The following is a 55,453-nucleotide window of genomic DNA, read 5'->3' on the forward strand; positions in this document are numbered from 1 at the left end:
TGGCCGCGCCTCGTCACGCCCCCACGCCGCACATCACGAACTCCGGCTGTAGTACTAGGCGACGGCGGAGCGGCTGCGCACGGCCGCTCCGACCTCGCGCCGGGAGGAGACGCCCAGCCGGGTGAGAATCGCCGAGACGTGGTGGTCGCCACCGGCGATGCCGACCTGACCGAGCACCTCGAGACCACGGAGGCCCAACTCGAGATCGGCAGCCGGATGATGGCTGAGCACGTCGCGACCAGGTTCGGCCTGAAGCCCGGCCTCGACGTCCAGACCGCGACGGAGATCCTTTGGTCACTGAACTCCTCCGACCTGGCCTACCGCCTGGTGTACACCCGCGCCTGGGGCTGGGACCGGTACGAGCAGTGGCACGGCCAGACCATGGCCGACCTCCTCCTCGGGGGAGACTGAGCTGCGCTTGGATGAGCGGATGAGGAGGTGCGGCTCGTGACGATTGCTGTTTATGGCGCGGGTGGGATCGGGTGCTATATCGGTGGCCGGCTGGTCGCCGCTGGGGCTGAGGTGGTCTTCGTCGGGCGGCAGCCGCTGGCCGGTGAACTGGCCGAGCATGGCCTGCACCTGACCGACTATCTCGGCGCGGATCTCCGGGTGCCAGCGGAGCGGATTCGCTACGAGACCACTCCGGCGGCTGCCGCCGAGGCAGACCTCGTGCTCGTCACGGTCAAGTCCGCCGGCACCGAAGCAGCCGCGGACGAGCTCGCGCAGGTCCTCAAACCCGGCGCGACCGTCGTCAGCTTCCAGAACGGCATCCGCAACGGCGAGATGCTCCTGAATCGCCTGCCCGACCAGACCGTCATCACCGGGATGGTCCCGTTCAGCGTGCTGAACCGTGGCAGCGGGGCCTTCCACCAGGGCACCGAAGGTGCTCTCGACGTCCAGACGAACCCCGCCGTCCAGCCGTACTTGGAGGACTTCGCCCGCGCCGGTCTGCCGCTGAAGCAGCACGACGAGATCCTCCCGGTCCAGTGGGCGAAGCTGCTGCTCAACCTGAACAACCCGATCAACGCCCTCTCGAACCTGCCGCTGCGCGACGAACTCGCCCAACGCGCCTACCGGCAGTGCCTGGCCGCGGCTCAGTCCGAGACGCTCGATCTACTGAAGGCAGCCGGCATCACCCCGGCCCAGGTGACCGCGCTCCCGGCCCATCGACTGCCGATGCTGCTGCGGCTACCGGATTTTCTGTTCAAGCGACTCGCGAGCAAGATGCTGGCGATCGACCCGCACGCCCGCACGTCGATGTGGGAGGACCTGCAGGCGGGCCGGCGTACGGAGATCGACTATCTGAACGGCGAGGTCGTCCGGCTGGCCGATTCCCTCGGCCGGCAGGCGCCGGTGAACGCCAAACTGGGTGGAGTTGATCCGTGCGGTCGAGTCCGGCCGCTCGAGGGAAATGACCGGACCCGACCTGCTCAGAGAACTCAGCTGACGAACGGCTCCGTCTTCAGCTCGCGACCGCGTGGGCGGCCTCGCGGAGGTGGGGTAGGAGGTCGGCCAGGCGGCGCTGCGCTCGCGACGTACGGCTCTTGACCGTGCCCAGTGGCAGGTCGAGCTCGGTGGCGATCTCGCTCTGGGAGTAGCCGCGGTAGTAGGCGAGCTCCAGCACCTTGCGCTCGCCGGGCGGCAACTGGTCGAGAGCTTCGCGGACCTGCCAGGAACGCCAGATGCGATCCATCGACGGGCCGTCGTCGGCCACCTCCCGGACGACCTGCAGCGATACGTTGCCGGCGTTGCGGCGTTCCCGGCGGTAGACGTCCACGGCGGCCCTGCGAGTGATGGCGTACAGCCACGGCTTCAGCTCACGCCGTGGATCGAAGCCGTCCGCCGCCCGCCAGGCCTGGACGAACGCGCGCTGGACCGCGTCGGCCGCCTGCTCCCGGTCCCCCAGCAGGCTGACCGCTGTCACGAACATCGGCCCCGCGTACCGCTGGTACATCTCCCCCAGCGCGGAATCATCGCCGCGCTGGAACCGTGCCCCCAAAGACTGTGCGTCCCCCGGTGTCATTTCTCACCCTTCCTCTGGTCTCCTCTCCAGAGTTCGGGTGAACGGGGGCGCCGGGCATCGGTAAGCCCTACCTATCAACCTGCCCAGCGCTGCCCAATTGGGCAGCGGGTGGCAACAAGCCAGGATCCGCGACCGGCCAGTCCGCGGGCGCTGGGCCGAGATCCTTCAGCTCCGCCAACTGCAGCAGACACCAAGGCGAAAGCTCACCCCGTACTGCGACGTCCTGCCACGCCACCCATTCGTACGCCGCCACCTCGGCCGGGTCCGGCACCGGATCACCCGCGCAGGTGACCCGGAACACCGGGCACAGCTCGTTCTCGATCACACCGTCGGGCATCTCCGCGCGGTACCGGAAGGCCGGGAGTACGAGCTCGACGGTGGTCGCGGTGAGACCGAGCTCGTCGGACAGGCGGCGCCGGACCGCGTCGTCGAGCCGTTCGCCGGGCAGCGGGTGGCCGCAGCAACTGTTCGTCCAGACGCCTGGCCAAGTGCGTTTGCCGAAAGCGCGCTGAGTCAGCAGCAGCCGGCCCTGCTCGTCGAAGACGTAGCTGGAGAACGCGAGGTGCAACGGCGTCGCGGCGTGATGTACCGACGCCTTGTCCTCAGTACCGACCGCCCGGCCGGCCTCGTCGACCAGGATCACCTTCTCCGTCTCCACCCGCCGAGCCTAGCCGCTGGCAGAGATAGGCAACGGCTACCGATGCCGCCCACCCACGCGGCCACCTAGAAAGGTGCCATGACGAAGGAGGCGCGATGGATCCAGCAGTGAAGGACCACCTGATCGACCGGTTGACCGACCTGTTCGGCCCGGGCTGGGGATGGAACCTGGAGGAGGTTCACTATGACGTGAGCTCGCCCACCACAGCCGGGCTGTTCCGGGTCCGATTCGATGGCCAGCGGGATCCGGTGTTCGTGAAGGTGCTCAGCTCCTACCATCAGTGGCCGATGCTAGACCTGCTCACGGATGAGTTCCGCGAACTGGCGACCAGTACGGACCTGTGGCGCTACGAGGCGGACGTGTATCTCGACGGACTCGCCTACTCGCTGCCTTCGGGCCTGCGTCTGCCGAAACTCCACAGCGTCGAAATGCTCGACGACGACCACCTGGTGATGTTCCTGGAGGACGTCCAGCCGGCCGCGGACGACTGGGACCACGAGCGGTACGGCCGCGCCGCGGAACTCCTCGGCAAGCTGAGCGCCCGGCTCACCCGGAACGACGCGCTCCTGGCTGCGGCGATCCGCACGCCTGGCAAGCTCACCCGGCTGATGCATGCCGGTTTCGTCGAACGCTTCGCGATCCGGCCGTTGCTGGACGAGTCGGTCTGGGACCATCCGCTGCTGGCTGGTTCGGGGCTTCGCCAGGAGCTGGCCGGCCTGGTCTCGGGGCTGCCGGCCCTGCTGGACGACCTCGCGCAGCGACCTCAGCTGATGAGCCACGGCGACGCCTGTCCGCAGAACCTGCTGATCCCGGCCGACGACCCCGACGGCTTCGTCGCGATCGACTGGACACTGAGCGGCCTGGTCGCCGCCGGCGACGATCTCGGCCAACTGCTGATCGGCCGCGCGCACTCCGGTCAGCTCGGTGTCGAGGAACTGGCCGAGCTGCGCGAACTGGTGGTCGAGCGGTACCACGCCGGCCTGGTCTCCGAGGGACGCGCGAACGTCGGCGTGGACGACGTACGGGCGGGCTTGGACGGTTCGCTGGTGCTGCGCAACGCGTTTCTGTCCGTCCCGCTGGGGATTCTGGCCGAGCCCGTCACCGACGAGTCGGCCGCGTTCATGTCTCAGCGGCTGGAACTAACCCGGTACTTGGTCGAGCTCGGAGCTGTTAGCCTGAGTGGGTGATGAAGCGCAGCACGCAGTATCCACCGGCTCTGGGACGAGCCGGCCTGCTGTAGTTCTCCGCTCCACCCCAGAGCCTCCGAGGCAGGAACCCGTCGTGGTTCCTGCCTCTTTCCGTTGCCGGAGGCGCTGACCTGGTGCCTCTCGCCTGTCAACTCCCGAGGGGTACCCGATGACCGACGCGACAATCGAGCGATTACGACGAACCACCGACACCATCATCGGCGAGGCCGACCTGGCCGAACGGCTGGCGTCCGGCCGGCCGCTGCGGATCAAGTACGGCGTCGACTGCACCGCGCCCGACCTTCACCTCGGGCACGCCGTCAATCTGTGGATGATGCGCCAGTTGCAGGATCTCGGCCACAAGGTCGTCTTCCTGCTCGGCGACCTGACCACCCGGATCGGTGACCCGACCGGCCGGTCCGAGACCCGCCCGGTGCTCACCCCGGCCGAGATCGACGCCAACGCGGCGTCCTTCCTGACCCAGGTCTCGCTCGTACTGCGAACCGACCCCGCCGTGTTCGAGGTCCGCCGCAACTCCGAGTGGTACGACCGGATGGACGTGGCCACGCTGCTCGGGTTGTTCAGCCGGGTCACCCAGGCCCAGTTGACGGCGCGGGACCTGTTCCGCGAGCGCATCGCCGCGGGCCGGGAGATCGCCCTGCACGAGCTGGTCTACCCGGTCCTGCAGGGCTACGACAGCTTCGCGCTGGACAGCGATCTCACCATCGTCGGCTCGGACCAGTTGTTCAACGAGCAACTCGGCCGGCACTTCCAGCAACGCCTCGGAGGTGTTCCGCAGGTCGTGATCACCACCACGATCACGCCCGGCATCGACGGCGGCGCCAAGCAGTCCAAGTCGCTGAAGAACTACATCGCGCTGACCGACACCCCACGGGACAAGTTCGGCAAGCTGATGAGCCTGCCCGACTCCCTCGTCGAGCAGTACGCCCGCGTCTACACCGAACTTCCGCTGGACGCGGTCGCCGCCCTGGGCGACGCAGCAGCGCAAGGGGGTCCACCCGCTCGCGACGCCAAACTCCGGCTCGCCTCGGCGGTGGTGACGCGGTACCACGGCGCCAACTCGGCCAAGATCGAACGAGCCGCGTTCATCGACCAGTTCACCCATCGGGCGGAGCCGGCAGACCTCCCCGAAGTACAGATCCGCGCCGGCACGTCAACGGTGTTGCAACTGTTACGGGCTGCCCGCCCGCAGAGCAGCAACTCCGAACTCCGTCGACTGATCCAGCAAGGAGCGGTCTCCATCGACAGCCGGAGGGCCCTGGCCGCCGACGAGTCGGTTCCGTTGACCAAGCCGATCACTCTTCGATCGGGGCCGCGTACCTTCCACCAGATCGTCCCCACTCGGTCCTGACCTACCTTTCTTTGGCCCGCGACTACCCAACAGCTCGAAACCCGGTTGGCCGCGGTCGGGCCGGACCTCAGACTGGCTGGGTGGAGACGAAAAGCGTGGAAGCGTTGGTCAGTGTCGGTGATCGGTATGTCGGGAAGTTGCCGCCGTTCGAGGCTGATCGGCCTTGGTGGTCAGAGATCGAGGCGGTGACCCGGCACCTGGACGAGGTGCTCGGGGTGCCGACGTTCGTACTGCGGCTGGTCCGGACCGACAGCACGGAGACGATGAGAGGCGGCCGGGTCGTGTATCACGTCCAGGCCGCCGCCGAGCCGCGGGCAGGCGTGCTCGACCCGACGCCGGATGCGCGCTGGGCCGAGGTCATCAAGCCTCACCCGCTGCGCTCGTCCTGGGCCGAGGTCGATGGCCCGCAACGCTTGGTCGACTGGTCCTCCGGCATCGTCGGCCATGGGACCCCGACCCAGGTGAAGACGTGGAACCTCTCGTGCCTGATCCGCTTCCCCACTGACGAAGGAGGCGCCTGGGCCAAGGCGACCAGCCGCTTCTGCAGTGTGGACGCGGACATCATCGAGCACGTCCGCTCGTACGACGCCGCCCTCGCGCCGGCCGTACTCGGTGTCGACCTGGAGAACCGGTGGTCCCTGCTCGCACACGCGCCCGGCATCGACTGCTGGGAACCGGATCTGCCGACCGTGCAGGACGTGGTCAGCCGGTGGGTCGCAGTACAGGCTGGCATTGCCGGGGAAGAACTGCGAACGCCGAAGATGCTGCCGCGGGATCTGCCGGCGGAGCTGGACGCGTTACTGGCTGGAGAAGCCGGCGAGCAACTGTCTGCCGAAGAACTCACCAAGGCCCACGTACTGCGGGACGCGCTGCCCGGCATCATCGAGGAGTTGGAGTCAGCGGGGCTGCCGAACACCTTGGTGCATGGGGATTTCCATCCCGGCAACTGGCGCTCCGACGGCACGAACCGGCTGATCGTGGACTGGGCCGACAGCTATCTCGGCCACCCGGCGACCGACATCCAGCGACTGCGCAACTGGTTGCCGGCGGAGAAGAAGGACGTCGCGGTCGAGGCCTGGTCCACCGCCTGGCAGAAGCATCTACCAGGCAGCCGGCCACTTCGTGCTCTCGAACCGATGACCGTGATCGCCAGGCTGCTGGGCGCCATCACCTACCAGCGCTTCCTGGACAACATCGAGCCCAGCGAGCGCATCTACCACGAGGGCGACCCGGCCAACGAACTCCGCGCAGCAATCGCCGAATAGACAGCTACCTCAAGGGACACCGCCCCTTGAGGTTGCTGTCGTGCTCTCTTACCGCATCCGCTCCGCCGCCCAGGCGAGGATGTCGGCCTTCGCAGCGCCCATCAGCGCGTTGTGATCGGCCCCCGGATAGATGGCCAGTCGAAGATCGTTGCCCACAGCACGGAGTTGCTCGGCGGTCACCGTCGTCGCCGGGGCGAAGACCACGGTGTCGGCAGTGCCCTGAGCCAGGAAGATCGGCTGCTCGTGCTCCCGCACCGGGATCTCCGCGTCCTTCTCCAGCAACCGAAGCATCTCCTCAGCTTCGGCGTCGTCGACGGAGTACAGGTCCTGGCTCTTCTTCCCTGCTGCCAAGGTGGCGATTGAGGTGTAGCAGTCGGTGCTCAGGGCCTTCTGGTAGAGCTCTTTGCCGAAGGCCGTCAGGTAGCGTCCCGGGTCGAAGCTCTTCGGGTGGGACGCCTTCAACCCACCCAGGATCAGGACGATGAACGGATTCGCCGCAGTGTCCGGAGTGAACGGCCGTACCGCGTTGAACGTCATCCGCCACTGGGAGATCGGCGCAGTCGAGATTGTGCCGCGGTAGTCCAGCTCAGGCGCGTACTTGCGCTGCAGGTCGCCTGCGAACAGCACGGCCTGCGCACCCTGGGACTGGCCGGACGCGATCCACTTGCGGCCGAGCGACCTGTCGACCTGCCGGGCCGCCCGGACCACATCGATCAGGCCGTACGCCTCGGACCTGCCGTTCAGGTACGGGTGGATGCCCGGCGTACCGAAGCCTTCGTAGTCGGAGGCAACGATCGCGTAGCCGGCCGCGAGCCAGCTGGTCAGGTAGTCGATATCACGCTGCGAGCGGCCGGCGAACGAGTTGGCGCATCCGTCCGCGATGCCGACCGTGCCGTGCGCCCAGCTGAGTACTGGCCAGCCGCCGTGCGGGGCCATGCCCGGCGGAACGAAGACGGTGCCCGACACGATCGTCGGGCGGCCGTCGTAACCGGTCGAGGTGTAGTGCAGCCGGTGCGCCCGGGCCGAGCCCGGCAACGTCAGGCTGTCGGGCAACTGCTCAATCTTCACGACCTTGCCGGGCTTCAGGTGCGCGTCGGCGGTCGAGGCCGAGCCGAGCAGCAGCCCGGCGGACACCAGGACGGCTCCGGCGATCGTCGCCAGCCGTCGGAATTTGTTCTGTGGATTATACCTCTGTTGTAGAGATCCGGACACCTGCACCGAATCGGTAAAACCCACCTATATCGGCTCAGGAACACCTAGAGGTGATCAGCCAGGCTGACGATGAATAGGCGACGCCGTCGGGTGTCAAATGAGCTTGCAGATCCGCCCGCAGTGCTTCGAGAGCGAGCGCTTTGGTTGCTTTGTCCAACGGTGTGAGGAGCCAGCCGAGCACGCCGAGTACGAACCGTTGCGCGGTGGGGACGTCGGGACCGAAGTACATGGGCTCGGTGAGCGGTTCGAACTCCGGTATGGCGAAACCCGCTTCGACGAGCACGCGGGTCACGCGTTCCGGATCGGCCTGGGCGAAGGGACTGGGTGCGCCCGGTGGCGGTGTGGGCAGTTCGCGACCGGCGGCCAGGGCGGTGGTCAGCGCCGTGAACCATTCGTTGTGCTGTGGTGCCCGCCAACTGAGCAAGGCCAGTCGGCCGCCCGGCTTGGTCGCTCGGCCGATGTTCTGGAAGGAGCCACAGCCCAGGTCGAGCACCTGGTCTCCATCCTGGATCCCGGCTGCCCGGAGCAGCCAGTCGTCGTACCGGTGCAGTGCGTGCTCGAACAGCTCTGCCTCTTCGGCCCAGAACACGCCCTCGGCGGTGTCCCACGCCCGCAGTTGCTCTGCGTTGCCCGGATCGACCCGGGCCAAGTCCGTTTCCCTCATGGCTGGTTCCCTTCGCGCTAGACCAGCTATACGCCTGAAACCAGGACTTCGGTTCACCCCCTGGTCTGGCAGGCTGGCGGCTGATGGAACCGATACTCAAGGCCTGCTTGAACGGCGACCGCTCGCGCGCCGACCACCCCGCGGTACCGGTGACGCCGGAGGAGCTCGCCATCGCCGCGTACGACGCCGCTGCGGCAGGCGCGGTCGCGGTGCATTTCCACCCGCGGGGTCCGGACGGACGGGAGAGCCTGGCCTGGTCCGACGTGGAGCCGGCGGTCGCCGCCGTACGGGAGCGCTGCCCGGATCTCGCGCTCGGGGTCGCGACGCGGCAGGAGATCGTTCCGGACCTGTCCGAGCGGTTGTCGCTTCTCGCTGAGTGGCAGGCCGGGCCCGACTTCGCCAGCTTGAACTGGCACGAGGAAGGCGCCGAGCGGGTCGCCGATCTGCTGGTCGAGCGAGGCATCGGGGTCGAGGCCGGGCTGTTCACTCCAGCGGCGGCGCGGAAGTTCCTCACCTGGCGCGGCCCGGTGGTGCGGGTGCTGGTCGAGGCGTTGCCGGGAATATCGCCCGGGGCTGATGGGGTTGCAGCAGCCCAAGCGACGCTCGCCGAGCTCCCGGACGACTTCGAACTGGTGGTGCACGGCGAGAACGAGTGGGCCTGGCCGGTGCTCGAGTGGGCGCGCACCAACGGGTACGGGCTTCGCGCGGGACTGGAAGACATGCTCGCCGGACCGCACGGAGAACCCGTCGCGGGGAACGCGGAACTGGTCGACTACATGAGGGGGCGGCGATGACGATTCTGGTCACCGGTACGACGGGGAACGCGGGCGGTGCGGTGGTTCGTGCGCTCGCGGCCAAGGGTGTTCCGACAAAGGCGCTCGTACGCCGTCAGGTGGAGCTGCCGGCGGGGGTGGAACAGGTTGTCGGTGATCTGAACCAGCCGGACACCTTCGTGGACTCGCTCGACGGGGTCACCGGGATCTTCCTGCTGAGCGGATACGACCGGACGGAGGAGCTGCTCGCGAACGCCGTCCGGGCCGGGGTCGAGCGGATCACCCTGCTGTCGAGCAGCTCGGTGGACAGCGCGGACACGGAGAACGCGATCGCGCGGTACCACCTGGCCGCGGAGAGCGCAGTACGGGATTCCGGGTTGGCGTGGACCTTCCTGCGGCCGAACACGTTCATGTCGAACACGCTCCGCTGGCTCGACCAGCTTCGCGCCGGCGGCGTCGTCCGGCTGCAGTTCCCGGAGGTGCCGATCTCGACGATCCACCCGGCGGACATCGCGGACGTGGCGGTGGCCGCGCTGACGGAGGAAGGGCACGCGGGGTCGGCGTACCGGCTGAGCGGGCCCGTCGCGTTGAAGCCGGCGGAACAACTGGCGATCCTCGGCGAGGCGATCGGCCGCTCGCCGCAGCCTTACGAGATGAGCCGGACCGAATCCCACGACGACCTGCTCGCCGCGATGCCCCCGCAGTACGCGGCGGCGATCGAGAGCTTCTTCGGCGACGGCATCGTCGACGAAACCACCGTCACCCCGACCGTCGCCGAGGTCACCGGGCACCCGCCGCGCACGCTCCAGGAGTGGGCCCGGGAGAACGCCGCGTTGTTCCGCTGATCAGTTCGCCAGGCTGCGGAGGTGGCTCGACGGTGGCCGGTTGGCCGTCTGACTAAGGGTCGACTTGCTATCGAGGCGTGCGGGTGACCAGGTAGCGTCCTAGAGGTTGCTGAGGAGGTCGCACGTGAACCAGATATTGGATCGGGTCCGGCTGTTCTGGCTGTCCCGCAGCCCTCGGACGCGCGCGCTGGCCGTGCTGGCGCCGTTCATCGCGGAGTACCAGGCGATGACCGGTATGGACCTGTCGGACCGAGTGCTCGGCGACAGCGTGCTGCTCAGCCTGGCCGCGATGTACGCCTCCCTGCCGCGCGCCGCCGAGCAGAGCGCCGAGACCTGGATGCGTGACTGCCGGGCCGCTGTCGACCGGGCGTCGGACCAGAACTGGCAGCTCAACCAGCACGCCAACGATCTGCTCCCCGAGGTCTCGGAAGCGATTCGCCGGCGGCTCAGATATCTGGATACCCACACTCCCTAGCAATCGTGCGGGCTGGGGTTCGGGCGGGCTAGCGTTCGTGCGGGCCGAGCGCGGCGACGTACTCGGTGCCGGTGCAGACGGTGCCGAAGCGCGGAAAGATGTAGCTGACCGCGAACTCGTGCGCGGGGCCGTCCAGACCGGTCATCGCGTCGGTGACGAAGACGGTGTTGTAGCCGTGCTCGTCCGCGGCCCGGCCGGTCGACTCGACGCCGAAGTTGGTGGCGATCCCACCCAGGACGACGGTCTCGATGCCCCGCGAGCGCAGTACGTCGTCGAGGCCGGTCTGATGGAAAGCGCCCACGGTGCGCTTGACGATCTCGATGTCACCTGGCTCCGGATCGAGTTCCGGAGCCAGGCCGCTCCCCTCGGGCTGGACGTCGACGCCCGGGCGCTCGACCCGGACGTTGACGACCAGTCCTCCGACCGACCGGGTGGCCTTGGCGAGGGCGGCGCAGCGCTCCACCACCACCCGCCCGGACAGCGGCGCCGTCTCCAGCGCGATGATCCGTGGCATCAGGTCGATCAGAACCAGCGCGGTCTTGCGGGGCTCGAGGGCAAGTGTCGTCACCTCTCCGAGGTTAGTTGAGTTCTGAGGCCAACTGGTCGGCGAAGGTGGTGTCCCGTTCGGTGCCGGAGAACCCGAACCGCCAGGTTCCCCCGTCGTACGAGCCGGCCGGCCAGGCCCGTCCACCGGGCTGCCACAGCGGCTGCCAGGCGACGGCTCCGTTCGGCGCGTCGTACCAGTGGTTGTCGGTCGCCCAGGCGGATCCGCTCCGGTAGGCGGTCACCATGCTCAGCCCGGAGCCGGTCGCCATCGACCAGTCGGGCAGCCCGGCGACGTCCCCGTTGCGCCCGAACCCACCGGGATCGCCCTGGTCCGCCAGCGCCGAGTCGACGTTCAGCGCGACCTCCCACACCGGCGCCGTGGTGTTTTCCACCGTCCAGCGCAGGGTGGTGTCGAACATCCGCGGACCGAAGCTGAATGACCAGTCCGCGGTGACGCCCTCGTCGCCGAACGGGATGCGGTTCAGCTGGAGACTCGCACCCCGCGCTCGCACCTGCCCGGCGGCTCCGGCTGTGTCCGTCACCCCGAAGGTGCCGACCGCCAGATAGGGCGCCGTCGATCTCGACGACGAGTCAAGCGCCGGCCGGTACTGCGCGTTCCCGGACGGGTCGACCTCGAGCGAGGTCAGCGCCGACCTGGGCGCGGTCTGCACGGTCGCCTTGTAGTACTTCGTGCTGATCACCCGCCCCTTCGTGATCTGAAGCTTGGCGAAGTCCAGCGGCGCGATGAACAGGCCACCCTTACCCCAGCCCGCGCCGGTCACGTACCAGTTGCTGCCGTCCTGCACGACCTCGGCCGCGTGCGCCGAGATCGTGCCGACCAGTTGGTCGACGGTGAAGTTCAGCGGGTCGCTGCTCTTGTAGACCTTGGTGCTCTCGTAGCCGCCGTCGCAGCAGACGAACAGATACCAGTCCGAGCCGCGCTGGACGACGAACGGCGACTCGGTCGGCCCGCCGAAGGTCCCCGCCTGCGGGTGCTGGAACGCAATCCGGCGCTCACTCCAGTTCCGCAGATCCGGACTGGTGCGATAGGCAACGATGTGGTTGCCGCCGCCCGGCGTCGAGTTGGCGGTGTAGTACATCACCCACTGGTCGCCCACCTTGTGGACCATCGGATCCCGCCCGTCGAACCCGTCGGTGAACAACGGGTTGGCCGCGTCCCTGGTCCAGTGCACCAGGTCGGTCGAGGTGGCGAGCTGCATCTTGTACGCCGTGTGGTCGGCGGTCCCGCCGGCATAGAACATGTAGTAGGTGCCCGCGTCGTACATCACGTACGGCGCCCAGATGTGGCTCTCGCCGGCGGCGGAATCCGCGAACAGGGCGGGCGCCTGCTTCGTCCATGGCCCGTTCGGGGTGGGCGCGGTGGCGTGGCCGAAGCTCTTCTCGTCGAGCGGGTTCGCCGGCTCGGCGTGCGTGATCGCGAAGACGTGCCAGGTGCCGGTCTGGCGATCCTGGATCAGTGTGTGGTCGTTGTAGTACCACGGGCTGGTCTCGCCGACGCTCGGGTCGTACACCTTGGCAAAGGTGCCGGCGGCCACGACTTTGTCGACCTTGACGAAGGGCACGCTCTTCACGTGTCCGGCAGCAGCGGCCTGCAGCGGCACAGCAGCCAGTATCAGACCTGCCAGTGCTGCGATGAGCTTCTTCATCAGTTGAGCTCCAGATCAAGCAGGTCGAGGCCGACCAGGTAGCCGGTCGCGGCGGCGTTCTTACCGGTCAGGTCGACCGCGAGCTGATGCTTGCCGGCCGCGAGAGTGACGTTGCCGAGGTCAACCTCCTGCGTGGTCACCCCGGCCGCCACGTACCCGTCGAACGAAGCCAGCTTGGTGCCGTCGACACTGAGGTCGGCGATCCCGTAGTCGGCTGCCTTGGTCAGCACGGTCGACAGGCGATAGGTCCCCGCGGTCGGAACGGTGAACTCCAGCACCACCTTGTCGCCGGCCTTCGAGCCGTGGATCCACAACTGGGCACCACCCGACCAGCTCACTCCACAGCAGTTGCCCTGCGGGTCCACCGGCACGGTCGACGACACGACCGGGAGCAGCGACTCACCCTCGACCCGGAACGTGTTGCCCGAGGTCGCCTCAGCGGCGGCGGACTTGGCGCCCTCGTGCCCGGCGAGATCCACCGCGGCGACCCGGTACGTCCAGGTCTCGTGCAGCCCGATCCCCTTGTGCACGAAGCCCGGGGTGAAGCTGCTGCCGACCAGCTTCTCGGCCGTACCCGCCTTGGCCGCGTAGACGTTGTACTTCTCGATGCCGCTGTCGTCGGGCGTGTCGGACCAGCTGAGCGCGATCGCGTTGTCGGTTCGGCCCGTCGCCGTGAGGTTCTGGACCTGCCCGGGAGCCTGCCGGTCGGAGTACGGGATGACCGAGGACTGGATCACGTAGCTCGCCGCGGTCCAGCTCGCGGTGCCGGTCGGCTGCAACTCGATGGTCAGGTCGGTCTTGCCGAAAGTGAGAGCCGGTGGCAACTGGTAGTTGTCGTCGAGCCAGCGCTGCCGATCGTTGCCGAGCGGCTGCAACCAGAGGCCCGCGTCCTTGCCGTTGACAATCACCTTCGCGGACTGCCCCGCGACGTTCTGGTCGCTCGTCCGGCGCAGCGTCACGCCGCGGTTGACCGGGTCCACCTGCACGGTGAACTTGATCGGCTGCGTTCCCGCCCGGACCTGGTCGGTGAGCACGGTGTCGTCATGGTCGCCCTCGTACACGCTGGTCAGGTCGGTCTGGGTCGCCGAGCCGTCGGAGTACGCGTGCTGCTGCCTGCTCTGGGCGGAGCCGGTGTCGATCCGGTCGGTCTCCCGGGCGCCGAACTTGCCGGCGGAGTACAGGTAGGCGGTCGAGCCGTAGACGGCCGGGTGGTCGTTCTGCTGGCCGTGCTCGATGCCGAAGGTGAGCTGGTTCTGGAAGTCGATCGCGTCGGTGACGTGCAAGCGGAACGCGCTGTCGCACTCGTACCTGCACTCGCCGGCCTGGACCTCGTGGCCGGAGTTGCCGTGGAACGGCGTGGAGTAGGTGCCCTGGTTGAAGTACCAGCCGGACTCGTAGTAGTCCTCCGTGCCGGTGCCATGGATCGCCGGGGTGCGCTCGCCGTCGACGTACACGCGCTCGTCGCCTTCGAGGTAGCCGCGGGTGTTGCCGTCGGGCTGCAGACCCTCCATCGTCTGCGAGACGCCGACGAACTTGCCGCGCCCGGTGGCCTCGGCGATCATCCAGTCCTTGCCCATGACCGGCTCACCGCGGTGGGAGATGGCGGTGAAGTAGCCGCTCTTGCCGGTGACCAACTCGGCCGCCACCTTGGCGTCCTGCGCCGAGGTGACCTCCGCCTGACCACCCGACAGCTTGTACTGCGAGGTGTTCACCAGGGTGACGGTGGCTCGGGCGAGGTACGGCATCGGCCACCAGGCGGAGTACCAGCCGTTCGGCTCCATCGCGAAGAAGAGCGAGCGGACGTCGTTCTCGCCCAGGCCGGAGCCGAAGTATTCGCCGATCGGGGCGTCTACGCGCTTCTTGCCGTCCACCGTGACCTGGACGCGAACCCCTGCGAGCAGGGCGTCCGACGGCTTCACCCTGGCCGCGTCCTCGGCCGTCGCGGCGTACGGCATCGAGTGGGCGCCCTGCCAGGCCTGCTTGGTGATCGAGTAGGTGTGGGCCTGCTCGTCGGCGACGTGGTCGGGTCCGACGTCAAGGGTGTCGGTCCGCTGGGCGGTGCCGCCGACCATCGAGTCCACCCAGTAGGTGAACTCGTTGAAGTCGAGGTCGGAGGAGACGAACTCGTTGCGGATCTCGAGCTGCGACTTGCCCGCGGTCACGCTCGCCGGAAGCTCCACGACCTGGTCGACCCACTGCGCGCCCTGGGCCGGCAGCGGTGCCCACTCGCCGGCCTGGACGCCGTCGACGAAGACCTTCGCCCGCTGGTTGCCGATCCGCAGGTCCATCCGGCGGATCAGCTTGACGCCGGTGTTGGCCGGGTCGACCTCCACGGTGAACCGGCTGCCGCCGGTGAAGGCCCGGCCGTCGTCGGTGAAGGACTTCAGGTCGAGTCCGACGATCTGCGGCAGCTTCAGCCGCAGCGCGCTGATCTCACCGGGGCCGTAGGTGTCGGCCAGCGTCAGTTGTTTGCCAGGGGCAAGGTCCACCACCTTGGCCGTCGTCTTGGCGTTGGGCGCGACGGGTTTCGGGTCCTTCGTGCCGGACGACTTCAGCAGGGCGACGACGTCCTCGGCCCGGTCCGACGGGTCGAAGGTCTTGATGCCGCTCGCGTCGGGGAACTCGCGGTAGTTGACGTGGTAGAAGTACGGGTTGTTCTGGACGGTCACCCGCATGGACTTCTGGTACGGCATCGGCACGCGGATGTAGACGCCGCCACTGGTCTCGAGCGCGTTGGCGACCAGCGGATAGACGAAGGGCGAGCCGAGCTTGCCGTCGACGACGTCCTGCAGGCTCGTGTCGACGACCTTCTTGCCGTCGACCTCGACGGTGATGGTGCCGGTCTTGGTCACGTCCCCGTTGTCGCGGGTGAACCAGATCGACGCGATCTCGCCCGGGCCCGCGTCTTCGGCGATGACGCAGCCGGCGGGCGAGATGCGCAAGCAGGAGTACTTGCCGTCGAAGCCGTCGTTGTTGGTGCCGTCGCGGCCGAAACTGGAGAACTGCTTGCTCCGGACGCCGGTCGGGAGTTCGGGCAGCCGGTCGAGGTGCCGGTAGACGTCCCACCCCACCACCGGGCCGTTGCCACCCGTCGCGGCAGGCGCAGTACGGGCTGCCGAGGCGGGCTGCAAGGCCAGCGGAAGAACGAGGACTGCGCCGAGGAGAACCCCGGCGGCGCGACGCAGTGATCTGGTCATGGGCGGACCTCACGATCTGGGAAATCGATTTCTCAGGTTTCTACCATCCGATCCCTGCGCTTGAGAAGAGCTCGAAACCTTTTGGTTGGTGCGCAGGATCTGCTATTACGCGCGGCGGCGAGCAAAAGTGGTCGGACCGGAATCGAACCGCCCGTCCACGGGTTGGCACCCGATAGACCGCCGGGTTGCCACGGGCGACAGACTGGTCTCGCACTCAGACTTCCAGCACCTCACCAGCAGGAGACTTCATGAGTTCTGCACCAGCCCAGATCGCCGTCACCGGACTCGCGGTGATGGGCCGCAACCTGGCCCGGAACCTGGCGCGGAACGGGTTCCGCGTCGCCGTCCACAACCGGTCGCAGGCCCGTACGGACGCGCTGATCAAGGAGTTCGGCGACGAGGGCGAGTTCACCCCCGCCGCCGACCTGCCCGCCCTGGTCGCCGCCCTGGAGCAGCCGCGCAGGATCATCGTCATGGTCAAGGCCGGCGAGCCGACCGACGCGGTGATCGACGAACTGGTGCCACTGCTGGACGAGGGCGACATCGTCGTCGACGCCGGCAACGCGCACTTCGCCGACACCCGCCGGCGCGAGGACGCCCTGAAGGCCAAGGGCCTGCACTTCGTCGGCGCCGGCGTCTCCGGTGGCGAGGAGGGCGCCCTCAACGGCCCGAGCATCATGCCGGGCGGTTCGCCGGAGTCGTACGCGGCGCTCGAGCCGATGCTGACCAAGATCGCAGCGCACGTGAACGGCGAGTCGTGCTGCGTGCACGTCGGCCCCGACGGCGCCGGCCACTTCGTGAAGATGCTGCACAACGGCATCGAGTACGCCGACATGCAACTGATCGCCGAGGCCTACGACCTGCTCCGGCACGTGCTCGGCCTCAGCGCGCCCGAGATCGCCGACGTGTTCCGCGAGTGGAACACCGGCGACCTGGAGTCGTTCCTGATCGAGATCACCGCGGAGGTGCTCAGCCAGGTCGACGAGTCCACCCAGGGACCGTTCGTGGACGTGGTGCTCGACCAGGCCGAGCAGAAGGGCACCGGGCGCTGGACCGTGCAGGTCGCGCTCGACCTGGGCATCCCGGTCAGCGGGATGGCCGAGGCCGTGTTCGCCCGCTCGCTGTCCGGCGACGTCGTGAGGCGCGAGGCGGCGGCCGGCGTACTGCCCGGGCCGTCGGAGGCGAAGGTCGACGTCGACCGGGACGCCTTCATCGAGGACGTCCGGCACGCGCTCTACTCGTCGAAACTGGTCGCCTACGCGCAAGGCTTCGACGCGATCCGCGCGGCCAGCGAGCAGTACGACTGGAACATCGACCTCGGCGCGATGGCGACGATCTGGCGCGGTGGCTGCATCATCCGGGCCCGCTTCCTGGACCGGATCAAGGAGGCCTACGACCGCAACGCCGACCTGCCGTCGCTGCTGGTGGACGACTACTTCAAGGACGCCGTCGGCAACGGCCAGGACGCGTGGCGTCGGGTGGTCGCGACGGCTGCCACGGCCGGCGTACCGGCGCCGGGCTTCTCCGCGGCGCTCTCGTACTACGACGGACTGCGGGCGGAGCGGTTGCCCGCGGCACTCATCCAGGGACTGCGCGACCTGTTCGGGGCGCACACCTATCACCGGGTCGACCGCGAGGGTTCGTTCCACCTCGACTGGTCGGGCGATCGCAAGGAGCACACCGCCTGATCCTTCGGCGGTAGCGGCGTGGCGATTGGCGCTGGGGGTCGAACATGTGTTCTAATACACTCTCAGCGCCAGCCCGCTTCGGCGGGGACGAATGTCACTCAGGGAGATCGCCGCAACGATGACTGTAGACACTTTTGCAGTAGAAGCTCAGACCGACGTCGACGACACTCCCGGCGAGGCGGTCGACAGTTCTGCTGCCGGCATCACTTCGCCTGCCGCGTCAGGCACTGACGCCTCGGTGAGTGACTCGGACGCCTCCGCGGGCTCCGACACCTCGGCCGCCGCCAACGCTCCGGCCGAGCCGGCGCCCGTGGTCGCCGAGGAGAAGCCGAAGCGCGCACCGGCCAAGAAGGCCGCACCGAAGAAGACCAAGACCCTCGAGCTCACCCTGACCGTCACCGGCACCGCCGACGGCGAGTGGAAGGCCGAGCTGAAGCAGGGCAACAGCTACATCGCGAAGAACCTGCTGGTCGCCGCCGCGGCCGTCTCCCGCGCGGCCAAAGAACTGCACGAGGACCTCTCCGGCCCGATCGACGAGGTCATCGACGCCGCCCGCGAGCAGCAGGCCGCCAAGGTCGCCGCCCTCGAGGCCGAACTGGAAGCCGCCCGCAAGGCCCTGGCCGAGCTGGACGACTGACACTCGCTCTGGAACGACAGTCCTAGAACCCGGTAGACGTCTTCTGGCTTATCCACCGTCTTCACCTGAGCACGCGAGCAAGCTCGCAGATCCGTGGTTAAAGCGGCCCACCACCTGACGTCCTGGCCGGAAGCTCCGTTCCTGTCTAGCAATACCTGTGTTGCCTCAGCCGGAGGGCTGAGGTTGTTCTCGCCGGCCGCTTCAGGGAGTGGCTGGTGGGCTTCTGCTGGGGTACGCCTGGGGGCGTCCGGTGTGCGGCCGGCGGGAGTTGGTGTTGAGGAGGTGCCGGATCGGTGACCTGCGGTCGAACGCAGTGTGACCGATCCGGCACGCCGCATTGCTGGGCGAGGCAGTACCGCGCGTCGTACCGTGTTCCCCTGGGCCGGTCCTGCTGGGCCCTGACCGCTCCTCACAGAAGAGGTCAGATGAGCACATTCGAAGACCTGGGATCGCTGCTGCTGGTGCGCGGTGCGGACGAACTGGACCACGCGGGCGGCACGTTGTACGTGCACCTGCACCGAGTCGCCAAGCGGCTCCGGGCTCTCGGCGCGTCGGAAACGCTGGTGCTCGCCGGGCTCGCGCACGCGGCGTACGGGACCGATGGTTTTCCGACCCACCTGTTCGACTGGCAGCAGGAACGCCCCGTCCTGGAGGCCGTGATCGGCCCGGAGGCGGAACTGCTCGTCTACCGCTACGGCTCCTGCGACCGCGAGACCACCTGGCGCGACCTCGCCGAGCACAACACGGTGACCGATCGCTTCACCGGCACCTCGGAGGAACTGAACGCCGAGGAACTCCGCGACTTCGTCGACCTCACCATCGTCAACGAACTCGACGTCCTCGACCACGCCCCGAAGCTCGAGCCGAAACTCCGCCCTTTCCTCCAGGAACAAGTCCCCCCGCTGGCAGTCCCTGGCTTCCCCCGCAGTCCTGGCCGACGCCAACCAAACCCTCGGCCTGGTCAGCTAACCCCGCACCTCGCGGCCTTAACCCGGCACCCGGCGTCTCCCCCAGGCACGGCACCCCCCGGCCAGACCCGCGAGCTTGCTCGCATGCCGGGCCCCGAAACTTCAGCAAGACAACCTCGAGGGGCACCTGCCACTTGAGGTTGCCTTTTGGCGTCGAACGATCCTGCCTGGAAAAGCTTGGTGGGGCAGAGCATGATCGGGGTATGGCTCGCTACGAAGTGATTGCTCGGGCGTCTGTTGACCGACGTCTCTCCGACTCCGCCTACCTCGACCTCGCTCTCGGCTGCGGCAAACTCGACAAGGGCATGCGGCTGCAGCGGATCGAGGATCTGCCCGACGGCAAGGTCGCGATCGTCCTGCAGAGCAGCCTCAGGCCTCGCAAGCACGACGAAGCCGCCTTGATGGCCAACCGCAGTCTCGCTCAGCTAGGCATACCCGCCGCCAGCGTTCACCAGATCGATCTGCTGCGCCTCTCGCGCAACGGACCCACCCTGGTCCGCTCCTGGGTGGGCCCCAACAACCCACCCGGGCCCGACCTCGGCGGCGACCGCGAACCCCGTAACCCGCTGCCCACACCACCCCACCTGAACGCCGCGCTCGACATCCCGCGCGACTGAGAAGTCAGGGGGTGAAGACCTCGAACGGTGCCGCGAAGGTGGTGCCGAGCCGGCTGCCGGTGCTGCGGGAGAGGCCTTCGAGGAATTCGGCGGGGTCGAAGTGGGGCCAGTTCAGTCCGTCGATGTAGGCCTTGTGCGCCTTGAGTGAGTCGACGCCCAACTGGAACGTGTCGGTGATGTCGACGGCGTGCTTGCCGTTCGGGGAGCCGCCCGCCCAGACCTGGCGGACGCCGTTCCAGCGTTCGCCGACGTCGGGGAAGATCCACCGGTTGGCGGCGTCGCGGACCGCGTCCAGGGTGGCCCGGCCGGTGTTCATGTGGTCGGCCTGGTTGAGCATGACGTCGCCGTCCCAGGTGTCGCGGAAGTTGTTCGTGATGACGATCTCGGGCTGGTGCCGCCGGACCACCTCGGCGATCAGCCGGCGCAGCGGTACGCCGTACTCGATGGTGCCGTCCGGCTGGCCGAGGAACTCGACCACGGAGACGCCGACGATCCGGGCCGACTCGATCTGCTCCGCCTCCCGCAGCGGGCCGGACTCGGCCGGTGGGATGCCGTCGATGCCCGCCTCGCCGGAGGTGAGCAGGCAGTAGATGATCTCCTTGCCCTGCGCGGTCCAGCGCGCGACGGCGGCGGCTGCGCCGAACTCGAGATCGTCGGGGTGGGCCACCAGCGCGAGAGCCTTGGACCAGTCCTCGGGCAGCGCTTCGAACGGCTCAGGTGCAGTCATGCAGGCAGGCTACGACGCCGGATGGTCCAGCCCGAACACATTTCCTGCTCAGTGAAGGAAGGCGGAAGCGCTCGAGTGTGGGGCGAGGGAAGGTGAGCGCGGCGGGGCGGGTGGCGATGTGAGCGGGGGTGGGAGCAGGCGCCGGGTTCAGGTGCCGAAGACCTGGCGGGTGTAGAGATTGGTGAGCGGGGTGGGAGCAGGCGCCGGGTTCAGGTGCCGAAGACCTGGCGGGTGTAGGGGTTGGTGAACGTGCGCTGGGGATCGAGGCGGTCGCGGACGGCGAGGAAGTCGTCGAAGCGCGGATACCGCTCGCGGAACTGCTCGGCGCCCAGCGTGTGCAACTTGCCCCAGTGCGGGCGGCCGCCGAAGGCGCCGACGATCTGCTCGAACGCGTCGAAGTACCGGCCGTGGTCGAGCCGGTGGTACTGGTGGATCGCGATGTAGCCGGTGTCGCGGCCGTGCGCGGTGGACAGCCAGATGTCGTCGGCGGCCGCCACCCGGACCTCGATCGGGAACGGGAACCGCTCACCCGACCGGTCGATCCAGGCCCGCAACTGCTGGACCACCTCGACCACGTGCTCCCGCGGTACGGCGTACTCCGACTCGCGGAAGACCACGTTGCGCTCCGAGCAGAACACCTTGTACGACGAATCGACGTACTCGCGGGCCGACAACGCCTTGGAAGCGAGCCGGTTGATCCGCGGCACCAACCCCGGCCTGCGGGCAGCCAACCGGTTGGTTACCTCGAAGACCCGGTTGGACAGCAGTTCGTCGTCGACCCAGCCACGAACACGCCCGACCGGGGACGCGCCGACCCCGGCCGCGACCCGGTTGTTCCGCTTGGTCAGCGCGACCTCGGTATGCGGGAACCAGTAGAACTCGAAGTGATCGTTGCCATCGGCAAGTTCATCGAACCCGCCGAGCACCTCGGCCAGCGGCAGCGGCATCTCCTGCGCCCGGAGCAGGAAGGCCGGCACGGTCTGCAGCGTCAGCGAAGTGATCACGCCGAGCGCGCCGACCGACACCCGGGCCGCGTGGAACACGTCCGGGTTCTCCTCGGCCGAGCACTGCAACACCGAGCCGTCGGCGGTGACGAGTTCGAGCCCGACGACCTGGGTGGCGAGGCCGCCGAGCTTGGCGCCGGTTCCGTGGGTGCCGGTGGAGATCGCACCGGAGATCGTCTGCTTGTCGATGTCGCCGAGGTTCGCCATCGCCAGGTCGAACGAGGCCAGCCCTGCGTTCAGCTTGGCTAGTCCGGTGCCCGCGCCCAGCGTGACGCGGCCCGACGCCTGGTCCGCAGCGGTGATCGAGGCGAGCCCGTCGAGCCGGACCATCACCTGCTCGGGCACCGAGCACCCGGTGAACGAGTGGCCCGAGCCGACCGCCTTGAGCTTCTTGCCCTGTTCGGCGGCCGTCTTCACCGCCGCCACGACCTCGTCGACCGACCGCGGCCGCAGGACCTCCACACCGGTCGCCGACTCGGTGCCGGCCCAGTTGCGCCAGGTGCTCATCCGAAGTTCTTCCCCTCACCCCGGTAGCTGACGAGCTCGGTCAACTCGTCGCCGTCGATCGCGTGCAGCACGTCGAAGCGTTCCAGCATCTCGCCCGCCTTGGCGTAGCGCATCCAGACCCGGTCGCCGATCCGCAGCCCGCGCGCCGCTTCTCCTCGCACCGGGGTCTGCACCTCGCCCGCGCCCTCGGTGCCGAGCAACTGCAGACCGGCGGGCCAGGCCGGCGCGGGCAGCCGGGACTTCTTGGCCGGACCGGAGGCGACGTACCCGCCGCCGAAGAGGGTCGCGATCCGCGGCATCGGGCGGCGGACGACCCCGAGCGCGTAGGCGACGGCGTGCTCGGGCTGGAAGACGTCGTACTTGTCGAACAGCGTCGGGCCGTAGAGGCCGGAGCCCGCGGTCACCTCGGTGACGGCCGGGTCGGCGCTGCTGAACTCGATGCTGCCGGTGCCCCCGGAGTTCACCAGCCGCAGCGGGGCGACCTGCTTGACCGCGTCGACGACCAGGCCGCGGCGGTCGGAAAGCTCGTTGGCCGACAGCCGCTTCACCAGCCGGACCGCCGGTGAGGTGTCCGGCAGGCCGGCGATCTGAGCCTCGTAGAACATCACGCCGACGAGCTCGAACGAGTCGTCGGCGACCACCTGGCGAGCCAGCGTGAGCGCCTGCTCGGGCGTTCGCAGCGGGGAGCGGCGGACGCCGAGGTGCTGCCCGAAGAGGCGAAGCGAGGCGTCCACGTCGAGGCAGACCCGGATCCGCTCACCATCGCCGGCCGCTGCCTTGATCAGCGCGAGGTGCTCGAAGTCGTCGACCATCAGGGTGATCCGGGACGCGGCTTCGGCATCTGCGGCCAACTCGCGCAGAGCCCCACGGTGAATGGTCGGATAACCCATCAGGATGTCGTCAACGCCGTTGCGGGCCAGCCACAACGCCTCGGGCAACGAGTAGCTCATCACGCCGTGGAATCCGGGCCGCTCCAGCGCGGCGGCAATCAACGCCCGGCAGCGCACCGACTTCGACGCCACCCGGATCGGCGTCCCCTGTGCCCGCCGGACCAGATCGTCGGCGTTGCGGCGGAACGCGGCCAGGTCGACCACCGCGTACGGCGGCTCGAGCCCGGCCGTGAGTCGCCCATACCTGTCGAAGTCGCCCATGCCTGGAGTTTAAGGGCTGCAAATACTGAAAGGTAGTACATCTTTACGGCGAATCGATCACAGCCTGAAGCGCCGGTACGACGCTCCGCGTCCAGCTGGTCTCCCGGTCAGGCGCGGCCGAGACCTGGGCCAACAAGGCCACGGTAGAGCCCCGAGCCACCGAGACCTCCACATACGACTCGGCATCCTCGTAAGACCGGACGGAGGCGGCCGCCTGCTTTTCGGACCAGAGCTCCTCCACCTTAAGGCTGCCCTTGACTCCACAGCCCTTCATCCGCGACTGGTAGCCGCCGTAGTACCCCGAGGCCTTCGCGGCGTCGGCGAAGCGCAGTACGAGGACAGTGGCGGGTTGGCCGGAGCCTGTGCGGTAGGTGCCCTGCAGGGCGTGCTCGGGTACGGGCAGCGAGCCGGTGGGCAGTGGGTTCGAGCAACCGATGGGCAGGGCCTCGAAGGCAGCCTGGTGCGCGTCCCGCCGGCGGATCCAGGTCTCGTTGCCGAGGAAGCCCTCCTCAGCTCCCCCTGGATCCGTGAAGGTCTTCCAGCCGGCGCCGAGCTTGGCAGGCGCCGGGAGGTTCTTGGCCGACACCGGACCAGCAGCCGCCGGTGGAGGTGCGGTTGCCTGCTCCGGCAGCTCCGGAGGTTGCGCGGCGTCCGTGGGCGACGCAGTGCTGGTGGTTGGTGTTGGTGTCGGAGTAGCGGCAGGTGCGGCACTCGGACTCGAGTCGCAGCCAACCAGCAGTACTAGCGCCGCAGCGACCGCCAGTGCGGTTCTCACTTCGGCTGGAAGTGCTGGTAGTCGGGCTTGCGCCAGCCGGCACCCCAGAAGTACCCCTGGTTCCGCAGTGCGCGGGTGGGCACGCTCGTGGTGAACAGCATGCCGGGGCGGACGATGCTGCGGTTGCGGTAGGCCAGGCCGTTCGACGGATACCACACGTTGTTCGCCGCGAGATACGGGTTCTCGACGGTGTTGATGTCGATCGCATAGCCGTACGAGTGCGGCGACAGGGCGTACGGGTTGCCCGTCACCTGGCGGCAGTTGAAGACCGAGGTGTTGTCGGCAGCCATCGCCCTGATGTCGCTGCCACCGAACATGTCGACCCGCTGCATCCGCCGGATCGGGAACTTCGCGTTGAAGGTGGCGGTCCAGACGGTGAGCATCTTCGACACGGCCGCGTCGCGGACCACCAGTTCGCCGCGGTGCACGAGACCGTCGAAACCCCAATAATTCAAGGTGATGTAGCGCAGCTGGGCCGGCTTGACCGGGCAGCCCGGCCGGTAGGTCTTGTTGATGGACGCGGGCGAGATCCCGGACACCTTCGCGTTCAGCAGCGCCTTGATCGTGATCACCGCGTACCCCGACGCCTCGACCGCGGTGGACGCGCCGCCGAGCGTCACCACCCGGACGGTCTTGGTGGCGGGCAGGTTGTCCGGCACCGGTACTGCGAACGTCCCGTTCGCCGCGATCCACGCGCTCGTCAGCGTGCGCCACTTGCCGCCGTACCGGTCCTGCAGGCCGACGAGTTTGGCGCCGGGCTCCGGTGGGGTCAGGCGACCCGTCATCTTCACACCGGTCAGCACGATGTAGGAGGCGGCGGGCTTGTTCATCACCAGCGTGCGGTCGAGTACCGTGACCGTGCGGTCAACCGTGTTGCCGACCGCGCTGGGGAAGATGTTGCCGATGATCACCCGGAAGGTGGCCTGTCCCGGACTGGGCAGGACGTAGTTGAACTTGTAGACACCGCCGGTGACCGTGCGGGTCGCTGCTCTCATCACCCAGCCGGTGGACAGGTTCTGCCACAGCGTCACGTACGAGTTGACCAGGCCGGTGCCGATCCTGCCGGTGAAGGTGATCGGGCGGTCCTCCCACGTCGCGGCCGGCTGATCCAGTGAGATCGGCAGCATTGCCGCGGTGACCCTCGGCGTGGGTGTCGGGGTTGGCGTCGGAGTCGCTGGCGGAGTCGGTGGCGGCGTCACCGACGGTGTCTCGGCCGGTGTCTCGGCCGGCGTCGGTGTGGTGCTGGGCTCGTCCGCCGAGGCGACGGACGGGACCAGCCCGATGAACAACATGGTCGCCAGCGTGGCCGACCCCCAGGCACGAAGGTTCATGGACCAGTCCTCTCCTCCCAGGTGTCACCCCGACACCCCATTACCTCTATAGAGGCAGTTACTAGAGAAGACGTCACACATGACCTGAAAGGTTCGGCTATTCGTGAAGTCTTTTCACCGCGGCGTCGACCCGCTCGTCGGTCCCGGTCAGCGCGACCCGGACGTGCCGCTCGCCCGCGGTGCCGTAGAAGGCGCCCGGCGCGACCAGGATGCCCCGATCGGCCAACGCGGCCACGGAACCGTAGGCGTCGTACGACGGGTGCTCGGCCCACAGGTAGAGCCCGCCCTGCGAGAGCGTGATGGTCCAGCCGGCGGCGGTCAGCGCGTCACGAAGTACGGTGCGGCGGCGGATGTACCGCTCGCGCTGCTCGTCGACGTGGAGGTCGTCCGCGAACGCGGCGGCCATCGCGGCCTGGATCGGCGACGGCACCATCAGCCCGGCGTGCTTGCGAACAGCCAGCAGTTCGGCGACCACGGCCTCGTCACCCGCGACGAACCCGGCCCGGTAACCCGCGAGGTTCGACCGCTTCGACAGTGAGTGCACCGCGAGCAGATTGTCGAAGCTCCCGCCACACACGTCAGGGTGCAGCACCGACACCGGCGTGGCGTCCCAGCCGAACTCCGCATAGCACTCGTCGCTCACCAGCAGTACGTCGTTGGCCCGCGCCCACTCGACCGCCGCCCGCAGGTCCTCGGCCGAGGTGATCTCGCCGGACGGGTTCCGCGGCGAGTTGAGGTAGGCCACCCGCACCGGACCGTCGTACTGCGTGGGGTCGGCGACCGGGATGCTCGTCGCCCGGGCGAGGGCCGCGCCCGCCTCGTACGTCGGGTAGGCCAGGTCCGGGATGAGCACGGTGTCGCCGGCGCCGATGCCGAGCAGGGTCGGCAGCAGCATGATCAGCTCCTTCGTGCCGATCACCGGGAGAATGCCGGTCTGCGGGTCGACACCGGGCACGTCCAGCCGCCGGGCCAGCCAGTCGACGGCGGCCTGGCGCGCGGTCGACGTACCGATCGTGGTCGGGTACGCCGGCGCGTCGGCCGCCTCGGCCAGCGCCTTCTTCACCAGGTCCGGCACCGAATCGACCGGGCTGCCGATCGACAGGTCGACGATGCCGTCGGGATGAGCGGCCGCCTTCTGCTTGAACGGGGCGAGCTTGTCCCAGGGGAAGTCGGGCAGACGGCTGGAGGTGGGTGCGAAGGTCACCCCCGCATTGTCCCCTGTACTTCGCGCGCCCCGTCGGCGGGCGCTCGCTCCCCGGACAGGAAGGCACGCGCCGACTCGACGACCGCCTTGTCCCACAGCACCCGGTGATGACCGAGTCCGTCGGTGAGCTCCAACTCCGCCCCCGGCCAGACCTGCGCGATCCTGACGCTGCCGTCGGCCGCGGTCTCGCGGTCGGAGCGGTCGTGGATGGCCAGCAGGGCGGGCAGTTCGCGCTCCTCGACCAGTTGGTCGATCACCGACACCACCTCGAAGTTCTCCATCGGCCCGAACTTGCGGGTGAACCGGCGCAGGAACTGCTCCCGGGTCCGCGGCCCGAACCCGAGAAACCCCTGATAGAGGTCAAGCGTGTGCCGGAAGTCGGTCGCCGCGGCGAGGAAGACCACCCGGCGCGCGGCGAACCCGTTCTTCAGCGCCTGCGAGAACGCCGCCGTCCCCAGCGAGTGCGCGACCACCCCGTACGCCGGTCCGTGCGCGGCCACCACCGCTTGGAACGCATCGGCGAGTTCGGGCATCGTGCCGCTGTGCGGGCCCTCGCGGCCCGGATCGGAATCGCCGTGGCTCGGAGCGTCGAACGTGATCACGCTGAAACCATCGGCGAGCAGCGGCGGGATGAACGCCGCGAGCTGGAGCCCCCAGCCACCCCAACCGTGCAGCAGGCAGACCGCCGGACCCTCACCCCAGATCCTGCCGCGGACCGTGCCGTTCTCGAAGGGCAGTTCGAACGAGACCGACTCGGGCAGTTCGACCCGCAGTCGCTTGGCCTTCTCCGACACCGGCGGGACGCGGAACCAGATCCGGTGAACCAGCCTGGCGCCGCCCGCCGGCCAGGCTCTCTCCAATACCTGGAAGATCAGTCGCTGATTGATAGTCCGACCGTTCGTGCTTTTCTTTGCCGACATCGCTGCTCCTCGCAGGGGAAGGTCAGATCCGGGCTGCTCGGAGCAGCGCCTCGAAGGCGGCGCGGGCCCGATCCTCGGCCTTGGGGTCGGCCAGCAACCGGCTGGCCAGGTGGTAGGACATCAGCACACCGCGGATGTCGAAGGCGTACTGCTCCGGGTCGGCGTCGGCCCGGAACTGGCCCTCGCTGATCCCGGTGCGGAAGACGGTGGCGAGCGTGTCGGCGTAGTCCAACTCGATCTCTACCAGCCGGTCGCGGACCGGGCCGGGCGGCGCGTCATCGAGCTCGGCCGAGATGCTGGCGAAGAAACATCCACCCGGCAAGGCGAGATCGCCGTCGTCCCAGCGGATCTTGCGGTCGAACAACTCCAGCAGCCGGGGCTCGCCGCGCGGCGACTTCAGGGCCGGCCGGATCACCCGCTCGGCGAACAACTCGCCGGCCCACTCGATCACCGCGAGCTGCAACTGCTCCTTGGACCGGAAGTGGCCGAACAGCCCGCTCTTGGACAGGTTGGTCTTCTCCGCGAGCAGCCCGATGGTGAGCCCGCCCAGCCCGACCAGGCTGACCTGACGCGCGGCCTCGTCGAGCACCGCCGCCCTGGTCTCCTCACCTTTGCTCACATCGACAATAAAAGCACGATCGTTCTGCCGAAGACAAGGCAGTTTCAGCACGGCCTGCCGGGATCGACCTTGTCGTGGATCTGGTCGCCGATAATCTTGAGTTGCCGCAACTGCTCCGGGGTGAGGGCATCGATGACGTACTCGCGGACTGTCGCCACGTGGCCGGGCGCCGCGGCGACCACCTGTTCGTAGCCGGCCGGGGTGAGCTCGGCGACGGTGATCCGGCCGTCCTCATGGTCCGGACGACGCTCGACGAAGCCTCGCCCCTCCAGCCGCCTTCTTCCTCGTCGCGGGCGGTACGAAGCTGAGTCAGTCCAAGGCGAAGCTCGGCGAGAACCCGAACATGAAGTGGACCGAGGACTTCTCCGCCGGGATGCTCAAGGTCATCGGCGCCGCCGAGGTGCTGGGCGCGCTGGGACTGATCCTGCCGGGCGCGTTCGACGTCGCGCCGGTGCTGGTGCCGGTGGCCGCGACCGGCCTGGCCGTCCTGATGCTCGGGGCGATCGTCACGCACGCCCGGCGCAAGGAACCGCAGCCGATCGTCATCAACGTCGTGCTGCTGATCCTCGCCCTGGTGGTGGCGATCTTCCGGTTCGGCCCGAACAGCTTCTGAGCGGTTACAGGTAGAGGCCGGTCTGGCCGTCCTCGAGACGGCCGGCCGCGACCGCGTGCAGGTCGCGTTCGCGCAGCAGCACGTAGTCGTCGCCGCGGACCTCGACCTCGGCCCGGTCCTCGGGGTCGAACAGCACCCGGTCGCCGATCTCGACGGTGCGCACGTTGGCTCCGATCGCGACCACCTTCGCCCAGGCCAGCCGGCGGCCCATCTGGGCGGTCGCGGGGATCAGGATGCCGGCCGAGGACTTGCGCTCCCCCTCGGTCTCGAGCGAGACGAGCACCCGATCGTGCAACATCCGGATCGGCAGCTTGTCGTCGTTCACGCGCTTGCGAGCAGTCACCGGCGGCCCACCAGCCGACGGATCATCAGCAACATGCCCAGCACGCCCACGACGGCACCGCCGACCGCGACCAGCTTCTGGGTGCGCACCTGCCCGCGCTCGTCGAACACCTGGGCCTTGGCCTGTTCGACCTGCCGCCTGGCGACGTTCTTCGGGTGCGCCCGGTCGACCAGTTCGTCAACGGTCGAGGCCAGTCGCGCACGGGTGGCGGTGATGTCCGCCTCGATCTGCTCGGCGGTCCGAGCCTGCGTGTCCGACACCAGGGCTCCCTTCACAGTGTTTGCTCCCATACTTACAGGTACGGCTCGCAGGTCAGGCGCGCAGGTCCACGACCACCTTGATGTCGGACGACTCGCGCTCCAGCGCCTGGGTCCAGTCGGACAGCGGCACGGTCCGGGTGATCAGCCGCTCCAGCCAGGCCCGGTCGGCCGCCATCAGCACGTCAACGGCGTCCGCGTAGTGCCGCTTCGCCGCGTTCACCGTCCCGACCAGGGCCGCATTGCGTACGACGAGCTGCCGCGTCAGCGCGTCCATCTGTACGTCGATCGACGCCGGGCCGGGCGAGATCCCCGCCAGGCACATCACGCCCGCGAACGGCAACAGCTTCGCGCAGTCCACCACGACCTGTCCGGCGCCGGTGGCCTCGATGATCACGTCCGGCGCGACTCGCAGATCCGCGAGGCTGGTCAGGTACTCACCGCCGAGATCCCGGACCAACTGCGGTTTCGGGCCGTCCTTGGCGCGATCGAGCACGTGGATCGAGTAGCCACGCTGCTTGGCGGTCAACGCAGCCAGCAGACCGATCGGGCCGGCGCCGGTGATCAGTACGTGCTCAGGTGAGTACCAGGACCTGGCTCCCACCTGGTCGATCTGATCCCACGCCTTGGTGAGGATACTCGCCGGCTCCACGAGTACGCCGAGCCGCCCGAGCTCGGCCGGCACCGGTACGGCGAAGTACGGGTCGACTCTCCAGCGCTCGGAGCCGTAGCCGTCCATCTCCTTGATGCCGCGCTCGGTGTAGCGGCCGTTGCGGCAGAAGTCCCACTCCCCCCGCGCGCACGCCGGGCAGGGCTCGGGGTCGGGTCTGCGCACGATGCCGACGACCAGGTCACCGGTGGCGAACCCGGAACCCTGCGGAGCATCCAGAACGCGGCCGAGTGACTCGTGGCCGATCACCAGCCGCTCCGCTCCCGCGCGACCACTGCCGAAGAGGCCGGTGGTGAGCTCGATGTCGGTGCCGCAGATCCCGGCGAGCAGTCCTTCCACCAGCACCGACCCATCAGTCTGGGGCGGCTCCGCGACCTCGCCGATCGAGGCGGAGTCAGCTTTGCCCGGCACCACCGTCATCGCCCGCATGGGGTCCACTCTGCCGTACTCCGCGCGCCGGCGCCGCTGACAACACCAGCCCCAGGAGCCACTTCCGCTTCCGAGCCCGTCGTACGGCAGAATGTCTGACAATCACCCGATCCGTCCGTGGAGGGCACCTGATGTCCGATCGTCTGTCCGTCGGCGACGCAGCACCCGACTTCACCCTTCCCGACGCCGATGGCAACGACGTCGCGCTCGCGGACCTGCGCGGGGAGAACGTGATCGTGTACTTCTACCCGGCCGCGATGACGCCGGGGTGCACCAAGCAGGCCTGCGACTTCCGCGACTCGCTGGACTCGCTCGCCGCCCACGGATACAAGGTGCTGGGCGTCTCGCCCGACAAGCCGGCCAAGCTGGCGAAGTTCCGCGAGCGCGACGGGGTCACCTTCCCGTTGCTGTCGGACCCGGACAAGCAGGTACTGACGGCGTACGGGGCGTTCGGCGAGAAGACGATGTACGGCAAGAAGGTGACCGGGGTGATCCGGTCCACCTTCGTGATCGACCCGGACGGCAAGGTCGCCGTCGCGCAGTACAACGTGAAGGCCACCGGGCACGTGGCCAAGCTCCGCCGCGACCTCGGCCTCGACTAGCCGACGACTTGGTCAGGACAAGATTCGAAGGGAAACCCGCAACCGTTTCATGACTCCTGGTCCATGCAACGGTCGTTTGAGCAAAGTAGCAGTGTGATTTGGATCACACCCCGATCTCACCTGATCGCAGCGAATTCGCTACCCTGAGTCACCTTTTCCGACCCCGTAGGGACGAGCAGTACCGGATCACCAGTCCCCGTTCGTTGGCAACCCCCGGTCCACGGGCTGATCGGCCGAACCTCTCTTGGCCCTGACCAGTGCAAACCGGGTAATCTGCGCGCGCAGTCTGCCTCTGGGAGGGAGGGACCTGCCGCGATGGGAAAACACTCCTCTGCGGTGACGAAAAGTAACAACCGTCGTCCGGTGTACCTGACGGCCGTCGGCCTACTGGTGCTGTCTTTGGGCGCCGTTTTTGTGGTCCGCTCCTTCGGCTCGGAATCGAGTGCCGACGGGTTCCTGGGCGGGTCGTCCTGTGACGAGCCCACTCAGATCCAGCTGACCACGACACCCGAGATCCAGCCGCTGCTGGAATCGGCCGCCAAGTCGCTGGCCGGCAAGAAGAACGGTCCGTGCCTGCAGTTCACCATCAGCGCGGCTCCCTCGGCGAAGGTCGCCAAGGACGTCTCCGAGGGCAGCGACAACCGGCCCGACCTGTGGGTCCCGGACTCGACGCTGTGGGTCGCGCAGGCCGATGACGGGGACACCATTCCGACCGTCGCCGTCCCGTCGCTCGCGAGCTCGCCCCTGGTGCTCGTCGGTCGCTCGGAGAACTTCGCCGACGTGTCGTCCTGGCTGGGCGCCTTCTCGAAGACCCAGCCGGCCCTGCTCGATCCGTTGAGCCAGTCCCCCGGCGCGCTCGCGCTGCTGGCGGTGCAGTCGGAACGGGCCAAGACCTCGACGACGACCAACCAGGTCGCCAAGGTCGTCGTGCCGCTGGCGCAGCGGCTCGGATCGATGCCCAAGCCCTTCACGGACGTGAACGGCCTGTTCGGCCGGGCCGCCCAGGCAGGCAGCCCGGTCATCGTCCCGGCGTCGGAGCAGAGCTTCGTCAAGTACCAGGAAGAGCACCCGGACGCGGAGCTGAAGGCTTCCGTGCCGAAGACCGGAACCCTGGTGCTGGACTACCCGGTCGTCGTCACGGCGACGTCGAACAACGACGCCATCTCCGAGGCCGGCAAGGCGCTGGCAGCCGAGCTGAGCGAAGCCGGGCCCAGCCAGGCCCGCGACGAGGCCGGCTTCCGCGACTACCTGGTCGGTCCGCTCGGCGAGGGCCGCGGCGCCGGTGACATCGAGCAGTTGGCCAAGCCGAACGCGGCGGCGGTGGGCAAGGTGCTGGGCGACTGGAGCCGACTGTCGCTGTCGACGCACTCGCTCGCGGTGATCGACGTGTCCGGTTCGATGGCCGAGAAGGTCGGCAGCAAGACCCGGATGCAGCTGACCATCGAGGCCGCCTCCAGCGGTCTGGGCCTGTTCCCACCCGACGCCGAGCTGGGCCTGTGGACGTTCTCGACGAAGATCGGTGACCTCGGTGCCGACTTCAGGCAGCTCGTCCCGATCGGCAAGCTCGACGCGGCCCAGCGCAAGCGGATGACCGACGCCCTGCGGGTGCAGAAGGCGATCCCCAACGGTGGCACCGGTCTCTACGACACCGCCATCGCGGCCGTCAAGGCAGTCCGGCAGAACTACGACTCGAGCGCGGTCAACACGGTGCTGCTGTTCACCGACGGCAAGAACGACGACCCGGGCAGCCTGAGCCTGCCCGAGGCCGTGCGGACCCTGAAGGGCCTGCGCGACCCGGCCCAGCCGGTGCGGATCATCGCACTCGGCATGGGCCCCGACGCCGACGCCAACGAGCTCCGTCAGCTCGCCGCGGCGACCGGCGGCCAGAGCTACCTGGCGAAGAACCCGTCGGACCTGCAGCAGGTCTTCATCGACGCCCTGCAGAACCGCTGAGCGATCGGCGTCCCTAAGATACGTTCTTGGGGACGCCGATCCTCGTTCGCCAGAGTGGTGGAATGGCAGACACGCCGGCTTTAGGTGCCGGTGCCTTCGGGTGTGCGGGTTCGAATCCCGCCTCTGGCACCTTGATCAGAAGCTCACCGTCGGATAGCGACGATCAGCCCGAAGCTCATTCGTCCGCGAGGGACGCGAGGTAGGTCGTGCCGCGGGGGCTGAGTTCGTAGCCGATCTCGAGGCTGTAGGTGAGGCCCAGGTTCTTGAGTTTGCGGACGTCCAGCTTGAAGCCGGCTGTGTCGCGGCCGAAGTCGGCGGCGAGGTCGCCGGCTCGGGTGTGGGGCTTGGCCTGGATCGCTCGCAGGGTGTCGGTGGTCCAGGCGCCGTGGCGGCTCAGTTCGTCCAGCTTGGCCAGACGGGTGCGCAGGTCCTCCAGGTCCTCGGCCGACAGGTCTGCGGACGCGGCGAGTTCGTCGCGCGGGTCCGGGCCCTCGACCAGGTGGAACTTGATCAGGAACGTCGGCCAGTCCTCGTTGCCCCGCAGCCGGCGCCGGACGTCCTTCGCGTTCTGCCGGTCCGCCGCGAGCACGTCGGCGTCGTTGTCCGCGATCAGGTCCGGGTTGACCTGGCTGACGCTGTCGATCTCGATCCGGCCCGCGTTGGTCCGGTAGACCCGCCCCTCCACCACCCGTGCCTCGGCCCAGCGCCGGTACGCAGTGGTGATCCGCCCTTCGGCGACTCCGTCTCGATCGGGTCCGGCGAACAGCATTTCAGGCTCCCAGGGCTTTGGCGATGATGGGGGCGATCTCGCGAAGGGCCTTGCCGCGGTGGCTGATCGCGTCCTTCTCCTCGATCGACAGTTCGGCGGTGGTCCGGTCGTAGCCTTCGGCCTGGAAGAGCACGTCGTAGCCGAATCCACCGGTACCGCGCAGTTCGCGGATCACCGAGCCGCGCATCTCGCCCAGGACGATCTCGTCCTCCGCGTCCGGCCGGCAGAACGCGACGGCCGCCACGAAGGTCGCGCCCCGGCGCTCGTCCGGTACGTCCTCCAACTGACCGAGCAGCAGCAGGTTGTTCGCGTGGTTGTCCTTGGCCGGGCCGGACCAGCGCGCCGACAGTACGCCGGGCATCCCGTTCAGCGCGTCCACGCAGATCCCGCTGTCGTCCGCGACCGACGGAAGCCCGGTGGCGGCCACGGCCGCGCGCGCCTTCAGCAGCGCGTTGCCCTCGAAGGTCGGCTCGGTCTCGGCCGGCTCCTCGTACGGCGCGACGTCGGCCAGCCCGAGCACCTCGATCCCCGGCACGATCGGGGCGAGGATCCGCCGCAGCTCCTCGAGCTTCTTCGGGTTATTGGAGGCGAGCAGGATCTTGGTCATCCCAGCGCCTCCATCTGCAGCTTCGTCAGGTCGGAGCAACCCGCAGTACCGAGCTCCAGCAGGCTGTCCAGCTCGGCGCGGTCGAACGGCGCGCCCTCGGCCGTGCCCTGCACCTCGATGAACTTGCCGTCGCCGGTGAGCACCAGGTTCATGTCGGTCTCGGCCCGGACGTCCTCCTCGTAGCAGAGGTCGAGCATCGGGGTGCCGTCGACGATGCCGACGGAGACGGCGGACACCGAGCCGGTCAGGGGTTCACCCTTGAGCGCCTTGCGGTCGCGCAGGAACGACACCGCGTCGGCCAGCGCGACGTACGCGCCGGTGATCGCGGCCGTCCGGGTGCCACCGTCGGCCTGCAGCACGTCGCAGTCCAGCAGGATGGTGTTCTCGCCGAGCGCCTTGTAGTCGATCACCGCGCGCAGCGAGCGGCCGATCAGCCGGGAGATCTCGTGCGTCCGGCCGCCGATCCGGCCCTTCACCGACTCCCGGTCCGAGCGCGTGTTCGTGGACCGCGGCAGCATCGCGTACTCCGCGCTGACCCAGCCCAGGCCGGATCCCTTGCGCCAGCGCGGTACACCCTCGGTGACGCTGGCCGCGCACAGCACCCTGGTCTTGCCGAACTCGACCAGGACCGATCCCTCGGCATGGTCCAGCCACTTCCGGGTCAGGGTCACCGGCCGGAGCTGATCAGGGGTACGTCCATCGATACGAGCCATGCCCGAAACCCTATGCCTGAATGCTCCTCACCTCCGCATCGGCGTTCGAAGCGACCGCCGAGGCAGCGACGCCCAGCCGGCCGACAGATGAGACCGTTGAGTGAGAGCGGTGTTGAAGGTCGGAAGTGTTCGGACATAGGGTCTAACAATCATCTATGTGCAGGAGTTGCGGGCATGAGTACAGAAGACCTTCGGTTCGGTGTGGTGGGGCTCGGGATGCGGAGTTCGCTCGCGCGGCACGCGCACCGGCCCGGCGAGGGGTCCCGGATCGTCGCGGTCTGTGATCCCGTCGCCGCCCAGCAGCAGGCGGCGCTGGCCGACTACCCGGACGCGCAGGCGTACGGCGACCACCGCGACCTGCTCGACCTGAAGCTGGACGGGGTCTTCCTGACCACCCCCGACGACCTGCACGAGGACCCCGCGATCGACTTCCTCCGGGCCGGGGTCGCCGTCTTCGTCGAGAAGCCGCTGGCGATCACGACCTCGGGGTGCGACCGCGTCCTGCAGGCGGCGTACGAGTCCGGCACCCGGCTGTACGTCGGCCACAACATGCGGCACATGCCGGTGGTGCTGGCGATGCGCGAACTGATCCAGGCCGGCGCCATCGGCGAGGTGAAGGCGATCTGGTGCCGGCACTTCGTCGGCCACGGCGGCGACTTCTACTTCAAGGACTGGCACGCCGACCGCCGCCGGACCACCAGCCTGCTGCTGCAGAAGGGTGCCCACGACATCGACGTGATGCACTGGCTGGCCGACGGCTACACCACCCGCGCCAACGCCCTCGGCGGCCTGACCGTGTACGGCGGGATCGAGGACCGGCAGGACCGGTCCGGGCAACGGTTCGCCGACTTCGTCTCCGACGACAACTGGCCGCCGCTGACGCAGACCGGGATGGCGCCGGTGATGGACGTCGAGGACCTCTCGATGGCGAATCTCCAACTGGACAACGGGGTTTTCCTCACCTACCAGCAGTGCCACTACACGCCGGACTACTGGCGCAACTACACCGTGATCGGCACGGCCGGCCGGCTGGAGAACTTCGGCGACGGTCCGGGTGACGTCGTCAAGGTGTGGAACAGCCGCCGCTCCGGCTACCGCGAGGACGCCGACCAGATCGTCGAGATCCCGGCCGCCGAGGGCGGGCACGCGGGCGCGGATCCCCGGCTGGTGGCCGAGTTCGTCCGCTTCGTCCGCGACGGCGGAGCCACTCTCACCTCCCCGATCGCCGCCCGAGCCGCGGTCGCCGCCGGCTACGCGGCCACCACCTCCCTCCGCGCCAACGGCACCCCCATCGACGTCCCGCCGCTGGACCCGGCCCTGATCGAGTACTTCGACCGCGGCCAGATCCGCTAGCCCAGAAACTCCTTCAATACTTGACGAAACGCCCCCGGTCGCTCGCGCCAGCTTCGCGCCGAAGGAGTGGCCGAGGACAACGATCTGCTCGCGACCTTCGTCAGATGTCGAAGGTCATGTCCGGGGCGGCGACCTGGACGTCGCCGGAATAGGTGCGGCGGGCACCTTGTCCTTGGGTGTCGCGGTTGAACCACGGGGGGACGTGGGTGATGACGAGGCGTTTCACGCCGGCGCGTTTGGCGTGTTCGCCCGCGTCGGCCGGGGTCATGTGCAGGTCGGGCGGGTTGTTCGGGTCGTCGTCGCGCAGGGCCGCCTCGCACAGAAGCAGGTCAGCGCCGCGGGCCAGTTCGATCAGGCCGTCGTTCGGGCCGGTGTCGCCGGAGTAGGCCAGGGACTTGTTGCCGTACTCAACCCGGATCGCGTACGCCGGGACGGGGTGCACCATCGGCGTCGTGCGCACCGTGAACGGGCCGATCTGCTGGATCTCCTGCCAGGTATGGAACTCCAACTCCTCCTCCATCCCCGGGTCCTCGGGCAGGTCGTAGGCAAGCGCCATCCGGCCGGCCGTTCCGGGCGGGCCGAACACCGGGATCCGCGGGAACGGCGAGGACGGCGAGTACTTCGCCGCGACGTACAGGCCGCACAGGTCCATGCAGTGGTCGGGGTGCAGGTGGGACAGGCCGATCGCGCCGATCTCCGGCACGGACAGATAACGCTGCAGCGCACCGAGCGCGCCGCTGCCGAGGTCGAGAACGAGGTTGAATCCGGCCGCGGAGACCAGATAGCTCGAGGCGGGCGAGTCCGGCCCGGGGACGGACCCGGAGCAGCCGAGCACGGTGAGCTTCATACCTTGAACATTACCGGCGGGTTGCCGCCGGTGCAGGAATCGTTGGGGCGTCGGCGGAGGCCCGATCGAGTTGCCTGGCTATGATTTCGAGCACATCACCGCCGGAACCGGTGCCGTGGACAACGTTCGCTCAGCGGACCCAGGCGAACTGGTCGACGCCGGCGATGACCGGGCCGAGGAAGCGCGAACCGATCGCGGCGAACTCGGCCGGGCTGCCGGTGGTGACGAACCGGTGCTGCGGCGCGGGCAGATCGTCGGCCCGGAGCAGCCCGCTCTTGGTGAGCACGCCGTAGACGTCCTTCGCGCACTCCTCCGCACTGCTGACGAGCGTGACGTTGTCACCCATCACGTAGGAGATCACGCCGGTCAGCAACGGGTAGTGGGTGCAGCCGAGGATGAGCGTGTCGACGCCCGCCTCGACCAGCGGATCGAGGTACTCGTGGGCCGCGGCGAGCAACTCCGGCCCGGACGTCACCCCGGCCTCGACGAAGTCCACGAACCGCGGGCACGGCTGGGTCAGCAGTTGCACCTGCGGGGCGGCGGCAAAAGCATCCTCGTAGGCCTGCGAGGTCGCCGTGGCCTTGGTGCAGATGACGCCGACGTGCTGGCTGCGGGTCGCCGCCACGGCGCGCCGCGCGGCCGGCAGGATCACCTCGACCACCGGTACGTCGTACCTCTCGCGGGCGTCTCTGAGCATCGCGGCGCTGGCCGAGTTGCAGGCGATCACCAGGGCTTTGACGCCCGCCTCGACGAGGTGGTCGAGGCACTCCAGCGCATACTCACGGACCTCGGCGATCGGCTTCGGGCCGTACGGCTGGCGGGCCGTGTCGCCCAGATACAGGATCGGCTCGTGCGGCAACTGGTCGAGGACCGCGCGGGTGACGGTGAGCCCGCCGAAGCCGGAGTCGAAGATGCCGATCGGTGCGTCTGCCACGAGATGAACCTTAGTCGCCGCGGCCGACAAGTCCGGTGCCGGGCAGTTCTGAAGTAACCCTTGCCTAACCGGGCCGGACGACACGCCGGAGTTATCCACATCTTTACTCTCAGGAATTGCAAACTGACGTGACGCGGGCCACTCTTGACGGATGTGTTTCCAACCGCCCCCAGCGATCCCATGAACCTGGCGGTCCAGCTTGCGGTGGCTCTGAACGCCACCGGCGCACCGAATCCAGCACCGACCAACGCCGCGGTGGCAGGCTCTGCCGCCGGTCCGGCCACCGAGACGAGCACGTCCAGCACCAGCGCCGACATCGCGTCGACGCTGGGCCCGACCGGGATGCTGCTGCTGCTCGCGCTCGCCGCCTTCGCCGTCTACGTCGTCTCGCTGTCCCTGCACCCGAATGCCAAGTGCAATCGCTGCAAGGGCGCCGGCCGGCACCGAGGCGCGATCTTCAGCTACGCCCAGCGCCCCTGCAGCAGTTGCAAGGGCCGCGGCGTACATCCCCGACTAGGACGCAAAGTGCTCTTCAAGACATAGCCCCTGCCGATCAGGCCCAGAGTTGGCCTTCGAGGCGGTCTTCGGCCTCGTCGATGGTGCCTTCGTACGCGCCGGTGGACAGGTATTTCCAGCCGCCGTCGGCGACCACGAAGGCGATGTCGGCGGACTGGCCCTCACGCACGCACTTGGCCGCCTGGCCGAGGGCGGCGTGCAGGATCGCGCCGGAGGAGATCCCGGCGAAGATGCCCTCGTTGTCCAGCAGTTCACGAACCCGCCGTACCGCGTCCCGCGGGCCGACCGAGAACCGCGCGTCGATCAGGGTGGCGTCGTACAACTCCGGCACGAACCCCTCGTCCAGGTTGCGCAGGCCGTACACGAGTTCGCCGTAGCGGGGCTCGGCGGCGACGATCCGCACCTCCGGCTTGTGCTCACGGAAGAAGCGGCCGGCGCCCATCAGCGTGCCGGTGGTGCCCAGGCCCGCGACGAAGTGCGTCACCGACGGCAGGTCGGCGAGGATCTCCCGCGCCGTGCCGTCGTAGTGCGCGGCCGCGTTCGACGGGTTGCCGTACTGGTAGAGCATCACCCAGTCCGGGTGCTCCTCGGCCACCTGCTTGGCCACCCGGACCGCCTCGTTGGAACCGCCCGCGGCCGGGGAGGAAATGATCTCGACACCCCACATCCGCAGGATCTGCCGGCGCTCCTCCGAGGTGTTCTCCGGCATCACGCAGACCATCCGGTAGCCGCGCAGCTTGGCCGCCATCGCCAGCGAGATGCCGGTGTTGCCCGACGTCGGCTCGAGGATGGTGTTGCCCGGCCGCAGCCGGCCGTCCTTCTCCGCGTCGAGCAGCATCCGCAGCGCGGCCCGGTCCTTGATCGACCCGGTCGGGTTGTGATCCTCCAGCTTGGCCCACAACCGCACGTCGGCCGACGGGGACAGCTTGGGCAGCCCCACCAGCGGCGTACCGCCGACCGAGTCGAGCAGGCTGTCGAAACGCATGATCAGCCGCCGGCGACCGCGGGCAGTACGACGACGACGTCGCCGTCCTTGACGCCGGTCTGCAGCCCGCCGGTGAAGCGCACGTCCTCGTCGTTGACGTAGACGTTGACGAACCGGCGCAGTTCCTCCGGCTCCCCCTCCACGATCCGTTCCTTCAGCCCGGGGTGGTCGCCGTTCACGTTGTCGATGAACTCGGCCAGCGTGCTGCCGGCGCCGTTGACCGCCTTCTCGCCCCCGGTGTAGGTGCGCAGGATGGTCGGGACGCGAAGCTCGATCGCCATGTCAGTTGTCTCCTTGGTTGCTGTGGTCCGCCACGACCTTGACCTCTTCTTCGGTGACCGCGCCGTCGATGATCCGGTACGACCGGAACTCCACCGGCCCGTCGTACGACGGCGAGTCCGCGCCGTCGCGGGTGGAGACCAGCACGTAGTGCGCGCCGGGCTCCTGGGCCAGGTTGATGTCGGTCCGGGACGGGTAGGCCTCGGTGGCCGTGTGCGAGTGGTAGATCACGACCGGTTCCTCGTCGCGCTCGTCCATCTCCCGGTAGAGGCGGAACAGATCCCCCGAGTCGAACTCGTAGAACGTCGGCGACATCGCCGCGTTGAGCATCGGGATGAACCGCTCCGGCCGGTCCGATCCGGCCGGTCCGGCGACCACCCCGCAGGCCTCGTCCGGGTGATCCCGGCGCGCATGCGCCACGATCGCGTCGTACGTGGCCGAGTCGATGATGAGCACGACTCCACGATACGGAGCGTGCTGAAGTACCCCTGCCATCCCCGCTTTCGGTCCAGTATGTGGACTACCAGCGGTCGTGGACCTGCGGGCGGATCAGCTCGTCGTACACGGTTTGGACGACCTTGAGCTCACCTTCGGTGAGGGGCTTCAGGGCGGCGGCGCCGATGTTGCCCCGCACCTGCGAGGGGTTGCGGGCGCCGGGGATGACGACCGAGACACCGGGCTGGTCGAGGATCCAGCGGAGCGCGAACTGAGCCATCGTGGCGCCCTCGGGGACCAGCGGGGTCAGCCGCTTCACCGCTTCCAGGCCGGTGCCGAAGTCGACGCCGGAGAAGGTCTCGCCGACGTCGAAGGACTCGCCGTGGCGGTTGTAGGTGCGGTGGTCGTCGGCGCTGAACGTGGTGTTCTCGTCGTACTTGCCGGACAGCAGGCCGCTGGCCAGCGGGACCCGGGCGATGATGCCGACGCCGGCCCGCGCCGCGGCCGGGAGAGCCTCGTCGAGCGGCTTCAGCCGGAACGCGTTCAGGATGATCTGCACCGAGGCCACGTTCGGCCGTGCGATCGCGGTGAGCGCCTCGGCGCAGGTCTCCACGCTCACCCCGTACGCCGCGATCCGCCGCTCGGCGACCAACGTGTCGAGCGCGTCGAAGACCGCGTCGGTGGAGTACACCTCGGTCGGCGGGCAGTGCAGCTGGACCAGGTCGATCGTGTCGACACCCAGGTTCTCCCTGGAGCGGTCGTTCCAGGCGCGGAAGGCGTCCAGGGTGTAGTTCGACGGGATCTGCTCGACCCGGCGGCCCATCTTGGTGGCCACGGTGAGCCCGGGGTGCTCCTTCAGGATCTTCCCGACGAGGCGCTCGCTCCGGCCGTCGCCGTACACGTCCGCGGTGTCGATGAAGGTGACGCCGCCCTCCACCGCTGAGCGCAGTACTGCGAGGGCGTCGCTCTCGTCGACCTCACCCCAGTCGGCTCCGAGCTGCCAGGCACCGAGCCCGACGACGCCGACATCCCGACCAGTACGTCCCAGCGTGCGCGTCTCCATGCGGGCAAGCCTATGCGTCCGCTTTCTTCACCTCGACGGCAAGCTCCGCGCCGTCCAGCAGTTCGACCGTGGTCGCGAGGGTCTCGGACGTGATCAGCCGATGGTGGGACTCGACGGCCTCGCGGGTTCTGTGGTCGACCGTGAGCCGGAGGGTGATGCGATCGCTGATGTCGAGACCGGCGTCGCGACGAGCCTGCTGGACGGACCGGATGACGTCACGCGCGATTCCCTCGAGCTCCAGCTCGGGGGTGATGTGGACGTCCAACATCACAAAACCACCGTCAGCAAGCAGCCCACTCGCTTGCCGGGCGCCCCCGCCTGCGGCGGGGACGGGGGTGGAGGAATGAGCGGAGGCGCCCGGAGCCCAGCCGGCGGTTGCGGCTGCCAGGGTGGTTTCCAGAGTGAATTCGCCGTCCAGGAGGGCGATTCCGCCGGCTACGACCTGGCCGGTGGAGTCGACTGACCAGTCGCCGGACTTGGAGGCCTTGATCGCGGTCTGGACGTCCTTGCCGAGCCGCGGACCTGCGGCGCGAGCGATCACCGTCAGTTTCCGCGACACCGGCGCGTCGACCTCGTGGATCTCCGTCAGGACGACCTCCTGCACGTTCACCTCGGCTTGCAGGATCGGGACCAGCGACTGCAGCGCCTTCGCGTCCGGGCTCGCGACTGTCACCCTCCGCAGCGGCTGCCGACCGCGGAGGCCTTCGCGCTTGCGGATCGCCGAGGCGACCGAGCAGACCTCGCGGACCCGGTCCATCCGCGCCACCAGCACCGGATCGTCCGGCAGATCGTCGACCGACGGCCAATCCGTCAGGTGCACCGAACGCCCGCCGGTCAGCCCGCGCCAGATCTCCTCGGAGACCAGCGGCAGCAACGGCGCCACTGTCCGGCTGACGACTTCGAGCGTGGTGTAAAGCGTGTCCACCGCCGTCTGGAAGGTCTGACCCTCCTGGTCCCAGAAGCGCTCCCGCGACCGGCGGATGTACCAGTTCGTCAACACCTCCAGATAGCCGGCGACGGAATCGCAGGCCGAGGCGATGTCGTACCGGTCGAGCCGCTCGCGGACCTCCTCGACGAACTGCCGCAACCGCGCCAGCAGGTACCGGTCGAGCTCCACCTCCGAACTGGTGGACCAGGTCCCCTCGGCACCGGCCGCGTTCGTGTAGAGGGCGAAGAAGTACCAGGCGTTCCAGAGCGGGATCATCACCTGCCGGACACCGTCGCGGATGCCCTGCTCGGTGACGACCAGGTTCCCGCCGCGCAGGATCGGGCTGGACATCAGGAACCAGCGCATCGCGTCGGCGCCGTCGCGGTCGAACACCTCGCGCACGTCGGGGTAGTTCTGCAGCGACTTGCTCATCTTCTGCCCGTCGCTGCCCAGCACGATCCCGTGGCTGACGCAGGAGGAGAAGGCCGGCCGGTCGAACAGCGCGGTCGCCAGGATGTGCATCGTGTAGAACCAGCCGCGGGTCTGGCCGATGTACTCGACGATGAAGTCGCCCGGGAAATGGTGCTCGAACCAGTCGGAGTTCTCGAACGGGTAGTGCACCTGGGCGAAGCTCATCGAGCCGGAGTCGAACCAGACGTCCAGCACGTCCGCGACCCGGCGCATCGTGGACCGGCCGGTCGGGTCGTCCGGGTTCGGCCGGGTCAGGTCGTCGATGAACGGCCGGTGCAGATCAGGAACCCGTACTCCGAAGTCCCGCTCCAACTCCGCCACCGAGCCGTACACGTCGATCCGCGGGTACGACGGGTCGTCCGACCGCCACACCGGGATCGGGCTGCCCCAGAACCGGTTCCGGCTGATCGACCAGTCCCGCGCGTTCTCCAGCCACTTGCCGAACTGGCCGTACTTCACGTGCTCCGGGACCCAGGTGATCGGCTCGTTCAGCTCGACCATCCGGTCCCGGATCCGGGTCACCTCGACGAACCAGCTCGAAACCGCCTTGTAGATCAAGGGGTTCCGGCACCGCCAGCAGTGCGGGTAGCTGTGCACGTAGCTGTCCTCGCGGACCAGGAGTCCGGCGGCCTTGAGGTCTTTGATGATCGGCCGGTTCGCCTCGAACACGTGTAGCCCCTGGTACGGCGGAACCACGGACGTGAACCTGGCTCCGTCGTCGACGGTCAACAGGACGGGGATCCCGACGGCCTCACAGGCGAGCTGGTCCTCCTCGCCGTACGCCGGAGCCATGTGGACGACGCCGGTGCCCTCGTCGGTGCTGACGTGGTCCGCCGCGATCACCTGAAAGGCCTCGCCGGTCCCCCACAGCTCGGTGTCGGCGAAGAACGGGAACAGCGGGGTGTAGCGAAGCCCGATCAGATCCGAGCCCTTGAGCCGCCGGACAACGTCGGCGTACCCGTACGCCTCCAGCCGGGCCTCGGCCAGGATCGTCGGGCGGCCCTCCGCATCGTTGACGACGACATAGTCGAGGTCCGGCCCGACCGCCATCGCCAGGTTGCTCGGCAGCGTCCACGGCGTGGTCGTCCAGGCCAGCAGCCGCTCACCCGGTCTCCAGCACCACCGCGATCGTGACGGAGGGGTCCTGCCGCGGCTGGTAGACGTCGTCGTCCATCCGCAACTCGTGGTTGGACAGCGGCGTCTCGTCGTTCCAGCAGTACGGCAGGACCCGCAGGCCCTCGTACACCAGACCCTTGTCATACAGGGTCTTGAACGCCCAGATCACCGACTCCATGTAGTCGCGGTTCAGGGTCTTGTAGTCGTTCCCGAAGTCGACCCAGCGCGCCTGCCGGGTGACGTAGGCCTGCCACTCGTCGGTGTACTTCAGCACCGAGGCCCGGCAGGTCTCGTTGAACTTCTCGATCCCCAGCGCCAGGATCTCGGCCTTCGTCTTCAGCCCGAGCACCCGCTGCGCCTCCAGCTCGGCCGGCAGCCCGTGGGTGTCCCACCCGAACCGCCGCTCGACCCGGTGCCCGCGCATCGTCTGGTACCGCGGTACGACGTCCTTCGCGTACCCCGTCAGCAGGTGCCCGTAGTGCGGCAGCCCGTTGGCGAACGGCGGCCCGTCGTAGAAGACGAACTCGTTCTCCCCGTCCCGCCCGGCCGGCCGGTTGTCGATCGAGGCCTGAAAGGTCCCGTCGACCTCCCAGTACCGCAGCACCCGCTCCTCGAGCCGCGGAAAGTCCGGGCTCGCGGTCAGTTTCGGCTCGTCACCAGCTTGGGGATAGGTCATGTCAGCGGATGTTGTGCAGGAGGGCTGATTGGAGGTAGCCGAGCCAGTCGTACAGGTCGTAGGTGAGGCGGCGGGGGTCGTCGTCGGGAAGTTTCTCCCAGACGCCGTAGTCGTCCTCTTCCTTGATGTCCAGGCGGGTGCCGATCGCCAGCCGGAGGTCGTTGAGGGCCCGCAGCCAGGCCAGCTGGTCGTCGCCCTCGAGCGCGATGCCCTCGTCGCCGGACGCCTCGATCGCCGCGAGCACCCGCTTGGCGTCGGACACCTTGCTGTCGCGCAGCCCGCGCTCGGTGAACCGGCGGAACTCCCCCGCCGCCTGGTCGTCCGCCTGGTAGGCGTCGGGCAGCAGCCGCTGCAGTACGACGTCCTCAGGCGGCGAGGTGGGCCCGTCGTTGTCGAGCAGCTCGGCCAGCGGGTCGCTCGACCTCGACTCGCGCGGCGGCATCCCGTCGTACAGCAGCTCCACCAGGTTGCGGAGCAGGTTCGCCAGGATGTCCGCCTCGTGCTCGGCGAAGCTGACGATCACGGTCTTCTTGCGCTTGCGGAACCTCGTCACGACTTCTCACAGGTGGCCCACAGGCCGTAGGAGTGCATGGCCTCGACATCGCGTTCCATCGCCTCGCGGCTGCCGTTCGACACGACTGACTTGCCCTCCTGGTGGACCTGCATCATCAGCTTCTCCGACTTCTGCTTGGAGTAGCCGAAATAGGTCTGGAAGACGAAGGTGACGTAGTCCATCAGGTTCACCGGGTCGTTCCAGACGATGGTCACCCACGGTGGGCTCAGCTCGATCGCCTCGTCGACTTCGGGGCTCTCGAGTTCGCTCGGTGCGGTGGTCACGGGCCCATTCTCTCCATCATCGGTTCCAGGGTCGCAATAGGCTGCCCTTGTGACAGAGACAGTGGCACTCTCGACGGCGCCCTCCACCGCCCTGCTGACCGACCACTACGAGCTGACCATGCTGCAGGCCAGCCTGGCCGACGGCACGGCGCACCGCCGATCGGTGTTCGAGTTGTTCGGCCGCCGGCTGCCCGACGGCCGCCGGTACGGCGTGGTCGCGGGCGTGAACCGGCTGCTGGACGCGCTCGAGCGGTTCCGGTTCGACGAGCAGACGATCGCCTTCCTGGCCGACCGGGGCATCGTCGACCAGCCGACCCGCGACTGGCTGGCCGACTTCCGGTTCAGCGGCGACATCGCCGGCTACGCCGACGGCGAGATCTTCTTCCCCGGCTCCCCGGTGCTGGTGGTCGAGTCGAGCTTCGCCGAGGCGGTGCTGCTGGAAACCGTCTTCCTGTCGATCCTGAACCACGACTCGGCGGTCGCCTCGGCGGCGTCCCGGATGACCTGGTGGGCCGGTGGCCGGCCATGTATCGAGATGGGCTCGCGCCGGACCCACGAGGAGGCCGCCGTCGCCTCCGCGCTGGCGGCGTACATCGCGGGCTTCGCCACCACCTCCAATCTGGAGGCGGCCCGCCGCTTCGGCATCCCCAGCGCCGGTACGGCGGCGCACTCGTTCACACTGCTGCACGACACCGAGCGGGACGCGTTCGTCTCCCAGGTGGATGCCCTCGGCAAGGGAACGACGCTGCTGGTGGACACCTACGACCTGACCGAGGCGGTGAAGACGGCGATCGAGATCACCGGCCCGGAGCTGGGAGCGGTCCGGCTCGACTCCGGCGACCTGCCCTCGCTGGCGGGCCAGGTGCGCGACCAGTTGGACGCGCTCGGCGCCACCAAGACCCGGATCATCGTGACCAGCGACCTGGACGAGTACCAGATCGCCGCCCTCGCCCCGGCCGCCGTCGACGGGTACGGCGTGGGCACGTCGCTGGTGACCGGCAGCGGCTATCCGACCTGCGGGTTCGTCTACAAACTGGTGGCCCGCGAGGACGCCGACGGCACGATGCTGCCGGTGGCGAAGAAGAGCCCGGACAAGATCTCCATCGGCGGCCGCAAGTACGCGCTGCGCCGCCGCTCGGCCGCCGGGGTCGCCGAACTCGAACTGATCGGCGTCGGCGAGCGGCCGCAGGACGACGGCGACGACCGCGAACTGCTGAAACCGCTCGTCGAGGCCGGCAAGATCGTCGGCCGGACCACCCCCGCCGAGTCGCAGGCGCACCACCTGAAGGTCCGCGACGAACTCCCCCGCAGCGCCAGCCAACTCAGCCGCGGCGAGCCCGCCATCCCCACGGAGTACATCGGCGACCTCAAAACCCGCAACCCGTTCGCCCCGCGCAGCGCGATCTAGGCTCGTGAACCTGTACTGAACTACCTCAGCCCCAGGCGCGATGCGACGGGCTCCACACCTTCGGCCCCGACGCCGTGGACTTCTGCGAAGGGGTGGACCGGATCGACCTGCGCGCGAATGGTGGCAGCCTCAGCGCCGGCGCCGACGGGCTGGTCACCCTCGGAACGTCCGGCGGTTTCGATCTCCATGACTGGGGTGGCGGCGCTTGGACCCTGCGGTCCGCACAGACCGGCTCGTACGTCACGGTGACCGGAAGCCGCACCCTGGTGGCCAATCACCCCGGCCCGAGCACCTGGGAGGTCAACGAGACCTTCGAGCTGATCCCGCTCAACGAGACGACCTCCGTACTGCGTCATCGCAACAGCGACTGCTTCGTCACGGTGGGGGCCGGACGGTTCGGTCACTGCGTCGGCTGAGGATGCCGCGTCGGCGACCGCCTTCGAGATCGTCACCCTCATCGACGGAGTGGCCCGGGCCGCCGAGCTCGCCGCGGCCGCCGACGTGGCTATCGTTGTAGTGGGCAACCATCCCCTGGTGAACGGCCGCGAGACGGAAGACCGCGCCGAGCTCGAGCTCCCCGCCGGCCAGGACCGGCTGGTGCGAGCAGTCCACGCGGCCAACTCCAAGACGGTCACGGACACCAGGCTGACCGCCGCCTTCGACGTCCACGGCGAGCGGATCCCCGCCCGCGAGATCTACTCGGCACCGCTGGACGCGACAGCCTTCGACGAGTACTGCGCTATCACCCTGGCCGACGCCTCACCCGAGCGCGGCGACGCCGTCCGCTCGCTGGAAAGCGGCGCGTGGCTCGTCTTCGAGGACGTCGACCTGGCCGATGGGGCCGGCCACTGTGTCGCCTCGGTGGCGTCCGATCAAGGAGCGGGCACGATCGAACTGCGGCTGGACGACCCGCTGCACGGCCCGGTCCTGGGCACCGTGCAGGTGCCGTCGACCGGTCACCGGCACACCTGGACCGAAAGCAGCACCCCGCTCGCCGAAGCACGCGGGGTGCACGCTCTCTATGCCGTCTTCTCGAACGAAGCCCTGTCGCTGCAGTCCCTCAGCTTCGAACGGCGACCGTAAACCGCTCGCAACTGCCCTCGACCACCCGGGCAGTCACCTGGCCATCGGTCAGGGTCAGCTCGATCGCGGCGGCCGTCTCCCCGTTCGGACCGGGGAGGCGGACCCGGGCCTTCTGCCCCTCGACGGGAGCGAACCACCGCAACTCCACGCCATCAGCCCAGTCGTAGTCCGGGCGGTCCTCGACGGCGCCGATGGCGATCACCGCGCCCTCACGAACAAGCACCGGCAGACTGTCGAAGCCGTGCGTCTGGGTGACCCAACGGCTCCCGGCCAACTTCTCGCCGCTGAGCAGGTCGGTCCAGGTGCCTTCGGGGAGGTAGAACCGGACCTCGCCGTCCTTGCTCATCACCGGCGCCACCAGCAGGTCCGGGCCGAGCATGTACTGCCGCTCGAGGTACGCGACACCTGGATCCGTGGGGAACTCCAGCACCATCGGCCGCATCATCGGCGTACCGTCGGTGTGGGCTTCCTCGGCGACACCCGCCAGGTAGGGCATCAGCGACATCTTCAGCTTCGTGAAGCGACGCAGTACGTCGACTGCTTCCTCGTCGAACGCCCACGGCACCCGGTACGACCCGGAGCCGTGCAGACGCGAGTGTGACGACAGCAGGCCGAAAGGCACCCATCGCTTGAAGACCGCCGCGTCGGGGGTCCCCTCGAAACCGCCGATGTCGTGGCTCCAGTAGCCGAAGCCGGACGAGGCCAGCGACAGGCCACCGCGCAGCGACTCGGCCATCGCCTCGAAGGTCGATTCGCAGTCGCCACCCCAGTGCACCGGGAACTGCTGCCCACCGACCGTCGCCGACCGCGCGAACAGTACTGCGTCGCCCTCGCCGCGGTTGTCCTTCAACAGGTCGAACACGGCCTTGTTGTAGAGGTGCGGGTAGTAGTTGTGCATCCGCTCCGGGTCGGAACCGTCGAACCAGACGACGTCCCGCGCCGGGATCCGCTCGCCGAAGTCCGTCTTGAAGCAGTCGACGCCGAGATCGATCAACGCCTGCAACTTCTCCCGGAACCACGCGGTCGCCGCCGGGTTGGTGAAGTCGACGATCGCCATCCCGGCCTGCCACATGTCCCACTGCCAGACCGAGCCGTCCGGCCGCTTCAGCAGATAGCCGAGCCGGCGTCCTTCGTCGAACAGGGCCGACCGCTGCGCGATGTAGGGGTTGATCCACAGGCTGATCCGCAGGCCGCGGTCCTTCAGCCGGCGTAGCATGCCGGCCGGATCGGGGAAGGCGACCGGGTCCCAGAGGAAGTCGCACCAGTGGAACTGGCGCATCCAGAAGCAGTCGAAGTGGAAGACGCTGAGCGGGAGGTCCCGCGACGCCATCCCGTCGACGAAGGTGCTGGTGGTCTGCTCGGTGTAGTCGGTGGTGAAGGAGGTGGACAGCCACAGGCCCATCGACCACGCCGGTACGCGAGCCGGCCGACCGGTGAGCGCGGTGTACCGGCGGAGCACGTCCTTCGGAGCCGGACCGCCGATCACGTAGTACGACAATTCCTGGCCTTCGACGCTGAACTGGTTCCGCGACACCACCTCCGAGCCGACCTCGAAGGAGACCTTGGCCGGGGTGTCCACCAGTACGCCGTACCCGGCGCTGCTCAGGTAGAAGGGCACGTTCTTGTACGCCTGCTCGCTGGACGTGCCGCCGTCGGCGTTCCAGATGTCGACGACCTGGCCGTTCTTCACCAGCGGGCCGAACCGCTCGCCGAGGCCGTAGACGGTCTCCCCCACGCCGAGCGCGAGTTGCTCGTGCAGGAAGTGCCGGCCCTGCTGGTCGGTGATCAGGCCGATGCTGCGGGCCGCCGAGTCGGTCAGCACCCGGCCGTCACGCTCGAAGCGCAGGTCCCACGGCCCGTCCAGCTTGATCACGGCGGTGAGGTCACCGCTGGTCAGCCGGACCGTCTCCTCGTCCTGCTCGACCTTCACCGGATGGTCGTCCTCGGTCGCCAACTGAAAGGCCGGCCGGGGCGGCAGGCCACCGCTGTGGTGCTCGATCCGGACGCCGATGACGTCGGCCGCGGGCGAGCTGAGGGTGATGGTGAACAACGGCTGGTTCAGGGTGTCGCCGCGCCCGACGATCTGCTTGGCCGGCGCGTACACGATCACCGAGCGTTCGGTGGTCTCCACGCTCTCGACCGCCGCGGGGCGCAACCGGGTCAGGCCCGGGCGCAGCTGCCAGTAGCCGTCTGTGAACTTCATCAATGGCCTCTCTACTTGACCGCGCCGACGGTGACGCCGCGAGTCAGCGTGCGCTGGAAGATCAGGAAGAACACGACGGTCGGGAGAAGGCTGATCAGCGCCCCGGCGTTCGTGGTGGTGGCGTCCATCAGCCGGTCGCCCTGCAGGGAGGCGAGGGCGAGCGGGACGGTCTGGGTGCTGTTGTCGATCAGCATCACCAGCGGGATGAAGAACTCGTTCCAGGTCCAGATGAAGAAGAAGATCAGCAGCACCGACAGGGTCGGCCGGACGGTCGGTACGACGACCCGCCACAGCGTGGTCCACCGCCCCGCGCCATCCAGCGCGGCCGCCTCGAGCAGTGCCTTCGGGAACGTCCCGAGCACCGAGGCGAGCAGGTAGGTGCCGAACGCGCTCTGGATGACGGTGAAGATGATGATCACGCTCAGCCTGCTGTTGTAGAGGCCGAACGACTTCGCCATCGAGTAGAGCGGGTAGACCAGCGCTTCCTGCGAGATCATGTTCGCCAGCAGGAAGAGCCCGGTGATCCAGATCCGGCCGCGGACCCGGCCGACGCCGAGCGCGTACGCGTTGAGCAGCGACAGGACCACGCCCAGCATCGCGACGGAGCCCGAGATGATGATCGAGTTGAGCAGCTTGCCCTCGAAGTGGACCTGCTGCCAGTAGTTCTTCAGCCCGTCGAGCTGGAACGACTCCGGCCAGGCGAGCGGGCCGTTGCCGGAATAGTCGGCGGGCGACTTGAAGGCGTTCATCACCATGATCAGGAAGGGCACCAGGACCAGCGCCGCTGTCAGGACGACCAGGGCGAGTACGACCCAGCGGGCCGTGCCCTGCTTGTAGCGGTCCGGATCCTTGCGGGAGACGCGGCTCCGGGTGAGCGTGAGTGTGGTCATGACTCCTCGACCCTTCCCTGCACCTTCAGAAATCCGATGCTGACGACAACGATCACCAGGGTCAGGGCGGTCGCCACGGCGGCGCCGTACCCGACCTGCAGCTTGTTGAAGAACGCGTTGTAGGCGAAGTACGACGGAACGGTGGTCGCGTTGTTCGGGCCGCCGCGGGTGAGCGCCCAGATCGGACCGAACACCTTCAGCGCGGCGATCGTGCAGGTCAGCGCGACCACGAACGTCTCCGGCCGGATCTGCGGCAGCGTGATCGCCTGGAATCGGCGGAACCAGCCGGCGCCGTCGATCTCCGCCGCCTCGTACAGGTCGGGGTCGACCCGTTGCAGCGCGGCCATGAAGATCACCACCGGATAGCCGATCTGGACCCAGATCAGCACCAGCATCACCATCGGCAGCGCGGTCTTCGGATCACCCAGCCAGTCGTGCTCGCCGAGTCCGATCGCCCGGCCGACGGCGTTCACCGCGCCGTCCGGCCGGAGCAGCCAGCCCCAGAGGATGCCGGCGACAACCACCGGCAGCACCTGCGGCAGGTAGAAGGTGGCCCGCAGGAACGACGCCGTCTTCTGGCCGAACCTCCGGCCGATCACGTCGAACAACGTGGCCGACAGCACCAGCCCGATCAGCGTCGGGATCACCACCATCGCGATCACCATCGCCGCGGTGTTGCGGAACGACGTCCAGAAGACGTCGTCGCGCAGCAGCCGGGTGTAGTTGTCCAGCCCGATCCAGCGCGGATCGCCGATGCCGGACCACTTCGTCAGCGACAGGTACAGGTTCGCGCCGAACGGGACGGCGACGATGGCGGTGAAAGCGACGGCGCCGGGCAGCAGGTACCACCAGAAGCCTGCCTTGCCCCTGGTCATCCGTTCTTGATTTCTTGGACACCCTGGTCGTAGGCCTTGCCGAGGTCGGTCAGCACCTGGTCGGGGTTCTTGGAGCCGTTGATCAGCGACTGGCCGCCCGCGACCAGGACGTCGTAGTACCCGGGGACCGGCCAGTCGGGGTAGAAGGCGAGTCCGTCGGCCTGGGTGATGGCCTCGAAGTTGGCGATCAGTTCCTTGTTCTTCGGGTCCGTCACCTTGGCCAGGTCCGCCTTGACCGGGACGCCGCCGTTGTTGGCCATGATCGTCTGGATCTCCGGCCGCATGGTGATGTCGATGAAGTCGTAGGCCAGCTTCTTGTTCTTCGACTGCTCCGGGACGACCCAGAGGTTGCCGGACGAGCCCGCGTTCAGCTTGTTGCCGGGGAACAGGAACGTGCCCCACTCGAACTTCTTGATCTCGCTGGCGAACCGGCCGTACCACCAGGACCCGCTGACGATCATCGGCGTCTTGCCGGCGATGAACGCGGTGCCCATGTCCTCGGCCTTCAGGCTGGCCGACTGCTTGGAGATGTAGCCCTTCTGGACCCAGTCGCGGAAGGTGTCGGCGCCGTACTTGAGCGGGTCGGCCGTGAAGTCGACGCTGCCCTTGTAGAGCTGGTAGTTGTCGACGAACGACCGGTCCGCCTTGGAGAGCGCCAGTTCGTAGTACAGCTGGCCGGCCGGGTACTCCGCGCCGGCCATCCCGAGCGGAGTCACCTTCTTCGCGACGAACTTGTCCATCGCCGCGGTGAACTCGTCGAGCGTCTTCGGCACGGTGACGCCGTACTGCTGGAAGAGCGCCTTGTTGTAGTAGACCATCACGTACTCGCCGTAGTTCGGGATGCCGAACCAGTTGCCCGTGCCCATCACGCCCTTCTCGTCGTACTTGGCGGTGGTCTGCAGGCTCGGGCTGAGCGCCTTGTCCCAGCCGCGGCTCGCGACCTCGTCGCTCAGGTCGGTGAGCAGGCCCTTTGAGCTCAGCAGGCCGGCGGTGGCGTTGCCCTTGTTGTACTCCATCAGGTCCGGTGCCTGGTCGGAGGCGAGGATCATCGAGGCGTTCTGCTGGATCTGCTCGAAGGCCTTGCGCTCGAACTCGACGGTGACGCCCGGGTGCTCGGTCTTGAACACCTCGATGGCGCGGTCCCAGGCCTTGCCCATCGCGCCGTTCGCGCTCTCGTAGTGCCAGAGCTTGAGCGTGCCGGTGCCGGTGCCGCCGGCGTCACCGCCGCTGTCATCGCCGCCGCTGCAGCCGGCCAGGACGAGGGCGAGCGAGACGATCGCAGCCCCCATTGAGATCATGGTGCGGGGAGACCGCATGGGTGTACTCCTTTGAACGGGTGTCTGTCCGGTGGTTCCTCGGTCCGTCGTCGCGTTGCAGCGCGGCGGCGGACACCAACTACTTCTTCTTGCGTGGTCTGGCGCTGGTCCCCCGGACCTCCAGCACACAGGGCAACAACTCTTCGTACGTCGTACCGTCGCCGTCGGCGAGTCGCTTGAGCAGGACTCGCGTGGCGGCTGCTCCCAGGGCGGACCCCGGTGAGGTCATCGCGGTCAGGGCCGGACTCGCCAGGTCGGCGACGACCTCCGACGTGACCATCGACACCACCGAGATGTCCCACGGCACGTCGAGGCCTGCTTCCCGGAGCTCGGCCAGGATGCCGAGCGCGGCGTTCTCGTTCATCACCAGGACGCCGGTCAACCGTGGGCACCGCTCGCGGGCTTCCCGGATCGCCTGCCGGCCGCCGGTCGCGGTGTCGTCCGTCGGCACCATCACGCCGGTGATCCGGTGCCGTCGCAGCGCGGCCTCGAAGGCGGCCGCGGTCCGCTTCGCCGGGCCGTAGCCGCTGGCCAGGCTCGCTGCGGAGTGGTTGACGTAGGCAACAGCTTCGTGGCCGAGCTGGACCAGGTGCGCCACCGCGTCGTCGACGGTCTGGTCGAAGTCGATGTCCACGCAGGCGAGTCCGGTGGGGTCCTCGGTCCGGCCGATCAGCACGAACGGCGACTCCAGCTTGCGGAGCAGGTCGACTCTGCGGTCGGACAGCTGGACCTCCATCACGAGGAAGCCGTCGAGCAGCCGCTGGGTGGCGAGCGTCTGCAGTTCGTCGCTGTCGTCGGTGCCGACCGGGCACAGCATCAGGTGGTAGCCGGCCTCGCGCGCGGCCTCGGTCGCTCCGGTGACGAAAGCCGTCTCGGTCGCTCCCAGCGCTCGGCCGGTCAGCGGGAGGAGCAGGCCGATGATGTTGCTCCGTCGGCTTGCGAGTCCGCGTGCCATCGCGTTCGGCTGGTAGTCGAGTTCGGCCATCGCTGCCAGTACGCGGTCGCGGGTGGCGTCGGAGATCGGCCTGGTTCCGGTCAGGACGTACGACACCGTGCTGACGGACACGCCGGCCCGCCGAGCCACGTCGGTCATCGTCGCCATGCTGCCTCCGCCGATCATCGAAACGCTTCGTCGAAGCGTTTCGACAAAAGGTAGGCGAAGGGCTCAGGACCGTCAACAGTTGGTTGGGGGTGACGGCGGGAGTTCGGCTGCCGCGTGTGCCGGGCTGGGGCAGTGAGCTCGCGGGTGTGGTTGCCGCAGCCGGATACCTGCCCGGAGGGCTGGGTGAGCTGGGGCCTGCCCGGAGGGCTGGGTGAGCTGGGACTGCCCGGAGGGCTAGGTAGCGGGTAGGTAGGTGTTCAGGTAGTCGTTGCGGAACTTGCCGTCTGGGTCGTACTTCGCGGCGAGGGGGATGAAGTCCGGGACCTTCGGGTAGACCTCGCGCAGGGTGGCGGCGTCGGCGGTGAAGACCTTGCCCCAGTGGGGGCGGGCGTCTAGTGGGAGCAGGGCGGCTTCCAAGGCTTCGACCACGGGGAGGACGGCGGCCTCGTCCTGGATCCAGGTGAAGTGCAAGGCGACCGTGTCACGGCCCTGGCTCGGGCTCAGCCAGAGGTCGTCGGCGGCGATCGTCCGGACCTCGGAGATCTGCATCACCGGTGCGAGCTTCGACCCGAGCGCCCGCAGCGCCTCGAACGCCTCGCCGGCCGCGGCGCGCGGCAGGAAGTACTCCGACTGCAACTCCTCCCCGTTGCTCGGGGTGAACTCGAGCCGGAAGTGCGGCAGCCGCTCGTTCCACGGGCCGACGACACCACCTTGCTGAGTCGCGAAGTCGGCCGGCATCGCCTTGATCGGGTGCCTGGCCCCATCCGCCAGGTGCGCGCCCAGCCAGGTCGGCTCGTACGGCGTACCGGCGCGCAGTTTGCGCCAGACCATCACGTCCGGGTCGAGCCAGTCGGTGAACGCGCTCACGCTGTAGGCGCTCGCGAAGATCTCCTCGAAGTCCGAGCCGAGCCGATCCAGCGGCAGCCCGTCGTACACGACCTGGCTGATCTCGTACGTCGGCCGGGTCTCGAGCTGGATCTGGACCGTCACGCCGAGCGCGCCGAGGGAGATCACCGAGCCGAGGAAGTCGGGGTCACCCTTGCTCAGGGTGACGAGTTCGCCGCGAGCGTCGATGAAGGTGATCGCCGTGACGGCCGACGCGAGTGTCCCGTTCGCGTTGCCGGATCCGTGCGTTCCGGTGGCGCACG

57 protein-coding genes, 1 tRNA gene and 1 pseudogene (1 of these 59 cut by a window edge) are annotated in these 55,453 nt (G+C 68.4%); 22 read left to right on the forward strand and 37 right to left on the reverse strand.

What is annotated here, in order from left to right; translation table 11 throughout:
- A pseudogene (locus tag ABD255_RS39515) lies at positions 1-411 on the forward strand (hypothetical protein); the annotation flags it as partial.
- 36 nt (positions 412-447) lie between these two features.
- Positions 448-1,548, forward strand: a complete 1,101-nt coding sequence (locus ABD255_RS39520; RefSeq protein WP_344221953.1) for a 2-dehydropantoate 2-reductase — start codon at positions 448-450, stop codon at positions 1,546-1,548.
- Here the strand turns inward: ABD255_RS39520 and ABD255_RS39525 are convergent.
- Together ABD255_RS39525 and idi are read right to left on the reverse strand one after the other, a co-directional pair.
- The gene (locus ABD255_RS39525; RefSeq protein WP_344221954.1) at positions 1,463-2,023 is read right to left on the reverse strand and encodes an RNA polymerase sigma factor; all 561 of its coding nucleotides are present in this window, start codon (positions 2,021-2,023) and stop codon (positions 1,463-1,465) included. The two genes, ABD255_RS39520 and ABD255_RS39525, sit on opposite strands and share 86 nt — an antisense overlap.
- Positions 2,024-2,090: 67 nt before the next feature.
- Positions 2,091-2,681, reverse strand: coding sequence for an isopentenyl-diphosphate Delta-isomerase (gene idi / locus ABD255_RS39530; protein WP_344221955.1), 591 nt, complete (start codon positions 2,679-2,681; stop codon positions 2,091-2,093).
- A gap of 95 nt (positions 2,682-2,776) precedes the next feature.
- On the opposite strand from idi, the gene ABD255_RS39535 reads away from it, so the two are divergent.
- The 3 genes from ABD255_RS39535 to ABD255_RS39545 all read left to right on the forward strand — a co-directional run bounded on the left by ABD255_RS39535 (position 2,777) and on the right by ABD255_RS39545 (position 6,505).
- Positions 2,777-3,868, forward strand: coding sequence for a phosphotransferase (locus ABD255_RS39535; protein ID WP_344221956.1), 1,092 nt, complete (start codon positions 2,777-2,779; stop codon positions 3,866-3,868).
- A gap of 169 nt (positions 3,869-4,037) precedes the next feature.
- A complete protein-coding gene (gene tyrS, locus ABD255_RS39540; protein ID WP_344221957.1) occupies positions 4,038-5,240 on the forward strand; it encodes a tyrosine--tRNA ligase in 1,203 nt (400 codons plus the stop codon).
- An 80-nt stretch (positions 5,241-5,320) separates the two neighbouring features.
- On the forward strand, positions 5,321-6,505 hold the full coding sequence (locus ABD255_RS39545; protein ID WP_344221958.1) for an aminoglycoside phosphotransferase family protein: 1,185 nt from the start codon (positions 5,321-5,323) through the stop codon (positions 6,503-6,505).
- A gap of 48 nt (positions 6,506-6,553) precedes the next feature.
- On the opposite strand, the gene ABD255_RS39550 is transcribed toward ABD255_RS39545, so the two are convergent.
- Both ABD255_RS39550 and ABD255_RS39555 read right to left on the reverse strand, forming a co-directional pair.
- Positions 6,554-7,639 (reverse strand): lipase family protein, encoded by a 1,086-nt coding sequence (locus tag ABD255_RS39550; protein ID WP_344221959.1) that lies wholly within the window; start codon positions 7,637-7,639, stop codon positions 6,554-6,556.
- A gap of 112 nt (positions 7,640-7,751) precedes the next feature.
- Positions 7,752-8,381 carry a class I SAM-dependent methyltransferase gene (locus tag ABD255_RS39555; protein WP_344221960.1) on the reverse strand — a complete coding sequence of 210 codons (630 nt, stop codon included), beginning with the start codon at positions 8,379-8,381 and terminating at the stop codon, positions 7,752-7,754.
- Positions 8,382-8,464: 83 nt separating this feature from the next.
- On the opposite strand from ABD255_RS39555, the gene ABD255_RS39560 reads away from it, so the two are divergent.
- The 3 genes from ABD255_RS39560 (at position 8,465) to ABD255_RS39570 (ending at position 10,474) form a co-directional block, all read left to right on the forward strand.
- Positions 8,465-9,175, forward strand: a complete 711-nt coding sequence (locus ABD255_RS39560; RefSeq protein WP_344221961.1) for a 3-keto-5-aminohexanoate cleavage protein — start codon at positions 8,465-8,467, stop codon at positions 9,173-9,175.
- Positions 9,172-9,999, forward strand: coding sequence for an NAD(P)H-binding protein (locus tag ABD255_RS39565; protein ID WP_344221962.1), 828 nt, complete (start codon positions 9,172-9,174; stop codon positions 9,997-9,999). The genes ABD255_RS39560 and ABD255_RS39565 overlap by 4 nt, the downstream gene beginning before the upstream one ends.
- Before the next feature lie 124 nt (positions 10,000-10,123).
- Positions 10,124-10,474, forward strand: coding sequence for a hypothetical protein (locus ABD255_RS39570; RefSeq protein ID WP_344221963.1), 351 nt, complete (start codon positions 10,124-10,126; stop codon positions 10,472-10,474).
- A gap of 28 nt (positions 10,475-10,502) precedes the next feature.
- On the opposite strand, the gene ABD255_RS39575 is transcribed toward ABD255_RS39570, so the two are convergent.
- The 3 genes from ABD255_RS39575 to ABD255_RS39585 are packed head-to-tail and all read right to left on the reverse strand — an operon-like array spanning position 10,503 to position 15,884.
- Entirely contained in the window at positions 10,503-11,042 is a 540-nt protein-coding gene (locus ABD255_RS39575) for an isochorismatase family protein (RefSeq protein WP_344221964.1), read from the reverse strand.
- A gap of 10 nt (positions 11,043-11,052) precedes the next feature.
- Positions 11,053-12,687, reverse strand: a complete 1,635-nt coding sequence (locus ABD255_RS39580) for a glycoside hydrolase family protein (RefSeq protein ID WP_344221965.1) — start codon at positions 12,685-12,687, stop codon at positions 11,053-11,055.
- On the reverse strand, positions 12,687-15,884 hold the full coding sequence (locus ABD255_RS39585; protein ID WP_344221966.1) for a DUF2961 domain-containing protein: 3,198 nt from the start codon (positions 15,882-15,884) through the stop codon (positions 12,687-12,689). Before ABD255_RS39585 ends, ABD255_RS39580 begins: the two co-directional genes overlap by 1 nt.
- A 248-nt stretch (positions 15,885-16,132) precedes the next feature.
- Here ABD255_RS39585 and gndA point away from each other — a divergent pair, with 248 nt between their 5' ends.
- The 4 genes from gndA (at position 16,133) to ABD255_RS39605 (ending at position 19,794) form a co-directional block, all read left to right on the forward strand.
- Positions 16,133-17,572 carry an NADP-dependent phosphogluconate dehydrogenase gene (gene gndA / locus ABD255_RS39590; RefSeq protein ID WP_344221967.1) on the forward strand — a complete coding sequence of 480 codons (1,440 nt, stop codon included), beginning with the start codon at positions 16,133-16,135 and terminating at the stop codon, positions 17,570-17,572.
- A 118-nt stretch (positions 17,573-17,690) separates the two neighbouring features.
- Positions 17,691-18,209 carry a DUF6319 family protein gene (locus ABD255_RS39595; protein WP_344221968.1) on the forward strand — a complete coding sequence of 173 codons (519 nt, stop codon included), beginning with the start codon at positions 17,691-17,693 and terminating at the stop codon, positions 18,207-18,209.
- A gap of 425 nt (positions 18,210-18,634) precedes the next feature.
- A complete protein-coding gene (locus tag ABD255_RS39600; protein WP_344221969.1) occupies positions 18,635-19,315 on the forward strand; it encodes a DUF6817 domain-containing protein in 681 nt (226 codons plus the stop codon).
- Between the two features lie 65 nt (positions 19,316-19,380).
- Positions 19,381-19,794 carry a hypothetical protein gene (locus tag ABD255_RS39605; RefSeq protein ID WP_344221970.1) on the forward strand — a complete coding sequence of 138 codons (414 nt, stop codon included), beginning with the start codon at positions 19,381-19,383 and terminating at the stop codon, positions 19,792-19,794.
- 4 nt (positions 19,795-19,798) lie between these two features.
- Here ABD255_RS39605 and ABD255_RS39610 read toward each other — a convergent pair whose 3' ends face one another.
- The 8 genes from ABD255_RS39610 to ABD255_RS39645 all read right to left on the reverse strand — a co-directional run bounded on the left by ABD255_RS39610 (position 19,799) and on the right by ABD255_RS39645 (position 28,032).
- The gene (locus ABD255_RS39610; RefSeq protein WP_344221971.1) at positions 19,799-20,521 is read right to left on the reverse strand and encodes a PIG-L deacetylase family protein; all 723 of its coding nucleotides are present in this window, start codon (positions 20,519-20,521) and stop codon (positions 19,799-19,801) included.
- A 209-nt stretch (positions 20,522-20,730) separates the two neighbouring features.
- A complete protein-coding gene (locus ABD255_RS39615; protein ID WP_344221972.1) occupies positions 20,731-22,032 on the reverse strand; it encodes a D-arabinono-1,4-lactone oxidase in 1,302 nt (433 codons plus the stop codon).
- Entirely contained in the window at positions 22,029-23,183 is a 1,155-nt protein-coding gene (locus ABD255_RS39620) for an amino acid deaminase/aldolase (RefSeq protein WP_344221973.1), read from the reverse strand. The genes ABD255_RS39615 and ABD255_RS39620 overlap by 4 nt, the downstream gene beginning before the upstream one ends.
- 43 nt (positions 23,184-23,226) lie before the next feature.
- Positions 23,227-23,958 carry a hypothetical protein gene (locus ABD255_RS39625; RefSeq protein ID WP_344221974.1) on the reverse strand — a complete coding sequence of 244 codons (732 nt, stop codon included), beginning with the start codon at positions 23,956-23,958 and terminating at the stop codon, positions 23,227-23,229.
- Positions 23,955-25,289 (reverse strand): M15 family metallopeptidase, encoded by a 1,335-nt coding sequence (locus tag ABD255_RS39630; protein ID WP_344221975.1) that lies wholly within the window; start codon positions 25,287-25,289, stop codon positions 23,955-23,957. Before ABD255_RS39630 ends, ABD255_RS39625 begins: the two co-directional genes overlap by 4 nt.
- 97 nt (positions 25,290-25,386) lie before the next feature.
- On the reverse strand, positions 25,387-26,493 hold the full coding sequence (gene dapC / locus ABD255_RS39635; RefSeq protein ID WP_344221976.1) for a succinyldiaminopimelate transaminase: 1,107 nt from the start codon (positions 26,491-26,493) through the stop codon (positions 25,387-25,389).
- Positions 26,490-27,413 (reverse strand): alpha/beta fold hydrolase, encoded by a 924-nt coding sequence (locus tag ABD255_RS39640; protein WP_344221977.1) that lies wholly within the window; start codon positions 27,411-27,413, stop codon positions 26,490-26,492. The genes dapC and ABD255_RS39640 overlap by 4 nt, the downstream gene beginning before the upstream one ends.
- 22 nt (positions 27,414-27,435) lie before the next feature.
- Complete coding sequence (locus tag ABD255_RS39645; RefSeq protein ID WP_344221978.1) at positions 27,436-28,032, reverse strand: TetR/AcrR family transcriptional regulator; 597 nt, start codon at positions 28,030-28,032, stop codon at positions 27,436-27,438.
- 101 nt (positions 28,033-28,133) lie between these two features.
- On the opposite strand from ABD255_RS39645, the gene ABD255_RS39650 reads away from it, so the two are divergent.
- Complete coding sequence (locus ABD255_RS39650; protein WP_344221979.1) at positions 28,134-28,340, forward strand: hypothetical protein; 207 nt, start codon at positions 28,134-28,136, stop codon at positions 28,338-28,340.
- On the forward strand, positions 28,337-28,645 hold the full coding sequence (locus tag ABD255_RS39655) for a DoxX family protein (protein WP_344222250.1): 309 nt from the start codon (positions 28,337-28,339) through the stop codon (positions 28,643-28,645). Before ABD255_RS39650 ends, ABD255_RS39655 begins: the two co-directional genes overlap by 4 nt.
- A gap of 4 nt (positions 28,646-28,649) precedes the next feature.
- Here ABD255_RS39655 and ABD255_RS39660 read toward each other — a convergent pair whose 3' ends face one another.
- The 3 genes from ABD255_RS39660 to ABD255_RS39670 are packed head-to-tail and all read right to left on the reverse strand — an operon-like array spanning position 28,650 to position 30,344.
- The gene (locus ABD255_RS39660) at positions 28,650-28,988 is read right to left on the reverse strand and encodes a GroES family chaperonin (protein ID WP_344221980.1); all 339 of its coding nucleotides are present in this window, start codon (positions 28,986-28,988) and stop codon (positions 28,650-28,652) included.
- Positions 28,985-29,248: a DUF3618 domain-containing protein gene (locus tag ABD255_RS39665; protein WP_344221981.1), complete on the reverse strand. Its 264-nt coding sequence runs from the start codon at positions 29,246-29,248 to the stop codon at positions 28,985-28,987. Before ABD255_RS39665 ends, ABD255_RS39660 begins: the two co-directional genes overlap by 4 nt.
- A gap of 52 nt (positions 29,249-29,300) precedes the next feature.
- Entirely contained in the window at positions 29,301-30,344 is a 1,044-nt protein-coding gene (locus tag ABD255_RS39670; RefSeq protein WP_344221982.1) for a glucose 1-dehydrogenase, read from the reverse strand.
- A gap of 131 nt (positions 30,345-30,475) precedes the next feature.
- Here ABD255_RS39670 and bcp point away from each other — a divergent pair, with 131 nt between their 5' ends.
- The 3 genes from bcp to ABD255_RS39685 all read left to right on the forward strand — a co-directional run bounded on the left by bcp (position 30,476) and on the right by ABD255_RS39685 (position 33,028).
- Positions 30,476-30,946: a thioredoxin-dependent thiol peroxidase gene (gene bcp / locus ABD255_RS39675; RefSeq protein ID WP_344221983.1), complete on the forward strand. Its 471-nt coding sequence runs from the start codon at positions 30,476-30,478 to the stop codon at positions 30,944-30,946.
- Between the two features lie 336 nt (positions 30,947-31,282).
- On the forward strand, positions 31,283-32,899 hold the full coding sequence (locus ABD255_RS39680) for a substrate-binding domain-containing protein (RefSeq protein WP_344221984.1): 1,617 nt from the start codon (positions 31,283-31,285) through the stop codon (positions 32,897-32,899).
- Between the two features lie 48 nt (positions 32,900-32,947).
- A tRNA-Leu gene (locus ABD255_RS39685) sits at positions 32,948-33,028 on the forward strand.
- 46 nt (positions 33,029-33,074) lie between these two features.
- Here ABD255_RS39685 and ABD255_RS39690 read toward each other — a convergent pair.
- The 3 genes from ABD255_RS39690 to rph are packed head-to-tail and all read right to left on the reverse strand — an operon-like array spanning position 33,075 to position 34,988.
- A complete protein-coding gene (locus ABD255_RS39690) occupies positions 33,075-33,668 on the reverse strand; it encodes a hypothetical protein (protein ID WP_344221985.1) in 594 nt (197 codons plus the stop codon).
- Between the two features lies 1 nt (position 33,669).
- The gene (gene rdgB / locus ABD255_RS39695) at positions 33,670-34,275 is read right to left on the reverse strand and encodes an RdgB/HAM1 family non-canonical purine NTP pyrophosphatase (protein ID WP_344221986.1); all 606 of its coding nucleotides are present in this window, start codon (positions 34,273-34,275) and stop codon (positions 33,670-33,672) included.
- On the reverse strand, positions 34,272-34,988 hold the full coding sequence (rph, locus tag ABD255_RS39700; RefSeq protein WP_344221987.1) for a ribonuclease PH: 717 nt from the start codon (positions 34,986-34,988) through the stop codon (positions 34,272-34,274). The genes rdgB and rph overlap by 4 nt, the downstream gene beginning before the upstream one ends.
- A 174-nt stretch (positions 34,989-35,162) precedes the next feature.
- Between rph and ABD255_RS39705 the strand changes: the two genes are divergently transcribed.
- Entirely contained in the window at positions 35,163-36,341 is a 1,179-nt protein-coding gene (locus ABD255_RS39705) for a Gfo/Idh/MocA family protein (protein WP_344221988.1), read from the forward strand.
- Between the two features lie 100 nt (positions 36,342-36,441).
- Here the strand turns inward: ABD255_RS39705 and ABD255_RS39710 are convergent, their stop codons facing one another.
- Both ABD255_RS39710 and murI read right to left on the reverse strand, forming a co-directional pair.
- Positions 36,442-37,188 (reverse strand): MBL fold metallo-hydrolase, encoded by a 747-nt coding sequence (locus tag ABD255_RS39710; RefSeq protein WP_344221989.1) that lies wholly within the window; start codon positions 37,186-37,188, stop codon positions 36,442-36,444.
- A 130-nt stretch (positions 37,189-37,318) separates the two neighbouring features.
- Positions 37,319-38,122, reverse strand: a complete 804-nt coding sequence (gene murI, locus ABD255_RS39715; protein WP_344221990.1) for a glutamate racemase — start codon at positions 38,120-38,122, stop codon at positions 37,319-37,321.
- A gap of 180 nt (positions 38,123-38,302) precedes the next feature.
- Between murI and ABD255_RS39720 the strand changes: the two genes are divergently transcribed.
- On the forward strand, positions 38,303-38,665 hold the full coding sequence (locus ABD255_RS39720; RefSeq protein WP_344221991.1) for a hypothetical protein: 363 nt from the start codon (positions 38,303-38,305) through the stop codon (positions 38,663-38,665).
- A 10-nt stretch (positions 38,666-38,675) separates the two neighbouring features.
- Here the strand turns inward: ABD255_RS39720 and ABD255_RS39725 are convergent, their stop codons facing one another.
- The 8 genes from ABD255_RS39725 to clpS form a co-directional block, all read right to left on the reverse strand.
- Complete coding sequence (locus ABD255_RS39725; RefSeq protein WP_425554644.1) at positions 38,676-39,623, reverse strand: PLP-dependent cysteine synthase family protein; 948 nt, start codon at positions 39,621-39,623, stop codon at positions 38,676-38,678.
- A gap of 2 nt (positions 39,624-39,625) precedes the next feature.
- On the reverse strand, positions 39,626-39,904 hold the full coding sequence (locus tag ABD255_RS39730; protein WP_344221992.1) for a MoaD/ThiS family protein: 279 nt from the start codon (positions 39,902-39,904) through the stop codon (positions 39,626-39,628).
- Position 39,905: 1 nt separating this feature from the next.
- Positions 39,906-40,358, reverse strand: a complete 453-nt coding sequence (locus ABD255_RS39735) for a M67 family metallopeptidase (protein ID WP_344221993.1) — start codon at positions 40,356-40,358, stop codon at positions 39,906-39,908.
- A 64-nt stretch (positions 40,359-40,422) separates the two neighbouring features.
- A complete protein-coding gene (locus ABD255_RS39740) occupies positions 40,423-41,400 on the reverse strand; it encodes an aldo/keto reductase (RefSeq protein ID WP_344221994.1) in 978 nt (325 codons plus the stop codon).
- Between the two features lie 10 nt (positions 41,401-41,410).
- Complete coding sequence (locus ABD255_RS39745) at positions 41,411-43,849, reverse strand: isoleucine--tRNA ligase (protein WP_344221995.1); 2,439 nt, start codon at positions 43,847-43,849, stop codon at positions 41,411-41,413.
- 52 nt (positions 43,850-43,901) lie between these two features.
- Positions 43,902-44,591, reverse strand: coding sequence for a class I tRNA ligase family protein (locus tag ABD255_RS39750; RefSeq protein WP_344221996.1), 690 nt, complete (start codon positions 44,589-44,591; stop codon positions 43,902-43,904).
- Position 44,592: 1 nt separating this feature from the next.
- Entirely contained in the window at positions 44,593-45,144 is a 552-nt protein-coding gene (locus ABD255_RS39755; RefSeq protein WP_344221997.1) for a DUF2017 domain-containing protein, read from the reverse strand.
- Positions 45,141-45,428: an ATP-dependent Clp protease adapter ClpS gene (gene clpS, locus ABD255_RS39760; protein WP_344221998.1), complete on the reverse strand. Its 288-nt coding sequence runs from the start codon at positions 45,426-45,428 to the stop codon at positions 45,141-45,143. The genes ABD255_RS39755 and clpS overlap by 4 nt, the downstream gene beginning before the upstream one ends.
- Before the next feature lie 49 nt (positions 45,429-45,477).
- Here clpS and ABD255_RS39765 point away from each other — a divergent pair, with 49 nt between their 5' ends.
- From ABD255_RS39765 to ABD255_RS39775, 3 genes are all read left to right on the forward strand, one after another.
- The gene (locus tag ABD255_RS39765) at positions 45,478-46,836 is read left to right on the forward strand and encodes a nicotinate phosphoribosyltransferase (protein ID WP_344221999.1); all 1,359 of its coding nucleotides are present in this window, start codon (positions 45,478-45,480) and stop codon (positions 46,834-46,836) included.
- A 74-nt stretch (positions 46,837-46,910) separates the two neighbouring features.
- Entirely contained in the window at positions 46,911-47,252 is a 342-nt protein-coding gene (locus ABD255_RS39770) for a hypothetical protein (RefSeq protein ID WP_344222000.1), read from the forward strand.
- A 100-nt stretch (positions 47,253-47,352) separates the two neighbouring features.
- Entirely contained in the window at positions 47,353-47,919 is a 567-nt protein-coding gene (locus ABD255_RS39775) for a carbohydrate-binding protein (protein WP_344222252.1), read from the forward strand.
- Here ABD255_RS39775 and yicI read toward each other — a convergent pair.
- The 6 genes from yicI to ABD255_RS39805 all read right to left on the reverse strand — a co-directional run.
- Positions 47,897-50,122: an alpha-xylosidase gene (gene yicI, locus ABD255_RS39780; protein ID WP_344222001.1), complete on the reverse strand. Its 2,226-nt coding sequence runs from the start codon at positions 50,120-50,122 to the stop codon at positions 47,897-47,899. The two genes, ABD255_RS39775 and yicI, sit on opposite strands and share 23 nt — an antisense overlap.
- A gap of 11 nt (positions 50,123-50,133) precedes the next feature.
- A complete protein-coding gene (locus ABD255_RS39785) occupies positions 50,134-51,012 on the reverse strand; it encodes a carbohydrate ABC transporter permease (RefSeq protein ID WP_344222002.1) in 879 nt (292 codons plus the stop codon).
- Positions 51,009-51,887 (reverse strand): carbohydrate ABC transporter permease, encoded by an 879-nt coding sequence (locus ABD255_RS39790; protein ID WP_344222003.1) that lies wholly within the window; start codon positions 51,885-51,887, stop codon positions 51,009-51,011. The genes ABD255_RS39785 and ABD255_RS39790 overlap by 4 nt, the downstream gene beginning before the upstream one ends.
- Positions 51,884-53,176 carry an ABC transporter substrate-binding protein gene (locus ABD255_RS39795; protein WP_344222004.1) on the reverse strand — a complete coding sequence of 431 codons (1,293 nt, stop codon included), beginning with the start codon at positions 53,174-53,176 and terminating at the stop codon, positions 51,884-51,886. The genes ABD255_RS39790 and ABD255_RS39795 overlap by 4 nt, the downstream gene beginning before the upstream one ends.
- A 106-nt stretch (positions 53,177-53,282) precedes the next feature.
- Positions 53,283-54,305 (reverse strand): LacI family DNA-binding transcriptional regulator, encoded by a 1,023-nt coding sequence (locus ABD255_RS39800; RefSeq protein WP_344222005.1) that lies wholly within the window; start codon positions 54,303-54,305, stop codon positions 53,283-53,285.
- A 234-nt stretch (positions 54,306-54,539) separates the two neighbouring features.
- Positions 54,540-55,453: the 3' portion of a D-arabinono-1,4-lactone oxidase gene (locus ABD255_RS39805; protein ID WP_344222007.1), read on the reverse strand. It continues 322 nt past the right edge of the window; 914 of the gene's 1,236 nt are visible here — the last part of the coding sequence; the start codon falls outside the window, past its right edge; it ends in the stop codon at positions 54,540-54,542.

The sequence above is a fragment of the Kribbella sancticallisti genome (assembly GCF_039530625.1).
In the GTDB taxonomy this organism is placed as follows: Bacteria; Actinomycetota; Actinomycetes; order Propionibacteriales; family Kribbellaceae; genus Kribbella; species Kribbella sancticallisti.

Bases quoted from the DNA above. Each gene is read 5' to 3' on its own strand.
- ABD255_RS39800 (WP_344222005.1), bottom strand. From the start codon at position 54,305: ATGGCGACGATGACCGACGTGGCTCGGCGGGCCGGCGTGTCCGTCAGC.
- ABD255_RS39640 (WP_344221977.1), bottom strand. From the start codon at position 27,413: ATGTCGGCAAAGAAAAGCACGAACGGTCGGACTATCAATCAGCGACTG.
- ABD255_RS39565 (WP_344221962.1), top strand. From the start codon at position 9,172: ATGACGATTCTGGTCACCGGTACGACGGGGAACGCGGGCGGTGCGGTG.
- ABD255_RS39705 (WP_344221988.1), top strand. From the start codon at position 35,163: ATGAGTACAGAAGACCTTCGGTTCGGTGTGGTGGGGCTCGGGATGCGG.
- ABD255_RS39610 (WP_344221971.1), bottom strand. From the start codon at position 20,521: ATGACTGCACCTGAGCCGTTCGAAGCGCTGCCCGAGGACTGGTCCAAG.
- ABD255_RS39595 (WP_344221968.1), top strand. From the start codon at position 17,691: ATGACTGTAGACACTTTTGCAGTAGAAGCTCAGACCGACGTCGACGAC.
- ABD255_RS39745 (WP_344221995.1), bottom strand. From the start codon at position 43,849: ATGGCGGTCGGGCCGGACCTCGACTATGTCGTCGTCAACGATGCGGAG.
- ABD255_RS39730 (WP_344221992.1), bottom strand. From the start codon at position 39,904: ATGGCGATCGAGCTTCGCGTCCCGACCATCCTGCGCACCTACACCGGG.
- ABD255_RS39560 (WP_344221961.1), top strand. From the start codon at position 8,465: ATGGAACCGATACTCAAGGCCTGCTTGAACGGCGACCGCTCGCGCGCC.
- ABD255_RS39670 (WP_344221982.1), bottom strand. From the start codon at position 30,344: ATGCGGGCGATGACGGTGGTGCCGGGCAAAGCTGACTCCGCCTCGATC.
- ABD255_RS39615 (WP_344221972.1), bottom strand. From the start codon at position 22,032: ATGAGCACCTGGCGCAACTGGGCCGGCACCGAGTCGGCGACCGGTGTG.
- ABD255_RS39710 (WP_344221989.1), bottom strand. From the start codon at position 37,188: ATGAAGCTCACCGTGCTCGGCTGCTCCGGGTCCGTCCCCGGGCCGGAC.
- ABD255_RS39535 (WP_344221956.1), top strand. From the start codon at position 2,777: ATGGATCCAGCAGTGAAGGACCACCTGATCGACCGGTTGACCGACCTG.
- yicI (WP_344222001.1), bottom strand. From the start codon at position 50,122: ATGAAGTTCACAGACGGCTACTGGCAGCTGCGCCCGGGCCTGACCCGG.
- ABD255_RS39630 (WP_344221975.1), bottom strand. From the start codon at position 25,289: ATGAACCTTCGTGCCTGGGGGTCGGCCACGCTGGCGACCATGTTGTTC.
- ABD255_RS39690 (WP_344221985.1), bottom strand. From the start codon at position 33,668: ATGCTGTTCGCCGGACCCGATCGAGACGGAGTCGCCGAAGGGCGGATC.
- gndA (WP_344221967.1), top strand. From the start codon at position 16,133: ATGAGTTCTGCACCAGCCCAGATCGCCGTCACCGGACTCGCGGTGATG.
- tyrS (WP_344221957.1), top strand. From the start codon at position 4,038: ATGACCGACGCGACAATCGAGCGATTACGACGAACCACCGACACCATC.
- ABD255_RS39740 (WP_344221994.1), bottom strand. From the start codon at position 41,400: ATGGAGACGCGCACGCTGGGACGTACTGGTCGGGATGTCGGCGTCGTC.
- bcp (WP_344221983.1), top strand. From the start codon at position 30,476: ATGTCCGATCGTCTGTCCGTCGGCGACGCAGCACCCGACTTCACCCTT.
- ABD255_RS39605 (WP_344221970.1), top strand. From the start codon at position 19,381: ATGGCTCGCTACGAAGTGATTGCTCGGGCGTCTGTTGACCGACGTCTC.
- ABD255_RS39725 (WP_425554644.1), bottom strand. From the start codon at position 39,623: ATGCGTTTCGACAGCCTGCTCGACTCGGTCGGCGGTACGCCGCTGGTG.
- ABD255_RS39525 (WP_344221954.1), bottom strand. From the start codon at position 2,023: ATGACACCGGGGGACGCACAGTCTTTGGGGGCACGGTTCCAGCGCGGC.
- ABD255_RS39720 (WP_344221991.1), top strand. From the start codon at position 38,303: ATGAACCTGGCGGTCCAGCTTGCGGTGGCTCTGAACGCCACCGGCGCA.
- rdgB (WP_344221986.1), bottom strand. From the start codon at position 34,275: ATGACCAAGATCCTGCTCGCCTCCAATAACCCGAAGAAGCTCGAGGAG.
- ABD255_RS39555 (WP_344221960.1), bottom strand. From the start codon at position 8,381: ATGAGGGAAACGGACTTGGCCCGGGTCGATCCGGGCAACGCAGAGCAA.
- ABD255_RS39795 (WP_344222004.1), bottom strand. From the start codon at position 53,176: ATGGGGGCTGCGATCGTCTCGCTCGCCCTCGTCCTGGCCGGCTGCAGC.
- ABD255_RS39580 (WP_344221965.1), bottom strand. From the start codon at position 12,687: ATGAAGAAGCTCATCGCAGCACTGGCAGGTCTGATACTGGCTGCTGTG.
- ABD255_RS39785 (WP_344222002.1), bottom strand. From the start codon at position 51,012: ATGACCACACTCACGCTCACCCGGAGCCGCGTCTCCCGCAAGGATCCG.
- rph (WP_344221987.1), bottom strand. From the start codon at position 34,988: ATGGCTCGTATCGATGGACGTACCCCTGATCAGCTCCGGCCGGTGACC.
- ABD255_RS39750 (WP_344221996.1), bottom strand. From the start codon at position 44,591: ATGACCTATCCCCAAGCTGGTGACGAGCCGAAACTGACCGCGAGCCCG.
- ABD255_RS39620 (WP_344221973.1), bottom strand. From the start codon at position 23,183: ATGGGCGACTTCGACAGGTATGGGCGACTCACGGCCGGGCTCGAGCCG.
- ABD255_RS39600 (WP_344221969.1), top strand. From the start codon at position 18,635: ATGAGCACATTCGAAGACCTGGGATCGCTGCTGCTGGTGCGCGGTGCG.
- ABD255_RS39585 (WP_344221966.1), bottom strand. From the start codon at position 15,884: ATGACCAGATCACTGCGTCGCGCCGCCGGGGTTCTCCTCGGCGCAGTC.
- ABD255_RS39790 (WP_344222003.1), bottom strand. From the start codon at position 51,887: ATGACCAGGGGCAAGGCAGGCTTCTGGTGGTACCTGCTGCCCGGCGCC.